This is a genomic window from Bradyrhizobium sp. WBAH42 (assembly GCF_024585265.1).
In the GTDB taxonomy this organism is placed as follows: Bacteria; Pseudomonadota; Alphaproteobacteria; order Rhizobiales; family Xanthobacteraceae; genus Bradyrhizobium.
In genome coordinates this window covers 6669455-6725150 of sequence record NZ_CP036533.1, presented here as the reverse complement: position 1 = coordinate 6725150, position 55696 = coordinate 6669455, and the positions used below count along the sequence as shown (strand labels likewise).

57 protein-coding genes and 1 pseudogene (2 of these 58 cut by a window edge) are annotated in these 55696 nt (G+C 64.4%); 27 read left to right on the top strand and 31 right to left on the bottom strand.

The annotated features are described in order from the left end of the window. Together DCG74_RS31820 and DCG74_RS31815 are read left to right on the top strand one after the other, a co-directional pair. Window positions 1–611, top strand: the 3' portion of a protein-coding gene (locus tag DCG74_RS31820) for a fumarylacetoacetate hydrolase family protein (RefSeq protein ID WP_172785541.1). 235 nt of this gene lie to the left of the window's left edge; the window shows 611 of its 846 coding nt (coding positions 236–846); the start codon falls outside the window, past its left edge; the stop codon is at window positions 609–611. An 85-nt stretch (window positions 612–696) separates the two neighbouring features. Further along, complete coding sequence (locus DCG74_RS31815) at window positions 697–1674, top strand: tripartite tricarboxylate transporter substrate binding protein (protein ID WP_172785540.1); 978 nt, start codon at window positions 697–699, stop codon at window positions 1672–1674. 168 nt (window positions 1675–1842) lie between these two features. Here DCG74_RS31815 and DCG74_RS31810 read toward each other — a convergent pair whose 3' ends face one another. Then, entirely contained in the window at window positions 1843–2415 is a 573-nt protein-coding gene (locus DCG74_RS31810; RefSeq protein ID WP_172785539.1) for a DUF4440 domain-containing protein, read from the bottom strand. A gap of 82 nt (window positions 2416–2497) precedes the next feature. Here DCG74_RS31810 and DCG74_RS31805 point away from each other — a divergent pair, with 82 nt between their 5' ends. The 4 genes from DCG74_RS31805 to DCG74_RS31790 all read left to right on the top strand — a co-directional run bounded on the left by DCG74_RS31805 (window position 2498) and on the right by DCG74_RS31790 (window position 7103). Then, on the top strand, window positions 2498–3451 hold the full coding sequence (locus DCG74_RS31805) for a LysR family transcriptional regulator (protein WP_172785538.1): 954 nt from the start codon (window positions 2498–2500) through the stop codon (window positions 3449–3451). A 75-nt stretch (window positions 3452–3526) separates the two neighbouring features. Beyond that, window positions 3527–4990: a GH1 family beta-glucosidase gene (locus DCG74_RS31800; protein WP_172785537.1), complete on the top strand. Its 1464-nt coding sequence runs from the start codon at window positions 3527–3529 to the stop codon at window positions 4988–4990. A 233-nt stretch (window positions 4991–5223) separates the two neighbouring features. Next, entirely contained in the window at window positions 5224–6456 is a 1233-nt protein-coding gene (locus DCG74_RS31795) for an acetyl-CoA C-acetyltransferase (protein ID WP_172785536.1), read from the top strand. Window positions 6457–6800: 344 nt separating this feature from the next. Continuing rightward, entirely contained in the window at window positions 6801–7103 is a 303-nt protein-coding gene (locus DCG74_RS31790) for an HU family DNA-binding protein (RefSeq protein WP_018320691.1), read from the top strand. Window positions 7104–7173: 70 nt separating this feature from the next. Here the strand turns inward: DCG74_RS31790 and DCG74_RS31785 are convergent, their stop codons facing one another. The 5 genes from DCG74_RS31785 to DCG74_RS31765 all read right to left on the bottom strand — a co-directional run bounded on the left by DCG74_RS31785 (window position 7174) and on the right by DCG74_RS31765 (window position 11111). Next, on the bottom strand, window positions 7174–7329 hold the full coding sequence (locus tag DCG74_RS31785) for a hypothetical protein (protein ID WP_172785535.1): 156 nt from the start codon (window positions 7327–7329) through the stop codon (window positions 7174–7176). A 5-nt stretch (window positions 7330–7334) separates the two neighbouring features. Further along, window positions 7335–9713 carry an endopeptidase La gene (lon, locus tag DCG74_RS31780; RefSeq protein WP_172785534.1) on the bottom strand — a complete coding sequence of 793 codons (2379 nt, stop codon included), beginning with the start codon at window positions 9711–9713 and terminating at the stop codon, window positions 7335–7337. 8 nt (window positions 9714–9721) lie between these two features. Next, on the bottom strand, window positions 9722–10105 hold the full coding sequence (locus tag DCG74_RS31775; protein WP_024342525.1) for an Hsp20/alpha crystallin family protein: 384 nt from the start codon (window positions 10103–10105) through the stop codon (window positions 9722–9724). Between the two features lie 155 nt (window positions 10106–10260). Continuing rightward, entirely contained in the window at window positions 10261–10827 is a 567-nt protein-coding gene (locus DCG74_RS31770; protein WP_172785533.1) for a ferritin-like domain-containing protein, read from the bottom strand. A 98-nt stretch (window positions 10828–10925) separates the two neighbouring features. Then, window positions 10926–11111 carry a hypothetical protein gene (locus DCG74_RS31765; RefSeq protein WP_246570760.1) on the bottom strand — a complete coding sequence of 62 codons (186 nt, stop codon included), beginning with the start codon at window positions 11109–11111 and terminating at the stop codon, window positions 10926–10928. A 129-nt stretch (window positions 11112–11240) separates the two neighbouring features. On the opposite strand from DCG74_RS31765, the pseudogene DCG74_RS31760 reads away from it, so the two are divergent. The 3 genes and pseudogenes from DCG74_RS31760 to DCG74_RS31750 all read left to right on the top strand — a co-directional run. Further along, a pseudogene (locus tag DCG74_RS31760) lies at window positions 11241–11330 on the top strand (MarC family protein); the annotation flags it as partial. Between the two features lie 107 nt (window positions 11331–11437). Beyond that, window positions 11438–12091: an L-fuculose-phosphate aldolase gene (locus tag DCG74_RS31755; RefSeq protein WP_172785531.1), complete on the top strand. Its 654-nt coding sequence runs from the start codon at window positions 11438–11440 to the stop codon at window positions 12089–12091. Between the two features lie 15 nt (window positions 12092–12106). Next, window positions 12107–13894, top strand: a complete 1788-nt coding sequence (locus tag DCG74_RS31750) for a chloride channel protein (protein WP_172785530.1) — start codon at window positions 12107–12109, stop codon at window positions 13892–13894. Window positions 13895–13900: 6 nt separating this feature from the next. On the opposite strand, the gene DCG74_RS31745 is transcribed toward DCG74_RS31750, so the two are convergent. Further along, window positions 13901–14152: a DUF2798 domain-containing protein gene (locus DCG74_RS31745; RefSeq protein WP_172785529.1), complete on the bottom strand. Its 252-nt coding sequence runs from the start codon at window positions 14150–14152 to the stop codon at window positions 13901–13903. 289 nt (window positions 14153–14441) lie between these two features. Here DCG74_RS31745 and DCG74_RS31740 point away from each other — a divergent pair, with 289 nt between their 5' ends. The 5 genes from DCG74_RS31740 (at window position 14442) to uraD (ending at window position 18588) form a co-directional block, all read left to right on the top strand. Continuing rightward, complete coding sequence (locus DCG74_RS31740; protein ID WP_172785528.1) at window positions 14442–14843, top strand: hypothetical protein; 402 nt, start codon at window positions 14442–14444, stop codon at window positions 14841–14843. Window positions 14844–15981: 1138 nt separating this feature from the next. Then, on the top strand, window positions 15982–16257 hold the full coding sequence (locus tag DCG74_RS31735; RefSeq protein WP_172785527.1) for a hypothetical protein: 276 nt from the start codon (window positions 15982–15984) through the stop codon (window positions 16255–16257). An 89-nt stretch (window positions 16258–16346) separates the two neighbouring features. After that, window positions 16347–16760, top strand: a complete 414-nt coding sequence (locus DCG74_RS31730; protein ID WP_036045261.1) for a DUF3830 family protein — start codon at window positions 16347–16349, stop codon at window positions 16758–16760. Then, a complete protein-coding gene (gene puuE, locus DCG74_RS31725; protein ID WP_172785526.1) occupies window positions 16761–17696 on the top strand; it encodes an allantoinase PuuE in 936 nt (311 codons plus the stop codon). A gap of 4 nt (window positions 17697–17700) precedes the next feature. Further along, window positions 17701–18588 carry a 2-oxo-4-hydroxy-4-carboxy-5-ureidoimidazoline decarboxylase gene (uraD, locus tag DCG74_RS31720; protein ID WP_172785677.1) on the top strand — a complete coding sequence of 296 codons (888 nt, stop codon included), beginning with the start codon at window positions 17701–17703 and terminating at the stop codon, window positions 18586–18588. Window positions 18589–18770: 182 nt separating this feature from the next. Here the strand turns inward: uraD and DCG74_RS31715 are convergent, their stop codons facing one another. Next, window positions 18771–21512, bottom strand: a complete 2742-nt coding sequence (locus DCG74_RS31715) for a molybdopterin cofactor-binding domain-containing protein (RefSeq protein WP_172785525.1) — start codon at window positions 21510–21512, stop codon at window positions 18771–18773. Beyond that, a complete protein-coding gene (locus tag DCG74_RS31710) occupies window positions 21509–22336 on the bottom strand; it encodes an FAD binding domain-containing protein (RefSeq protein WP_172785524.1) in 828 nt (275 codons plus the stop codon). The genes DCG74_RS31715 and DCG74_RS31710 overlap by 4 nt, the downstream gene beginning before the upstream one ends. 147 nt (window positions 22337–22483) lie before the next feature. On the opposite strand from DCG74_RS31710, the gene DCG74_RS31705 reads away from it, so the two are divergent. Further along, a complete protein-coding gene (locus DCG74_RS31705) occupies window positions 22484–23833 on the top strand; it encodes an 8-oxoguanine deaminase (protein WP_172785523.1) in 1350 nt (449 codons plus the stop codon). A 109-nt stretch (window positions 23834–23942) separates the two neighbouring features. Here DCG74_RS31705 and DCG74_RS31700 read toward each other — a convergent pair whose 3' ends face one another. The 4 genes from DCG74_RS31700 to DCG74_RS31685 form a co-directional block, all read right to left on the bottom strand. Continuing rightward, entirely contained in the window at window positions 23943–25019 is a 1077-nt protein-coding gene (locus DCG74_RS31700; protein WP_172785522.1) for a BMP family ABC transporter substrate-binding protein, read from the bottom strand. A 76-nt stretch (window positions 25020–25095) separates the two neighbouring features. After that, a complete protein-coding gene (locus DCG74_RS31695; protein WP_172785521.1) occupies window positions 25096–26013 on the bottom strand; it encodes an ABC transporter permease in 918 nt (305 codons plus the stop codon). After that, window positions 26000–27091, bottom strand: coding sequence for an ABC transporter permease (locus tag DCG74_RS31690; protein ID WP_172785520.1), 1092 nt, complete (start codon window positions 27089–27091; stop codon window positions 26000–26002). The genes DCG74_RS31695 and DCG74_RS31690 overlap by 14 nt, the downstream gene beginning before the upstream one ends. Next, entirely contained in the window at window positions 27075–28646 is a 1572-nt protein-coding gene (locus tag DCG74_RS31685; RefSeq protein WP_172785519.1) for an ABC transporter ATP-binding protein, read from the bottom strand. Before DCG74_RS31685 ends, DCG74_RS31690 begins: the two co-directional genes overlap by 17 nt. Window positions 28647–29215: 569 nt before the next feature. On the opposite strand from DCG74_RS31685, the gene DCG74_RS31680 reads away from it, so the two are divergent. Further along, the gene (locus DCG74_RS31680) at window positions 29216–30319 is read left to right on the top strand and encodes a hypothetical protein (RefSeq protein WP_172785518.1); all 1104 of its coding nucleotides are present in this window, start codon (window positions 29216–29218) and stop codon (window positions 30317–30319) included. Window positions 30320–30405: 86 nt separating this feature from the next. Here the strand turns inward: DCG74_RS31680 and DCG74_RS31675 are convergent, their stop codons facing one another. The 6 genes from DCG74_RS31675 to DCG74_RS31650 are packed head-to-tail and all read right to left on the bottom strand — an operon-like array spanning window position 30406 to window position 36283. Beyond that, window positions 30406–30891: a nucleoside deaminase gene (locus DCG74_RS31675; RefSeq protein ID WP_172785517.1), complete on the bottom strand. Its 486-nt coding sequence runs from the start codon at window positions 30889–30891 to the stop codon at window positions 30406–30408. A gap of 11 nt (window positions 30892–30902) precedes the next feature. After that, window positions 30903–32435: an ABC transporter ATP-binding protein gene (locus DCG74_RS31670; protein ID WP_172785516.1), complete on the bottom strand. Its 1533-nt coding sequence runs from the start codon at window positions 32433–32435 to the stop codon at window positions 30903–30905. Then, window positions 32432–33115, bottom strand: coding sequence for a cysteine hydrolase family protein (locus DCG74_RS31665; protein WP_172785515.1), 684 nt, complete (start codon window positions 33113–33115; stop codon window positions 32432–32434). Before DCG74_RS31665 ends, DCG74_RS31670 begins: the two co-directional genes overlap by 4 nt. Window positions 33116–33133: 18 nt before the next feature. Next, entirely contained in the window at window positions 33134–34060 is a 927-nt protein-coding gene (locus DCG74_RS31660) for an ABC transporter permease (protein ID WP_025037674.1), read from the bottom strand. 1 nt (window position 34061) lies between these two features. Further along, a complete protein-coding gene (locus DCG74_RS31655; RefSeq protein ID WP_172785514.1) occupies window positions 34062–35174 on the bottom strand; it encodes an ABC transporter permease in 1113 nt (370 codons plus the stop codon). Next, window positions 35171–36283, bottom strand: a complete 1113-nt coding sequence (locus DCG74_RS31650; protein ID WP_172785513.1) for a BMP family ABC transporter substrate-binding protein — start codon at window positions 36281–36283, stop codon at window positions 35171–35173. The genes DCG74_RS31655 and DCG74_RS31650 overlap by 4 nt, the downstream gene beginning before the upstream one ends. Window positions 36284–36680: 397 nt before the next feature. Here DCG74_RS31650 and DCG74_RS31645 point away from each other — a divergent pair, with 397 nt between their 5' ends. Both DCG74_RS31645 and DCG74_RS31640 read left to right on the top strand, forming a co-directional pair. Then, window positions 36681–37937, top strand: coding sequence for an allantoate amidohydrolase (locus tag DCG74_RS31645; RefSeq protein WP_172785676.1), 1257 nt, complete (start codon window positions 36681–36683; stop codon window positions 37935–37937). A 107-nt stretch (window positions 37938–38044) separates the two neighbouring features. Further along, window positions 38045–39418, top strand: a complete 1374-nt coding sequence (locus tag DCG74_RS31640; protein ID WP_172785512.1) for a hypothetical protein — start codon at window positions 38045–38047, stop codon at window positions 39416–39418. Window positions 39419–39430: 12 nt separating this feature from the next. Here the strand turns inward: DCG74_RS31640 and DCG74_RS31635 are convergent, their stop codons facing one another. Further along, a complete protein-coding gene (locus DCG74_RS31635) occupies window positions 39431–40750 on the bottom strand; it encodes a dicarboxylate/amino acid:cation symporter (protein ID WP_172785511.1) in 1320 nt (439 codons plus the stop codon). Window positions 40751–40834: 84 nt separating this feature from the next. Beyond that, window positions 40835–41848 (bottom strand): formamidase, encoded by a 1014-nt coding sequence (locus DCG74_RS31630; RefSeq protein WP_172785510.1) that lies wholly within the window; start codon window positions 41846–41848, stop codon window positions 40835–40837. Window positions 41849–42068: 220 nt separating this feature from the next. Between DCG74_RS31630 and DCG74_RS31625 the strand changes: the two genes are divergently transcribed. The 3 genes from DCG74_RS31625 to DCG74_RS31615 are packed head-to-tail and all read left to right on the top strand — an operon-like array spanning window position 42069 to window position 46005. Further along, on the top strand, window positions 42069–42731 hold the full coding sequence (locus tag DCG74_RS31625) for a TetR/AcrR family transcriptional regulator (protein WP_172785509.1): 663 nt from the start codon (window positions 42069–42071) through the stop codon (window positions 42729–42731). Window positions 42732–42743: 12 nt separating this feature from the next. Then, window positions 42744–44609, top strand: a complete 1866-nt coding sequence (locus tag DCG74_RS31620; protein ID WP_172785508.1) for an adenine deaminase — start codon at window positions 42744–42746, stop codon at window positions 44607–44609. A 13-nt stretch (window positions 44610–44622) separates the two neighbouring features. Then, on the top strand, window positions 44623–46005 hold the full coding sequence (locus tag DCG74_RS31615; RefSeq protein WP_172785507.1) for an NCS2 family permease: 1383 nt from the start codon (window positions 44623–44625) through the stop codon (window positions 46003–46005). An 8-nt stretch (window positions 46006–46013) separates the two neighbouring features. Here the strand turns inward: DCG74_RS31615 and DCG74_RS31610 are convergent, their stop codons facing one another. Next, the gene (locus DCG74_RS31610; protein ID WP_172785506.1) at window positions 46014–46235 is read right to left on the bottom strand and encodes a hypothetical protein; all 222 of its coding nucleotides are present in this window, start codon (window positions 46233–46235) and stop codon (window positions 46014–46016) included. A gap of 350 nt (window positions 46236–46585) precedes the next feature. On the opposite strand from DCG74_RS31610, the gene DCG74_RS31605 reads away from it, so the two are divergent. Further along, window positions 46586–46762: a hypothetical protein gene (locus tag DCG74_RS31605; protein WP_172785505.1), complete on the top strand. Its 177-nt coding sequence runs from the start codon at window positions 46586–46588 to the stop codon at window positions 46760–46762. Between the two features lie 19 nt (window positions 46763–46781). Here the strand turns inward: DCG74_RS31605 and DCG74_RS31600 are convergent, their stop codons facing one another. From DCG74_RS31600 to DCG74_RS31590, 3 genes are all read right to left on the bottom strand, one after another. Then, on the bottom strand, window positions 46782–48158 hold the full coding sequence (locus tag DCG74_RS31600; RefSeq protein WP_172785504.1) for a VWA domain-containing protein: 1377 nt from the start codon (window positions 48156–48158) through the stop codon (window positions 46782–46784). Window positions 48159–48163: 5 nt separating this feature from the next. Then, window positions 48164–49111, bottom strand: a complete 948-nt coding sequence (locus DCG74_RS31595) for a MoxR family ATPase (RefSeq protein ID WP_036007771.1) — start codon at window positions 49109–49111, stop codon at window positions 48164–48166. A gap of 147 nt (window positions 49112–49258) precedes the next feature. Then, window positions 49259–49459: a hypothetical protein gene (locus tag DCG74_RS31590; protein WP_172785503.1), complete on the bottom strand. Its 201-nt coding sequence runs from the start codon at window positions 49457–49459 to the stop codon at window positions 49259–49261. Window positions 49460–49683: 224 nt separating this feature from the next. Here DCG74_RS31590 and DCG74_RS31585 point away from each other — a divergent pair, with 224 nt between their 5' ends. Next, window positions 49684–50658 carry a quinone oxidoreductase gene (locus DCG74_RS31585; protein WP_172785502.1) on the top strand — a complete coding sequence of 325 codons (975 nt, stop codon included), beginning with the start codon at window positions 49684–49686 and terminating at the stop codon, window positions 50656–50658. A gap of 37 nt (window positions 50659–50695) precedes the next feature. Here the strand turns inward: DCG74_RS31585 and DCG74_RS31580 are convergent, their stop codons facing one another. Together DCG74_RS31580 and DCG74_RS31575 are read right to left on the bottom strand one after the other, a co-directional pair. Beyond that, entirely contained in the window at window positions 50696–50971 is a 276-nt protein-coding gene (locus DCG74_RS31580; RefSeq protein ID WP_172785501.1) for a hypothetical protein, read from the bottom strand. 105 nt (window positions 50972–51076) lie between these two features. Continuing rightward, window positions 51077–51685 carry a S24 family peptidase gene (locus tag DCG74_RS31575; RefSeq protein WP_027545883.1) on the bottom strand — a complete coding sequence of 203 codons (609 nt, stop codon included), beginning with the start codon at window positions 51683–51685 and terminating at the stop codon, window positions 51077–51079. A gap of 154 nt (window positions 51686–51839) precedes the next feature. On the opposite strand from DCG74_RS31575, the gene DCG74_RS31570 reads away from it, so the two are divergent. Further along, window positions 51840–52376 (top strand): GcrA family cell cycle regulator, encoded by a 537-nt coding sequence (locus DCG74_RS31570; protein WP_172785500.1) that lies wholly within the window; start codon window positions 51840–51842, stop codon window positions 52374–52376. Between the two features lie 47 nt (window positions 52377–52423). Beyond that, a complete protein-coding gene (locus DCG74_RS31565) occupies window positions 52424–52999 on the top strand; it encodes a hypothetical protein (RefSeq protein ID WP_172785499.1) in 576 nt (191 codons plus the stop codon). A gap of 44 nt (window positions 53000–53043) precedes the next feature. Here DCG74_RS31565 and DCG74_RS31560 read toward each other — a convergent pair whose 3' ends face one another. Then, window positions 53044–53400, bottom strand: coding sequence for a hypothetical protein (locus DCG74_RS31560; protein WP_172785498.1), 357 nt, complete (start codon window positions 53398–53400; stop codon window positions 53044–53046). A gap of 576 nt (window positions 53401–53976) precedes the next feature. Between DCG74_RS31560 and DCG74_RS31555 the strand changes: the two genes are divergently transcribed. Together DCG74_RS31555 and DCG74_RS31550 are read left to right on the top strand one after the other, a co-directional pair. Further along, window positions 53977–54162: a hypothetical protein gene (locus tag DCG74_RS31555; protein ID WP_025037658.1), complete on the top strand. Its 186-nt coding sequence runs from the start codon at window positions 53977–53979 to the stop codon at window positions 54160–54162. 145 nt (window positions 54163–54307) lie between these two features. Continuing rightward, a complete protein-coding gene (locus DCG74_RS31550; RefSeq protein WP_036007681.1) occupies window positions 54308–54649 on the top strand; it encodes a phasin in 342 nt (113 codons plus the stop codon). Between the two features lie 259 nt (window positions 54650–54908). On the opposite strand, the gene DCG74_RS31545 is transcribed toward DCG74_RS31550, so the two are convergent. The 3 genes from DCG74_RS31545 to DCG74_RS31535 all read right to left on the bottom strand — a co-directional run. Further along, on the bottom strand, window positions 54909–55226 hold the full coding sequence (locus DCG74_RS31545) for a cytochrome c (RefSeq protein WP_172785497.1): 318 nt from the start codon (window positions 55224–55226) through the stop codon (window positions 54909–54911). Window positions 55227–55263: 37 nt separating this feature from the next. Next, on the bottom strand, window positions 55264–55470 hold the full coding sequence (locus tag DCG74_RS31540; RefSeq protein ID WP_172785496.1) for a hypothetical protein: 207 nt from the start codon (window positions 55468–55470) through the stop codon (window positions 55264–55266). A gap of 74 nt (window positions 55471–55544) precedes the next feature. Further along, window positions 55545–55696: the 3' portion of an alpha/beta fold hydrolase gene (locus DCG74_RS31535; RefSeq protein ID WP_172785495.1), read on the bottom strand. It continues 679 nt past the right edge of the window; only the last 152 of its 831 coding nucleotides appear in the window; its start codon lies beyond the right edge, outside the window; the stop codon is at window positions 55545–55547.

Genomic DNA, 55696 nt, shown 5'->3' with positions numbered 1-55696 from the left:
TGAACTACGAGACCCACCGCAAGGAGACCGGCCGCGCTGAGGTCGATCACCCCACCATTTTCTCGCGCTATGCCAACAGCCAGACCGGACATTTGCAGCCCATCGTGCGGCCGCGCGTCTCGACTGATCTCGATTTCGAAGGCGAACTCGCGGTCATCATCGGCAAGGCGGGACGTTACATCTCCCGCGCGGATGCTATGGATCATGTCGCGGGATACTCCTGCTACAATGACGGCAGCATCCGCGATTTCCAGCGTCACACCCATCAATTCACGCCGGGCAAGAATTTTCCGGATACCGGCGCGTTCGGGCCCTGGATGATGACGCCGGACGAGCTCGGCCCGCTCGGAGAGCTCAAGCTCCAGACCCGCCTCAACGGGCAAGTCATGCAGGAAGCGCTAATCAAGCAGATGATCTTCGATATCCCGCGTCAGATCGAATACTGCTCCACGTTTACGCGCCTCGAGCCCGGGGACGTCATCGTCAGCGGAACGCCGGGGGGTGTCGGTGCGCGGCGCGAGCCGCCGCTCTGGATGAAGCCTGGCGATGTCGTCGAGATCGAGGTCGAACGCCTCGGCGTGCTCAGGAATGTCGTCACAGACGAAACCTGATCGAGCGATTGCTGCCGCCGACGGCTGCGGCGTGCGAACGACCAAAAATGGCCCGCAAAGCGGGATCTCCAGGGAGGAACACCCCATGTCCGGATTATCCCGTCGTCTGCTGCTCGCCGGCGTTGCGCTTTGCTGCTCTCTTCCGGCCTTCGCGCAGTCGTGGCCGCAGCGGCCCGTGACCGTCGTCGTGCCTCAGCCGGCGGGCAACAGCCCCGACGTGATGTGTCGCCTCATCACCGAAAAGCTCTCGCGGACCTTCGGGCAGCAGTTCGTCGTCGAGAATCGTCCGGGTGCCGCAAACCTCGTCGGCACACAGGCGGTCGCCCGTGCGGCTCCGGATGGCTACACGTTCCTGTTCGCCACATCGGCGGCGCTCGTCACCAACCCCTACACGTTCAAGAAGCTCCCCTATGATCCCGTGAAAGACTTCATCCCGGTCGCGATGGTGGCCAAAAGCAATCACGTCCTTCTCGTCAATCCCGAGGTGAAGGCCAATACGCTGCCGGAATTGATCAAGCTGGAAAAATCGGCACCGGGTTCGCTAAGCCTCGCCGTCGACGGTGCGCGCAACCTCTCGGGCCTGATCGCTCAAGCCATCAACAAGAGCGCCGGGACCGGTTTTGTCCTCATCCCCTACAACACGACCACGAATGCGGTGCAGGACGCCATTTCAGGACGTATCCAGGTGACGATCCAGTCGGCATCGATCGCCGAGGCCTTCATCAAGGCGGGTACGCTGCGACCTGTTGCCGTTGCAGGTTCCAAACGGATCGACTCCCTGCCGGACGTTCCCGCGATTGCGGAGATGCTGCAAAGCGTCGATCTCCAGGGCTGGTTCATGTTCATGGCCCCGGCCGGTACTCCCGCTGACATCGTCGCGAAACTGAGCGCCGAGATTGCGCGCGTCCTGGAATCGTCCGATGTGCGCGAGCGCGCGCCGACCCTCGGCTTCGATGTCCGTGTCGGCGATGCCGTGACGGCGGCAGGCGCCAAGCGCTTCCTCGACGACCAGCTCGTCTCGTCCGGCAAGATCATCCAGGGGCTCGGCATCGAGCCTGAATAGCGCCTGGGAGCAGGGGCGCTCTTCGGCATATTTGCCTCGTCTGCCCCACTGCTTCTCAAATTCCCCTGACCCGTCATTGTACGGGCTGCAACAACCATCGCGGGGGCAGCATCACATGTCGGACAAGATCTCGCGTCAGCTCGAATCCAGCTCATCTGCGGCGCTTCGTCATTCTTCCTCTGGCCAGCCCCGGGCGAGTATCGCCGCCTGTTTCAAGGTGATGCTTCGGACCAGCGGATCCGCATGACGGTGCACGAGTTGCCAATCCGTGCCGTCCCTGCGGTAGACTTCGGTCACGCGCAGCGACCAGTCTTGGGCCGGCAGCCCGCCCACCTCGGCGCGCTGGCGCTCGACCATGACGAGAACGACGAGCGCGTCCGATGCATAGGTCTGCAAAACCTCGAGTTCCGTTTTGCCTTCCCTGAAGTATCGCGATAGCGCAGCAAGGCGCTCGGGGCTGGCGTCAAATCCGCGGCTTGCCGGGCCGCCGAAGGGCTGCATCAGCGTGAAATCCGGCGCAATGCCAACAAGCCTGGACCAGCGATCCATGTCGCCCCGCATGAAGGCGGCATTTTTCTGCCGAGCGCGCTCAACGAGAGCCGTTAGCGCCTCGTTCTGAGCCGCCGCATCGGCCGACAGCTGAACGGACAGTGGAATTGCAGCCGTAGCGGCCATCATCGAGCGCCGCGAGATCTGCTGAGAATCTGGGCTTTTGTTCGCTCCGGGCGGTCTCCTGGTCATTTCACAGCTCCTGGTCGAATGACGTGCGAGCTCATCCATGGAGCCTTGATCCCGATGAATCCAGCGATATGATTTCAGCAACATGCTGAACCAAATTGATTTATCCAGGATCGACCTCAATCTCCTCGTGCTCTTCCGCGTGGTTTTGGAAGAGCGCCATGTGGCGCGCGCAGCCGCTCGGCTGAGCCTGACACCGTCGGCCGTCAGCCATGCGCTCGGCCGGCTCCGGCTTCTGCTGAACGATCCGCTGTTTCTGCGGACCCCGAAGGGCGTCGTTCCAACGGCACGGGCCTTGGAGCTAGGGGAGCCGGTGGCTGAGATCATCGCGCGCGTCGAACAGCTGTTCGGCTCGGCTACGCCGTTCGACCCCGAAAAGAGCAGCCGCAGGTTCACCATTGGCGCACCCGATGCGGTGCTGGTCTCGGCTACCGGTCCGCTGTTGCGATCGATCGCAGCTGCCGCGCCGCACATAGACATCGGGTTGATCCACCTGATGCCGGCGCCGCGCGACGGCGCGATCGGAGAGCCTTGGCAGCAATGCCTCGACATGCTGGAAAGACGCGAGCTGGACGTCGCAATGTTGCCGCTGCCTTCGGTATCACCGCGGTTCGAGGCGCGCAGCCTCTATGAGGAGGAGTTTGTGCTGGCCATGCGCAAGGGACATCGCTTGTCAAAAGCGCCAACCCATGCGGCCTTCGCGCAATCGCAACATCTGCTGGTCTCTCTCAGCGGTGAACCGCGCGGTTTCGTCGACGACATGTTGGCCAAGCGCGGCCTCCGACGCCGCATCGCCTTGACGGTCCCGAATTTCATGATGGCGCTTGCCCAGCTTTCCGGGTCTGACCTGATCGCAGCCTTGCCGCGCCGATTGGTGGAGCACCACGCGCGCCGTTTCGGCTTGGTGTTCGTCGAGCTGCCTTTCGCGCGCAAACCGGACACGATCCGGGCCATCGCAACCAAGGCGGCGATGAGAGACGCCGGCATTGAGTGGCTGATGCAGGTCTTGGTCGGTTCAATCGGAGCAAGTCGACGCTAGAATCCACCCGCTTCTCAAATCGCCCGGAACTGTTCATTGTGCCGGCCCGAAACGAAGAGAAGTGGAGCAGCATCGATGACGGATGGGGTCTCGCGCCGCCGGTTTGCCACGCTGGCGGGATTGTCCGCAGCCGGGATTGCGAGTCCCCTTGAGGCGGTCGAGGCCAAGCCGGCACGGCCGCCGCGCAATGCAGGCGGCTTTCCTGCGGGCTTTCTCTGGGGCACGGCGACCTCGTCCTATCAGGTCGAGGGCGCGGTCGAGGAGGATGGGCGAGGGGCCTCGATCTGGGACAAGTTCGTCCGCATCCCCGGCAAGATCGAGGACGGCACCACCGGCGACCGCGCCAACGAGCACTATCACCGCTACAAGGAGGACATCGCCCTCATCAAGGAGCTCGGCTGCAAGGCCTATCGCTTCTCGGTGGCCTGGCCGCGGCTGTTTCCCGACGGCGACGGCAAGCCCAATCCGAAAGGGCTCGACTTCTACCATCGTCTGGTCGACGAGCTCCTGAAGAACGACATCGAGCCGTGGCTGACCCTCTATCATTGGGATCTGCCGCAATCGCTCGAGGACCGTTTCGGCGGCTGGCGTTCGACCGAGACCTGCAAGATCTTCGGCGACTACGCGGCCTATGTCGCCGCGCACCTCACCGACCGGGTCAGGAACGTGTTCACGCTGAACGAGAGCGGGCGCTTCGTCTATTTCGGCTACGGCATCGGCATCGACGCGCCGGGCCTGAAGCTGCCGCAAGCCGACGTCAACCAGATCAGGCACAACAGCGCGCTGGCGCACGGGCTCGCGGTGCAGGCGGTGCGCGCCCATGGCCGCCGCGGCACCAGGGTGGGGCCGGCGGAGAACATCGATGCCTGCGCGCCTGCGTTCGACACGCCGGAAAACGTGCGCGCCGCGGAGATCGCGCTACGCGAGATGAATGCCGGTTATCTCAACGTCATCATGACGGGCCGCTATACCGATGCATTCCTGAAATACGCCGGGTCCAACGCGCCGAAATACACCGACGCGGAGCTCAAGATCATCTCTTCGCCGGTCGACTTCCTCGGCCTGAACATCTACGCGCCGCAGAACTATGTGGTGGCGTCCGACCAGGGCGCGGGCTTCAAGCCGCTGCCGATCCCGAAATCGTTTCCGCACATGAATTCGGACTGGCTGCGCGTCGGGCCAGAGACGATCTACTGGGTGCCGAAGCTGGCGGCGAAGATCTGGAAGACGGACGCGATCTACATCAGCGAGAACGGAACCTCCGGCGACGATGTGGTGTCGCCCGACGGCAAGATCTACGACACCGACCGCATCATGTATTTGCGCAACTATCTCGCCCAGCTCCAGCGCGCCACCGACGAAGGCGTGCCGGTGCGCGGCTATTTCCTCTGGAGCCTGATGGACAATTTCGAGTGGGTGTATGGCCTCAACAAGCGTTTCGGGCTGTACCACGTCAATTTCGACACCCAGGTCCGCACGGCAAAACTCAGCGCCAGCTTCTACCGCAACGTGATCGCGAAGAACGCGGCGGGGGCGTAGCTCTTCTCCCTCTCCCCGTTCTTACGGGGAGAGGGCAGGGGTGAGGGGCTCTCTCCGCGAGTCCATCTGTCGCCGTCCTTGCTGAAGCTCCCCCTCACCCGGATTTTCCGCTGCGCGTAAAATCCGGCCTCTCCCCGCACGCGGGGAGAGGCGAAGAAGGCGCCGTGCATTGACTCCACTCTCCCCCTTATTCAAAACCGTCTTCAACACCCATAAACAAAGGGACGACGCCAATGGCTGACGCGCTGATCATCGATGCCTGCCGGACCCCGCGGGGCATCGGCAAGGCCGGCAAGGGAGCCCTGTCGGGCATTCATCCGCAGCAGCTCGGCGCAACCGTGCTGCGCGCGCTCGCCGATCGCACCGGCATCAACACCGCTGATGTCGACGACATCGTCTGGGGCTGCAGCGCGCAGGTGGCAACGCAGAGCGGCGATCTCGGCCGCATGTCGGCGCTCGATGCCGGCTACGACGTACGTGCCAGCGCGGTGACGCTCGACCGCTTCTGCGGGAGCGGCATCACCAGCGTCAACATGGCGGCATCCTCGATCATGGCGGGTGCGGAAGACCTCGTCATCGCCGGCGGCTGCGAGATGATGTCGATGGAGGGACGCCGCGGCGGCGGCCCGATGATGATGGACGGCGGCAATCTGCGCCTGCGGGCACGGCATCCGCAGTCGCATCAGGGCGTCTGCGCCGATGCGATCGCGACGCTGGAAGGCATCACCCGAAGGGACGTCGACGCGCTCGGGCTGGAGAGCCAGAAGCGCGCCGCGCATGCGATCGCGAACGGCCACTTCAAGAAGAGCCTCGTGCCGGTCCACCGCGAGGACGGCAGCCTGGCGCTGGACCACGAAGAATACCCGCGGCCGCAGACCACGATGGAAGGCCTCAGCAGCCTGAAGCCGGCATTTCCGGCGATCGCGGACTACGCGCTCGACGACAAGGGCACGACCTATCGCGGCCTGATCCTGCAAAAGTACCCTGATCTCGACATCGACTTCGTGCATCACGCTGGCAACTCCTCGGGCGTCGTCGACGGCGCTGCTGCGATCCTGCTGGCCTCGCCCGCTTACGCCAGGGCCCATGGGCTCAAAGCCCGGGCCCGCGTGGTCGCGATGGCCAACATGGGGGACTCGCCGACCCTGATGCTGAACGCACCGGGACCGGCAACGCGCAAGGTGCTGGCCAAGGCGGGCCTCACCATCGACGACATCGACCTGTTCGAGATCAACGAGGCCTTCGCGGTGGTGGCGGAAAAATATATCCGCGACCTCAAGCTCGACCGGGCCAAGGTCAACGTCAACGGCGGCTCGATCGCGCTCGGCCATCCGATCGGCGCCACCGGCTCGATCCTGATCGGCACCGTGCTGGACGAGCTCGAACGGCGCGACCTCAAGCGCGGTCTCGTCACCATGTGCGCCGCCGGCGGCATGGCGCCAGCCATCATCATCGAGCGCGTCTAGCCAGTCGCCCCTCACTTTCTCCCCGTTTTTACGGGGAGGAAGACCGGCGACCTGCGATCCGACCCTTATTTTTCAGGGTGAAACATGCGTCTGCTTTCACAAAGAGGCCGGTCGTCGCTTGTCGAAAGCGGCGAATCAGTTCTAGCAAGATGTCGTGCGGGCCTTTGAAACAAGGCAAAAACCGCTGCCCGAGGCTTCCTCCGCTCCGGAAGGTGCTAAAAAGCAGGGTTTTTTGTCACAGCAGGCCAGAAAAGCCCGTAATTTCGCGACAAAACTGTGCAGAAGGCTATAGGCCTTCAACGGTTGGTCTAATATGCAACCGGCAACGAATCAGAGGAGACACGATGCCAACCCAGATGTCCAAATCGCAGTTGATCGAAAAGATTGCGACCGCCACCGAGCTTTCCAAGCGTGACGTCAAGAACGTCATGGAGACGTTGACCGACGTCGGCCACAAGGAGCTCAAGAAGAACGGCCTGTTCCTGGTGCCGGGCTTCGCCAAGTTCGTGGTCATCAAGAAGCCCGCGACCAAGGCGCGCAAGGGCACCAACCCGTTCACGGGTGAAGAGATGATGTTCAAGGCCAAGCCGGCCCGGAAGATCGTCCGCGCCCGCCCGGTCAAGGCCGCCAAGGACGCCGTGGGCTAACAACGCAAAGGCCCCCTCGAACGAGGGGGCCTTTTGTCTGGGGCTGCCGCGAGGGCCTGAGACGGAGGGCTCAACCCTTGCGGCGCTTCACCCGGACCGTAACAGGCTGAAGCCGCGGCTCGGATCCTGCGAGCGTATCGCGAATCCGGTCGATCGCCCGATCGAGCAATTGGCGCAGCCGCTGCGTCTTCCGCGATCGCTTCGCTCTTTCCAGCAGTTTCTTCATCGCCTTCACTCCGCCGCTTCTTTGGCTTCAGCCGGCTCGAGCGCCGCGGCGATGGCTTCGTCGACGCGCTCCAGCCAGATGAATTCGAGGTTGTCCCGCGCGCTCTTCGGGATGTCGTCGTAATCCCGCTTGTTGCGCGCCGGCAGCATCACCCGCTTCAGGCCGGCAGCCGCCGCCGCCACCACCTTCTCCTTGATGCCGCCGACCGGCAGCACCAGGCCGCGCAGCGAGATCTCGCCCGTCATCGCGGTGTCGCTCCTCACCGTCCGGTTGGTGAGCAGGGACGTCAGCGCCGTGAACATCGCAACGCCCGCGCTCGGCCCGTCCTTCGGGGTTGCCCCCGCCGGGACGTGAACGTGGATGTCGCTCTTCTCGAACGCCTGCGGATCGATGCCGAGCTGGGAGGCCCGGCTCTTCACCAGCGTCAGCGCAGCCTGCACGCTCTCGCGCATGACGTCGCCGAGCTGGCCGGTCAGGATCAGCCCGCCCTTGCCGGGCACGCGCGTGGCCTCGATGAACAGGATGTCACCGCCGACCGGCGTCCAGGCGAGGCCAGTGGCAACGCCCGGAACGCTGGTGCGCAGTGCGATCTCGCCCTCGAAGCGCGGCTGGCCGAGCACGGTGGCGATGTCGTTTGCCGTCACCACGACCTTCGTGGCCGTGCCTTCGGCGACCTGCACCGCGGCATGGCGGAACACCTTGCCGATTTCGCGCTCGAGGTTACGCACGCCCGCCTCACGGGTGTAGCCCTTGACGATCAGCTTCAAGGCCTCCGGCTCGATCTCGGCCTGCTCGGCCGAGAGGCCATTGGCCTCGAGCTGCCTCCGCACCAGATAGCGCCGCGCGATCTCCAGCTTCTCGTCCTCGGTATAGCCGGCGAGGCTGATCAGCTCCATGCGGTCCAGCAGCGGACCCGGGATCTGGTCCAGCATGTTGGCGGTCGCGATGAACACCACGCGCGACAGGTCGAAGGGCACGCCCAGATAGTTGTCCCGGAACGTCCCGTTCTGCTCGGGGTCGAGCACCTCCAGCATGGCGGCGGAAGGATCGCCCTGGACGCCGCGGCCCATCTTGTCGATCTCGTCAAGCATCATGACACAATTGCGCGCACCCGCCTTCTTGATGCCCTGGATGATGTTGCCGGGCAGCGCACCGATATAGGTGCGGCGGTGACCGCGGATCTCGGCCTCGTCATGCACGCCGCCCAGGCTGACGCGCACGAACGGGCGATCCATCGCGCGCGCGATGGACTGGCCGAGCGAGGTCTTGCCGACGCCGGGCGGGCCGACGAAGCACAGGATCGGGGCCTTGCCCTGCGGAGCGAGCTTGCGCACCGCCAGATATTCGATGATCCGGCTCTTGATCTTTTCCAGGCCGAAATGGTCGGCATCCAGGATGGCTCGCGCCTGCTTGATGTCGATCGGCTTCTCCGCGGGCAGCGCCCAGGGCAGCTCGATCAGCCAGTCGAGGTACGTGCGGACCATGCCGGCTTCGCCGGCAGCCTCCGGCATGCGCTCGTAGCGGCGCAGCTCCTTCCTGGCATGCGCCTCCGCCTCCGGCGGCATGTTGGCCTTGGCGATCGCAGCCGTCAGCTCGGTGACCTCGGCGGCCTTGCCGTCGCCTTCGCCGAGCTGGCGCTGGATGGTCGCCATCTGCTCGCGCAGGATCGCCTCGCGCTGCCGCTCGTCGAAGGAGGCCTTGGTCTGCTGGCCGATCTCGTTGGAAATGCGCAGCACCTCGAGCCGCTCGGCCAGGTGCTTCGACACCTTGTCGATGCGGAGCGCGAGGTCGATGGTCTCCAGCACCTCCTGCTTGTCCTGCGGCTTGATGTCCATGAACGAGGTGGCCAGGTCCGCCAGCGCGCCGGGCGCGCTGGTGCCCTGGAACATCGCGGCGAGCTCGGGCGGCGCCTGCGGCAGCAGCTCGATCGCCTCGATGGCCTGGCGCTGCAGGTTCAGCGCGCGGGCCTCGATCTCGGGCGAGGTCGTGGTCGGCTCGGGGATCTGCTGGAAGCGCGCGGCGGGGAACGGCGTCCCCGGCAGGAAGTCGAGGATGCGCGCGCGCTGCACGCCCTGGCAGACGATGTGGTGGGTGCCGTCGGGCGCGGTGATGTAGCGCACGATGTTGGCAATGGTTGCGACCCTATAGAGGTCGTCCGGCCCGGGGTCGTTGGTCTCGGGGCTGCGCTGCAGGACGATGCCGATCGGCCGTTGCTCGCGCAGTGCCTGCTGCGCGGCGGCAATCGACTTCGCCCGGCCGATCGTGATCGGCGCGATGGCGCCGGGAAACAGCACCATCTCGCGCACGGGGACGATGATCAGCGCGTCGTCGGGGATCTTCACGTCGTTATTGGTCTGTTCGTTGTTCATCTGTTCGGTGGCCATGATCGACCTCAGGATTTCGCGAGGCGCAGTGCGACGCAGCCGTCCATCACGAAGCGGCTGATGGCGTAGCGGCCGAGGGGAAGCGCGATGCGGCGCTCGAAGCGGCCCTGCGGCAGCTCGAGCCGATGGATGCGGGCGTTGCGAAGCTCCGGCGGGAGCGTGCGCTGACCCGAGATGACGAGAACGCCGTCATGGATGACGGTCTCGACATTGTCCGGATTGACGCCGGGAAGTGCGACAAGGATCAGGAGCTCACGCTCGGTTTCGAGCACGTCGATCGGCGGTTCCCAGCAGGCTTCCTGGCGGCCGAACTGCTGGCGCAGCCGATCGGCGCGGGTCAGCGAGTCCAGGGCTTCGGACAGCATCCAGTCGAGGGGATTTTTGGGTTGCATGATGCGGGCTCGGGGCTGGGAAAGCCTGCATATGGGGCTGGTTCCAAGGAAATCCAGTGCGGTGGCGCGCACGTGCCATGCGCCGCAGTGCGATCAAGGCAAGCGAACGCCGCGGCATGCGGCCGCGACGTTCCGTTCATTGGCAGGGCGCGCGGTCAGGCCGCTGCGCGGTACTCTTCTTCCGCTTCGAGGTTGATCACGGAGGTGGCGAGCTCGGTCAGCGTCCGATCGGTCGCTTCTTCCTCGTCCAGCGTCTCCTGGAGCAGCCTTGCTGCGTCCTGCATGCCGAGCTCCTCGGCCCAGGTGCGCAGCGTGCCGTAGCGGGAGATCTCGTAGTGCTCGACCGACTGCGCTGCCGCGAGCAGTCCGGCATCGAGCGCTGGCGCGCCCTTGAACTCCTTCATGATCTCGGCGCCCTCGTCGGCAATGCCGTTGATGGCTTCGCAGGGCTTGCCGCGTGCCGGCTTGCCCAGCATCTTGAAGATCTGGTCGAGCCGTTTGACCTGGCCCTGGGTCTCGCGCAAATGCTTGTTGAAGGCGGCCGCAAGCTCCTTGGAATTCGCGGCCTTGGCCATCTTGGGCAGGGTCTTGATGATCTTGTTCTCGGCGAAATAGATGTCCTTCAGCGTCTCCAGAAACAGGTCGCTGAGCATCTTCGGCGCCGGACGCGGCCGGCGCGCCGCGGTCTTCTTTGTCGTGCGTTTCTTCGCTCGTTTAGCCATACGTCCTCCTCATGAGGCGACACGGGAAGGCCTCGCCTTCCTCAATCCTCGGCCGATCAAAGCCGTCGGAGAACGAAAGTTCCAAACTGCAACCGCGCTCAGGTCGGGCGTTTGAAAGGGTCTTCCTGACGCTGGCGCTCTTCCGTTGCGCGATCAAGGCGTGCGCGCTCGCTGCGGCGCAAGTTGCCGGCCTTCATCACCCCGTAGACGAGGACCGCGCCGAGCACGAACGCGCCGATGAACCAGAGCCAAAGCATCTGGGCCGAGGCGTGGCCCAAGAGCATGCTAACTCCACTGTCGCTCATGATGGGTCTCCACAATTGTCCATTGCTGTCACGCTGAGCTAAGTCGGCGGCCGAAGCCTCGTTCCATGCGGCCGCGGCCCGCGGCGTCAGACCAGGTCGGCCAGCGGTTGCGGAAATGCCGTGCTCTCGCGCGTCCTTGGCATGAGGCTCGCCGCCTATTCCGTGCAGTTCGTCATCAACGGGGTCGCGGCGGTCCGGACAGTTTGCCCTAGGGCTTGGCGGCAGGATCCGGGACGCTTTCGCTTGCACTGTCACGTTGCTTTGACGTACTTCCGGTCCAACAAGCCCTTCGACAGGAAAGCGACATGTCGCTGACAGCGGACGAGCTCGCCAAGAGACAGGCCATTATCGAGGCCTGCCGGCGCATGAACGCGCTCGGCATCAACCAGGGCACATCGGGCAATATCAGCGTCCGGCATGCGGACGGGCTCCTGGTCACGCCCACCAGCGTGCCCTATGAGGCCATGAGTCCGGAGCAGATCGTCTTCATGGCCATGGACGGCTCGCACGCGCCCGGCCAGAAGCCGTCGAGCGAATGGCGCTTTCATCGCGACATCCTGAAGTCGCGGCCCGACGTCAACGCCGTCGTGCACGCCCACCCGACCTATTGCACCATCCTGGCGATCATGGGCATGGAGATCCCGCCCGTGCATTACATGATCGCGGCGGCGGGCGGCGACAGCATCCGCTGCGCGCCCTACGCGACGTTCGGAACGGCGGAGCTGTCCGAGCATGCGGTGCGGGCGCTGGAGGGCCGCCTGGCCTGCCTGCTCGACCATCACGGCATGATCGCCATCGGCAAGACCTTGGACAAGGCGATGTGGCTGGCGGTCGAGGTCGAGACGCTGGCGCGGCAATATCACGGCTGTCTGCAGATCGGACAACCGCCGCTGCTTCCGAGCGAGGAGATCGAACGGGTCCGCCAGCGCATGGCCGGTTACGGCCTGTCGGAAGGGTAGGAGGCGGGCCAGACGATGTTGGTGCGGATCAGGCATCTCGTCGATCGCAAGAAGACGAACCGCACGATGGTTCGGCTGCGTGCGCTGTTGCGCAGCAACGAGTTCTATTTGATCCCGCTCGCGCTCGTGATCGGCACGCTCGCGGGTGCCGTCGTGACGCTGATGGCCCACATCGCCCAGATCGCGCATGTCGTGATCTACGGCATTCCCGTTGATGTCCACCTGTCGGCCCACGCGAGCGTCAGTCCGTGGGCGGCATTGATCGCGCCCGCACTCGGCGGGCTCGCGCTCGGCATCATGGAATGGTCGCGACGGCGGATGAAGATCTCTAACGCCGTCGACCCGATCGAGGCCAACGCGCTGCGCGGCGGCAATCTGTCGATGCGCGACAGCGTGGTTGTGTCGAGCCAGACCCTGATCTCGAACGGCTGCGGCGCCTCGGTCGGCCTAGAGGCCGGCTATACCCAGATCGGCTCCGGCATCGCCTCGCTGCTCGGCAAGTTCTTCAATCTCCGTCGCAACGATCTGCGCCTGATGGTCGGTTGCGGGGCGGCGGCAGCGATCGCGGCGGCGTTCGGCGCGCCGATCACCGGCGCCTTCTACGCCTGCGAGCTGATCGTCGGCGTCTATTCGGTCGGCAGCGCAGCGCCGATCCTGGCGGCCTCGCTGGCGGGCGCCCTGACCGCGCAATGGCTCGGCGGCGCGCCCTATTCGCTGGAGATACCCAAGGTCAGCGCCGTCGGCGTCGAGCAGTATCTCGCCTTGATCGGGCTCGCCCTCATCACCAGCGGCGTCGGCATCGCCGTGATGCGCTCCTCGCCGGTGTTCGAGCGGCTGTTCGCCTGGATGCCGGTCTGGCTGCGTCCCGTGATCGGCGGCCTCATCGTCGGCGGGTTCGCCATCATCACGCCGCAGGTTCTCGCGGCCGGCCATGGCGCCATGGTGCTCGATCTCTTCCACGACATGACGATCGGCCTGATCGCGCTGATCATCGCCTTGAAGGTGACGGCCTGCCTGATCTCGCTCGCCTCGGGGTTTCGCGGCGGCCTGTTCTTCGCCTCGCTGTTCGTCGGCAGCCTGATCGGAAAGTTCTTCGCCGAGCTGTTGGAGCTGATCAGTCCGCATTTCGTGATCGACCCCCTGGTGGCGATGCTGACCGGCATGGCGACGCTCGGCGTCGCCATCGTCGGCGGCCCGCTCACGATGTCGTTCCTGGTGCTCGAGATGACCCGCAATGTCGACGTCACCGCCGTGGTGCTGGCGGGCTGCATCGTCACCTCGATCTGCGTCCGCTTCATGTTCGGCCATTCCTTCTCGACCTGGCGCCTGCATCTGCGCGGCGAGACCATCCGCAGCGCCAACGACGTCGGCTGGCTGCGCAACCTCACGGTCGAGCGCCTGATGCGCTCGGACGTCGGCAAAGTGCCCTCGACCACGACGATCGCCGCCGCGCGCCGCGAGTTCGCGCTCGGCTCGCGGCCGGGAATCGTCATCGTCAACAATGCGGACGAATATATCGGCCTCGTCCTGCTGCCCGATTTGTTCTCCAGCGACCTCGATACCATCGCCGACGACATCCAGGTGATCGAGCTCGCCCGCCTGATCGACATCGTGCTGATCCCGGAAATGAACGTGAAGTCGGCGATGGCGGTGTTCGACGAAGCCGAGGCGGAGATGCTGGCGGTGGTCGATTCCACCGACAGCCGCAAGGTGGTCGGTTTCCTCACCGAGAACTTCGCCCGCCGCCGCTATGTCGAGGAGATCGACAAGGCGACGAGGGGCGTGCTGGGGGCGCTGTCGTAGGCGCGGCTACCGGCCGGGTGGGGTTGCCACGAGCCAGGCAACGATCCGGCGGACCAGCGGCAGCACCAGGAGCAGCGTCGGGAAGGCGACGAGCCAGGACAGTCCCCAGGCGCCCGGCCAGGTCGCCAGGAACGCCGGCGTTGCCCCCAGGCTCCGCAGCGTCGAAATGACCGACACCACGGCCGTCATGAGGATGGACAGCACGAATGGCATCACGATCGGCGCATAGCGCGCCGGCAGTTTGCGAACCACGATCATCTGGTTTCTCTTGGAGAAGGACGCGTCAGTCACGTTGAACCCGAAAATGGCATCGATCCCGACGGCGTCGGTTGATGCGTTGGTTCACGTGAAACGCTTACGGCGACCGAAAAACGGCGCGGCTGTTCATTATCCGCTCAGGTTGGATGGTTCAAGCTGGATCTGATCGTTCGGTTTACAATCGTTCAAAGCGTGGCAGATCGCCGCGATCATGAAACCATTTCAGTGGTTTGCGGATTATAGATCGTTTGCTTATGTTTCTTTGGGCGAGAAGAGAGGGAATACGAAAATGAGTATTGGACCCGTGATTTCCGCTGCCGGCCGCAACACGATCGTGGTCGCGCTTGCGAGCCTCGCCCTGATTGCGGCTTCCGCATCCCCGTCCGCAGCGGCTTCGGCCGGGACACCGGCCGCCAAGGCGGCCGTGGCCGGTCAGGCTGCCTCCGACGTCACCGATTTCAGCGCACACCGGCGGCGTTACTATCGACGCGGGCCGAATGCCGCGGGTCTCGCCTTCATGGGCATGGCCGCAGGTCTGATCGGAGGCGCGATCGCCGAGAGCCGCCGCCAGGAATACTATGAAAACCGCTATTATTATGGTTATGGCCCGCGTCCCTACTACGGCGGTCCCGGCTATTACGGCGGCGGTCCTTACTACTACGATCCGGGCTATCGTTACGCACCATACTGAGCGGTCGGCGGCAGCACAGGTCTTTCGGCCGGACACGGCGCGTCTAAGCTAAATCCGTTACCCCTACGGGACCCGGGTGTGTCGCCGGGCTGTCAACCCACCCGCGCGAAAACATTCCGCTTTACCGAAATTCGGAAATATCGTATGTCTCGCCCATCCCGGCTCATCCAAGAGGGGCGATCTTGTGGTCGTCATTGTCGCGAGCCGGGCTTGCGGTGGGCGCGGCAGCGTCGGCACGAGAGGTGCGGGCAGGGCGGGTAGTCCCTGTGAGTCCGTAACCGCGTGCGGACGACGGCGCTGCTAGGCTTCGTCTCGTCTGTAAGTTTCCAGCTTTGTCGACAGGGCTCGGGAATACTGCGGCGAAATGGCGGGCCGTGCGTACGGCAAAACCGTGTGGTCCTGGCCGTCGTTGCTACGGTCAAGCTTCTGCGGAGGTGCGAGCGAGCCCAACCGGGCGGACTGCATCATGCAATTCGCGGGGCGAGGGAGGCCAGAAGGAATTCGGCTCCCGGGAGAGCGCGGCATAAGCCGTCCGACCATCGCGCAGGGAAGGCCGAGTGTTTGGCTACACCTGTATGCTGCTGTGCGGTTCTTTTGCGCTACCTTTCGCGCAGCGGACCGCGGGTGCCAGTCGGCACCCGGTCTTCCCTGCGCCCTCTTGGCTAGAGAGGGTCGAGCAATCAAGCAAGGCTCGGGCGAATAAGCCGCGAGGACGCGAAGGCGTGTCTGCAAGCAAGATGCGAGCCGAAAGAGCATGCAGTTGCCTCATACTCCGTCATTGCGAGCGCAGCGAAGCAATCGAGAATCCCTCCGTGGAAAGACTCTGGATTGCTTCGTGCGCTCGCAATGACGAGGAGGAGAGTGTGCCACCACACTTCGCTCTCGTGCCCCGGACGCCATCAGCGCGTTTACGCGCGTCTTTGACGCGCTATGGCAGCGTCCCTTCGACGATGCGCTGCAGAGCCGGGGCCCACGTCGCGGCATCGTGCCGTATCGCTCTGGGTCCCGGCTCTGCGCTGCCACGCTCAAAGCGTTGCAGCTTGTCCGGGACACGTTCGTGAGCACGATCGCCGCCTCGCGTATGGACTTGGCCTGCGCAATCCGGTTCAATGGGCCATTGAGCTTCCAGGCGACAACGATGTCGAAATATCTGCTGGTCCTTCTCCTGATCGCCGCGCCGGCGGCGGCGCAGATCAAGCCCACGCCGAAGAGCGCGGCGGCGCGTCCCGACCCCTGCGCACCGATCGGGCGGACCGCGGACGGCAAGCTGGTCTATTCCATGAAATGCGAGAACCTGCCGGCGCCGCCCGCACCGCCGCCGCAGGCGGAACTGAAGGAGGCGCCGGCCGCGGCCGAGCCGGAGCCGGAGGTCAGGCGGAGCGGCATATTCGGCTGGTCCTACGACCGCAGGTGATGTGGCTTCGCCTCTTGCGCGAAGCCCGATGGAGTGCTTTTTGCTGAAAGTTCCCGCGGGGCGCATCGCCCCCGATCCAGAGAGATGAGATGAGCAAACTCGTTATCCGCGCCGGCGATTTCACCTTCGATGCCCGTTTCGAGGAGCAAGCGGCGCCCAAGACCGTCGCCGCTTTCCGCAAGGCGCTGCCGTTCGAAAGCCACATCATCCATGTGCGCTGGAGCGGCGAGGGCGTGTGGATGCCGCTCGGCGACCTCGACTTCGGCGTCGGCTACGAGAACCACACCAGCTATCCGGCGCCCGGCCAGATCATCCTCTATCCCGGCGGTATCAGCGAGACCGAGATCCTGCTGGCCTATGGCGGCGTGCATTTCGCGAGCAAGATGGGCCAGCTCGCCGGCAACCATTTCATCACGCTGACCTCGGGCCTGGAGAATCTGGCGACGCTGGGCAAGAGCGTGCTGTGGAAGGGCGCGCTGCCGATCCGCTTTGAGGAAGTCTGAGTGACTGAGCCCCGCTACCCGCGCGATCTCCGCGGTTACGGCCGCAACCCGCCGCATCCGCAATGGCCTGGTGACGCGCGGGTCGCGGTGCAGTTCGTCGTCAATTTCGAAGAGGGCGGCGAGAACAACATCCTGCACGGCGACCGCGCCTCGGAAGCCTTCCTTTCCGACGTACTAGGCGCGCAGCCCTGGCCCGGCCAGCGCCACGCCAACATCGAATCCATGTTCGAATATGGCTCGCGCGCCGGCTTCTGGCGGCTGTGGCGGATGTTCAACGAGCGGAAGTGGCCGACCACGGTGTTCGGTGTCGCCACCGCGCTGAAGCGCAATCCCGAGATTGTCATTGCGATGAAGGAGGCGGGCTGGGATATCGCCAGCCACAGCCTGAAATGGATCGAGCACAAGGACATGACCGAGGCGCAGGAACGCGCCGAGATCGCCGAGTCCATCCGCGTCCATACCGAGGCGACGGGCTCGCGTCCGCTCGGCTGGTACACCGGGCGCTCCTCGATCAACACCAACCGTCTGTTGATGGAGGAGGGCGGCTTCCTCTATCTCTGCGACTCCTACGCCGACGATTTGCCCTATTGGGTCAAGGGCACGGGCGGCAAGCAGCTCATCATTCCCTATACGCTGGATGCCAACGACATGCGGTTCATCAACCCGCAGGGCTTTGCCGAGGGCGAGCAGTTCTTCACCTATCTGAAGGACGCCTTCGACGTGCTCTACGCGGAAGGTGAGACCGCGCCGAAGATGATGTCGGTCGGCCTGCATTGCCGCCTCGCCGGCCGGCCCGGCCGCGCAGCGGGCCTGATCCGCTTTCTCGACTATATCGGCAAGCACGAGCGCGTCTGGGTGCCGACGCGGCTGCAGATCGCGCAGCACTGGCACGACAAGCACGCCCACCTTGCCGCCGACGCATTCGAGATCGGGTGAGATGATGTCGCAGATTTCGCTCGGCGATCTCAACACTGCAAGCACGGCCGACTTCGTCGCGGTGCTCGCCAACGTCGTCGAATATTCGCCGTGGATCGCCGAGCAGCTCGCGGCAAAGCGGCCGTTCGCCGGCATCAATGAGCTGCACGGCGCGCTGATGGCGGCAATCCAGAGTGCCGAGCCCGACGTGCAGCTGGCATTGATCCGGGCGCATCCCGATCTCGCCAATAAGACCCAGCGCGCCGCCGGCCTCACCGCGGAATCGACCGACGAGCAGAACAGCGCCGGCCTCGACCGGCTGTCGGATGCCGAATATTCCGCGTTCGAGCGGGCCAACAATGCCTATCGCGACAAGTTCGGCTTCCCCTATATCGTCTGCGTGCGCCGTCACACCAAGGATTCCGTGCTGCGCGACTTCGAGGCCCGGCTGCTCAACATCGCCAAGACCGAGACAAGACGTGCGATCGAGGAGATCGGCCGCATCTCCGCGCTGCGGCTCGACCAGCTCGTCGTCGCCGATGACAGGCTGAAGGTGCACGGCCGGCTCTCGACCCATGTGCTGGACAACCAGATCGGCAAGCCCGCGCCGGGCATTCCGATTGAGCTCGTGGAGCTCGCGAGCCTTGGCGAGAACCGCATCATCGCGCGCGCGGTGACCAATGCCGACGGCCGCACCGACGGGCCGCTGATCGGCGGCCGTCCGCTGCCGATCGGCCGCTACGAGCTGCGCTTCAGCGTTGCCAAATATTATGCCGCGCGCAACGTGCCGCTGTCCGACCCGCCGTTCCTCGACGAGATCCCGCTGCGCTTTGCGATCAGCGAGCCGGAAAGCCATTACCACGTGCCGCTGCTGGTCACGCCCTGGAGCTACTCGACCTATCGCGGCAGCTAAATGCGAGCGCTCTCTTCACCTCGCCCCGCTTGCGGGGAGAGGTCGGATTGCATCGAAGATGCAATCCGGGTGAGGGGGACTCTCCGCGAGTCCAACTGTCACCGTCCTCGCCGAGACTCCCCCTCACCCCAACCCTCTCCCCGCAAGCGGGGCGAGGGAGCATGGCGCCACCATGGTCGCTGCTATCGAGTCCGGTCGAAGCCCCCAAACTTGTCGAGCAGCCCCGGAAACAGCCGGTCCGGCTTGAAGGGTGGTGCAGTAAAGCGAATGCCGGTGGCATCCGCAATCGCGTTGCCGAGCGCGGCGGCGACCGGATTGTACGGGCTCTCGCTCATCGATTTCGCGCCGAGCGGTCCGATCGTGTCGGACGTGTCGGCGAAGAACACTTCCGTGCGGGGCACGTCGGCGAATGAGGGCAGGTGGTAGTCGCGGAATTTCGGATTGATGACGCGGCCGCTCGCGTCGATCACCATCTCCTCGTAGAGCGCAGCACCGAGCGCCTGCGCCACGCCGCCTTCGACCTGACCGCGGCACTGCATGGGATTGGCGACCACGCCCGCGTCGGCGGCGTGCACGCTCCTGAGAATCCGGAGCTCGCCGGTGCCCTTGTTCACCGCGACGCGAAAGCCCTGCACGTTGAACCCGACCGATCGCGGCGTGCCGCCGGACGTGCCGCTGCCTGCGAACGGCCGTCCGCGCTCGCGGGCGAGCTTCGCCAGCTCCGCAAAAGGCATGCGGCGGACGCCGCTGACGACAGCGTCCGCATCGAGCGCGCAAGTCTCCACATCGCACAGCCAGGCGCCGGCGGCTGCCGCCTTCAACTCGCTCGCAAGCTGCACGGCTGCCGCATGCGTCGCCTTGCCCGCAACGAAGGTGCCGGCGCTGCCATACGCGCCGGTGTCGTGGCCGCCATGGGCGGTGTCGGACTGGCGCAGATGGATCCTCTCGACCGTGGTCGCCAGCGTGGTCGCCGCGATCTGGCGATGCACGGTGCTGGTGCCGTTGCCGAACTCGGCCGTGCCGACGGTGAGGTCGAGGCCGCCGTCGTCGTTGAGCGCGATCGCAGCATCGGCGAAGTGGCCGGCCGGCGGCACGGTGTCGATCATGGTCAGCGCGATGCCATCGCCGATCAGCCAATCCGGCGACAGCTCCGGCTGCGGGCCATCGGCCTGCATCGCGCGCTCGACGAGGTCGAGGCACTGGTCGAGCCCATAGGAGCCGTAGAGCACGTCGTGATATTCGGACGGCGGCGGCGACAGCATGGGATCGCCGGGCCTCACGATATTGCGCCGCCGCATCTCGTAAGGGTTGATGCCAAGTTGCCTCGCCAGTTCGTCGATCGCCGCTTCCACCGCGATCAACGCCTGCGGCAGGCCATAGCCCCGAAACGCCCCTGCCGGCACGGTGTTGGTGTAGACGGCGACGCCGTCGACCCGCTTGTTCGGGCAATTGTAGACGGCGATGGACTCGGCCAGCGCGTGGAACATCACCGGACCGGCATGATTGCCGTAGGCGCCGGTGTTGGAGAGCACGTCGAGCTGGAGCGCGGTGAGCTTGCCGTCGCTATCGGCGCCGGCTTTGACGTGGATCCGCATCGGATGCCGCGTCGAGGTCGCGATGAACTGCTCCTCGCGTGTCAGCTCCAGCTTGACCGGCCGCCCCGTCCTCAGCGCGGCGAGCGCCAGGATGTCCTCGACGAACATCTCCTGCTTGCCGCCGAACCCGCCGCCGACGCGTTCGCAGAACACGCGGACCTTGTCCATGGGGAGCTGGAAGATGTCCGACAGCGCACGCCGGGTCAGGAACGGCACCTGCGTCGAGGTGCGGACATTGAGCACGCCGGAATCATCGAGCCAGGCGAGGCCGCCATGGGTCTCGAGCGCAGCGTGCTGCACACGGTGACTGTGGAAAGTGGCCTCATAGGTAGCGGCAGATGTCGCAAGCGCCGATGCGACGTCGCCGAACTCGCCATGAGTCTCCGCGACCAGGTTGCGCTCGGCATCGGCAACGCGGTTCGCGCTGGTGCGGCCGGGATGAATGACCGGCGCGCCCGGTGCCATCGCCTGCTCGGGATCGATCAGCGCCGGCAGGATGTCGTAACTGACTTTCAGCCTGCGGCACGCCGCCTCGGCGGCGGCTTCGGTCTCCGCGACGACGGCGGCAACCTTCTGGCCGATGAAACGGACGACGTCGTCGAGGACGCGGGTATCCTCCGGGTCCATCCAGTCCTTCTCGTGCCGCGCCGTCGACATCAGGACGGACGGCGCATCCTCATGCGTCAGCACGGCGTGCACGCCGGGGATGCCCAGAGCGTCCGACTTGTCGATCGCGACGATCCTGGCGTGGGCGTGCGACGATCGCAGCAGCTTGATGTGGAGCAGGCCGTCGATTGCGGTGTCGAACGTGTAGCGTGCCGTGCCGCGGACCACGTCGGGGCCTGCGGGGGCCGGCAGGCTGCGGCCGAAGGCGGCGCCGGCCTCGACGCTCGCCTCGACATTGGTCTTGCCGATGATCGCGTCCTCGATCGAGCGATAGCCGGTGCAGCGGCAGATGTTGCCCTTCAGCGCAGCGCCGAGGTCGGTGCGCTGCGCCTGGTTCAGCGAGGCGCAGGTCAGGATCATGCCGGCGGTGCAGAAGCCGCATTGGAAGCCCTGCGCATCGAGGAAGGCCTGCTGCATCGGATGCGTGCCATGATCGCCGCCAAGGCCTTCGATCGTAGTCACGGTGCGGCCCTCGGCCCGGAACGCCGGGATCAGGCAGCTGTGCACGGGCTCGCCGTCGAGCAGCACGGTGCAGGCGCCGCAGTCGCCGGCATCGCAGCCCTTCTTCACGCCGAAATGACCAAGCTCCCGCAGGAACGTGCGCAGGCACTGGCCGGCGCGCGGCTCCTGAGAAAATGCCTTGCCGTTGACCTCAAGGCTCATGCGGGTGTCGCTCCCAGCAGCTCGCCGCGAATTTCCTCGGCAAGACGCAGCGTCACGTGCTTGCGCCAAAGTGGCGTGCCATGGATGTCCGTGTGGTACAGATCGTCTGTAATCTCTTGCATGAGCGCTGCGCGCAGCGCGCTCGAGTCCGGGGCTTTGCGGAAGCGAAACTGGATCGGGCGCACCGTCGACGCGGTGATTGTGAGTGTCAGCGTGTCGTCGGCTTCGAGGCTGCCGATCAAGAGCGCCGCCGAGCGGCCGACCGGCGCGAGCGAGATCTGGCGGAAAGCGGTGCGGCGCCTCAAGGCGGCGATCGGGACGTCGATCTGCCGGAGAAGGTCGCCTGGCGTCAGGCGATTGCATTGGTTGCCGGTGACGAATTCGGCGACGGGAAGCCTCTGTTCACCGCCGCCGGCTTTCCAGATGGTGCAGACGCCGTCGAGTGCCGATGCGAGCGAGATCATCGGTCCCGCCGGCAGCGACATGCAGAGATTGCCGCCGACGGTCGCGGTCTTCCAGATCTTGAACGAGGCAAGGAAGGCCCGGCAGCATTGGTTGATCAGCGGCGCCGCGAGCCAATCGGACGGGCAGGCGAGGCCATCGAGCTCTGCGATGGTGCAGGTGGCGGCGATCGAGAGGTGGCTCTCGGTGATCGTCAGCGCTGGCCATTTCAGATCGGTGAGATCGATCAGTCGTGTCAGATGCGTTTGCGGCTCCGAGAACAGCCAGGTGCCGCCCGCGAGCCAAGCATCACCTGCCGTCCAAACGGGCAGCTGCGCGCGCGTTTGCGGATGGGCGACGGCTGTGATGGTATTCAAGTCCATGGCTGCGCCAACGCGTCCCAAGGGTGAGTGGTCCGAGAGAAGTGTTGCAAGACGGGAGCCAAGTGGCAACAGCAAGTCGCAGCAAGGACGCAAGTCGTCCTCCGCCTTGCGGGTCCGCTGTCAGCTTGTGTGAGGAGAACCAGGATCATGATTGAGGCAAGTTCGACCTGGATCAGGGATCCGCTGGCCATCCTCGCCGACGGGGCCGAGCGCGGCATTGTCGTCAAGGACGGCCGGATCGTGGAGCTCGTGCCGGCGGGCGGTGTGCCGGCAAGTGCGGATGTCGCAGTGTTCGACGCGGCCGAGCACGTCGTGCTGCCGGGCTTGATCAACACGCATCATCATTTCTACCAGACGCTGACGCGGGCGCTGCCGGCCGCGATGGACCGCGAGCTGTTCCCCTGGCTCCAGGCGCTCTATCCGGTGTGGGCGAGGCTGACGCCCGAAGCGCTCGAGCTCGGCGTCACCGTGGCGATGTCCGAGCTTTTGCTCTCCGGCTGCACCACCACGACGGACCACCACTACGTCTTCCCGGCGGGGCTCGAGGAATCCGTCGATATCGAGGTGGCGGTGGCGAAGCGCCTCGGCGTGCGCGTGCTGCTGACGCGCGGCTCGATGAACCTGTCGCAGCGCGACGGCGGCCTGCCGCCGGACAGCGTCGTGCAGGACGAGGACACCATTCTCGCCGACAGCGCCCGCGTGGTCGCCAAGCATCACCAGCGCGGCGCGGATGCGATGGTGCAGATTGCGCTCGCGCCATGCTCGCCGTTCTCGGTGACGACGTCGCTGATGCGCGCCACGGCCGATCTCGCCGACAAGCTCGACGTGCGCCTGCACACCCATCTCGCCGAGACCGAAGACGAGAACAGATTCTGCCAGCAGATGTATGGCTGCCGTCCGCTCGACTATCTCGAGCAATGCGGCTGGCTCAATGCGCGCACCTGGCTCGCCCATGGGATCTTCTTCAATCCGGACGAGATGAGACGGCTCGGCAAGGCCGGCACGACCGTCAGCCATTGTGCGTGCAGCAACCAGCTGCTCGCGTCCGGCTGTTGCCCGGTGTGCGACATGGAAGAAGCCGGCGTCGGGATCGGCATTGGTGTCGACGGCTCGGCCTCGAACGACGGATCGAACCTGATGCAGGAGGTCCGGGCCGCGTTCCTGCTGCAACGGGCGCGCTATGGCGTCACGAAGGTCAGCCACAAGGATGCGCTGCGCTGGGCCACCAAGGGCTCGGCGGCGTGTGTCGGCCGGCCGGAACTTGGCGAGATCGCCGTCGGCAAGGCCGCCGATCTTGCGCTGTTCAGGCTCGACGAGCTGCGCTTCTCCGGCCACGGCGATCCACTGGCCGCGCTCGTGCTGTGCGGGGCGCATCGCGCCGACCGGGTGATGGTGGCTGGAAAATGGGCGGTGATCGACGGTGCGATCCCGGGCCTCGATGTCGCCGATCTCATCCGTCGCCACAGTTCCGCGGCGCAGGCTATGCAGGCGGGATAGTCGGGGCGAAATAAAAAGAGGGGGCAGCCACAAGTGCCGGGTGCTTCTGGCCACCCCCTCCGAACCTCCTCCGGGAGGAGCAGGTGATTTAGCCAATGCAAGAAGCGTGCTACTTGCCCGGCAGCTTGTCGTCGATGCCCTTCACGTAGAAATTCATGCCGAGGATCTGGCCGTCATCCAGGTGATCGCCGCCCTTGCACTCGACCGGCTTGCCGTCCTGCCCAACGATCGGGCATTTGAACGGATGCAGCTTGCCAGCGGTGATCGCGGCCTGGGCATCCTCAGCCATTTTTTTCACATCGTCAGGCATGTTGGTGTAGGGCGCCATCGCGAACATGTGGCTGTCGAGGCCGCCCCAGGTGTCCTCGGACTTCCAGGTGCCGGCGAGCTCGGCCTTGACGCGCTCGATGTAATAGGGGCCCCAGGTGTCGAGGATCGAGGTCAGCTGGGTCTTGGGCCCGAACTTGATCATCTCGGAATCCTGCCCGAAGGCCAGCTTGCCGCGCTCGCTGGCGATCTGCATGGCCGCGGGCGAATCCGTGTGCTGCATGATCACGTCGGCGCCCTGGTCGATCAGCGCCTTGGCGGCGTCGGCCTCCTTGCCCGGGTCGAACCAGGTGTTGGCCCAGATGATCTTGACCTTGATGTTCGGATTGATGGTCTGCGCCGCCAGGATCGTCGCGTTGATGCCGGAGACGACCTCCGGAATCGGGAACGAGCCGATATAGCCGAGCACGCCCGACTTCGACATCTTGGCCGCGATTAAGCCTTGAATGTAGCGGCCCTGATACCATTTCGCCGAATAGGTCGACATGTTCGGGTTGCGCTTGTAGCCGGTGGCGTGCTCGAAATGCACGTTCGGATATTTCTTGGCGACCTTAAGCGTCGGATCCATGTAGCCGAACGAGGTGGTGAAGATCAGCTTGTTGCCGGCGCGGACGAGCTGCTCGATCGCTCGCTCGGAGTCCGGGCCTTCGGGCACGTTCTCGAGATAGGTGGTCTCGATCTTGTCGCCCAGTTCCTTCACCAGCGCCTGGCGACCGAGGTCGTGCTGATAGGTCCAGCCGAGGTCTCCGATCGGACCGAGATAAATGAAGCCGACTTTCAGCTTGTCGGCGGCGGAGGCCGCACTGACACTCCCGGCGAGCAAGAGCCCGGCAGCCAGTGCAAGAAGTGATTTCCTCATCATCAATCTCCAAACATCGGGGGAAGCCACAATCCGCCGCATGCGCGCCCCTTCGCGCACACTGCGGAAACGAAATCTAGCGGTCGGGCACGAACACCGTGCCGAGCGCGGCCGGTGCGGTCGAGCCGCCCGTGCGCGCGCGGGAGAGCAGGACCAGCACGATGACGGTCGCAAGGTAAGGCAGCGCCGACATGAATTGCGAGGGAATGCCGACGCCCCAACCTTGCGCGTGCAGCTGCAGGATCGTCACCGCGCCGAACAGATAGGCGCCGATGACGAGCCGGCCCGGCCGCCAGGACGAAAACACCACCAGCGCCAATGCGATCCAGCCGCGCCCAGCGGTCATACCTGGAATGAAGAACGGCGTATAGGCGAGCGGCAGATAGGCGCCCGCAAGACCCGCGCAGGCGCCGCCGAACATCACCGCGAAGGTGCGGATGCGCAGTACGGGATAGCCGAGCGCATGCGCGGAAACGTGGTTGTCGCCGCAGGCGCGCAAGATCAATCCCGCCCGGGTGCGGTACAGGAACCACCACACGCCGACGATCAGCGCGATCGAGAAATAGACGAAGCCGTCCTCGCCGAACAGCACGCGGCCGATCAGCGGGATATCGGTCAGGACGGGAATATGGAGGTGCACGGCGGGCGTGATGCGCTCGCCGACGAAGCCGGCGCCGATCAGGCCCGAGAGCCCGACGCCGAGGATGGTCAGCGCGAGGCCGGTTGCGACCTGGTTGACGGCGAGTCCGAGCGCCATCAGCGCGAACACGAGCGCCATCAGCGTGCCCGCGACGATGCCGAACAGCGCGCCGATAAAGGTTGATCCGGTCAGCCACGCGCCGGCAAAGCCACAGGCCGCGCCGACGATCATCATGCCCTCGACGCCGAGATTGAGCACGCCGGAACGCTCGACCACGAGCTCGCCCGTCGCCGCAATCAACAGCGGCGTCGACGCGGCGAGCACCGCCAGGATGATGGCCTCAACCAGCACCACGGGCCACCTGTCGGTTCGGGAACACCAGCTTGAAGCGGTAGAGAATGAGGGAGTCGCAGGCGAGCACGTAGAACAGCAGAATGCCCTGAAAGACCTTGGTGACGTCCAGCGGAATCTTCATCGCGATCTGCGCCTGCTCGCCGCCGATAAAGGTCAACGCGAGGAAGAGGCCTGCAATTAATATTCCAAGCGGGTTCAACCGGCCGAGGAAGGCGACGATGATCGCGGTAAAGCCGTAGCCGGGCGAGATGCCGGGCTGGAGATGCCCGACCGGCCCCGCCACCTCGATGATGCCGGCAAGCCCGGCCAGCGCCCCGGAGACGGCGAAGGTCAGGATGATCAGCTGGTTGGCGTTGAAGCCGCCGAACCGCGCTGCACGCGGCGCGGCGCCGACCACGCGGATCTCGAAACCTTTGATGGTGCGCCCGAGCAGGATCGCGGCTGCGGCGACGACGAGCAGGGCGATGATCGAGCCGACATGGAGCCGGCCGCCCTCGATCAGCAACGGCACCGTCGCCACCGGATCGAACTCGGCCGTGGTCGGGAAATTGAAGCCGTGCGGATCGCGCCAGGGACCGCGCACGAGATAGTCGAGGAAAAGGTCGGCGACATAGACCAGCATCAGGCTGGTCAGGATCTCGCTGGCGCCGAACTTCACCCTGCAGATCGCAGGGATCAGCGCATAGAGCGCGCCGGCGGCGGCGGCGAGGACGAGCATGGCCGGCAGCACCCAGGCGCCGGCGTCGGTGCCTTGCGTCTTCACCGCGATCCAGCTTCCCGCGACGGCGCCGATCAGGAATTGCCCTTCGGCGCCGATGTTCCAGGCGTTGGCGAGATAGCACAGCGACAGGCCGACCGCGATCATCACCAGCGGCGTTGCCTTCACCGCGATCTCCTGGAGCGAATAGCCGTCGGTCAAGGGCGCAATGAAATAAGCGTGCAGGGCAAGCAGCGGATTCTTGCCGAGGATCGCGAACAGGATGACCATGGTGACGATCGTAAGGCCAATCGCGATCAGGGGGGACACCAGCGCGATCGTATTGGAGCGCTCGGCACGCTTCTCAAGCACCAGCTGCATGCGCGACCTCCTTCGGCTCCAGGCTGCTGCCGCCCATCAGAAGGCCCAGCTTCTCGCGGCTTGCTTCGCTTGCCGAGAGCGGAGCCGACAGCTTGCCGTGGAACATCACGGCGATGCGGTCGGCGATCTCGGCGAGCTCGTCGAGATCCTGGCTGGTCAAGAGCACCGCGGCGCCTGCGGTGGCGAGATCAAGCAGCGCCTGACGGATGACGGCGGCAGCGCCGGCATCGACGCCCCAGGTCGGCTGGCTCACCACCAGCACCGCTGGGTTGCGCAGGATCTCGCGTCCCACGATGAACTTCTGCAGATTGCCGCCGGACAGGCTCGCGGCCTCGGGATCGCGCTTGGCCTTGCGGACGTCGAAGGTTTCGGTCGCGCGGTCGACCGTTCTCAGCGTGGCCGCCGTATCGATGAAGCCGCGATGGACCATGCCGCTGGCGGCATGGCCGGTGAGCAGCGCATTCTCCGACAGTCTCATCCGCGGCGCCGTGCCGTGGCCGAGCCGCTCCTCGGGAACGAAAGCTGCGCCCAGCTTTCGCCGTTGGGTGATCGAAAGATGACCGGCGGCGATGCCTTCGATCACCACCGTTCCGGGGTCCTTCGAGAGGCTCTCGCCGGACAGCGCGGCGAACAATTCGTCCTGGCCGTTGCCGGCGACGCCGGCGATGCCGAGGATCTCGCCGCCCTTTAGCTCGAATGAGATGTGCTCGAGCCGCACGCCATGCGCCTCGGCGGGGGCGAGCGAGAGATCGTTGACGACGAGCCGCGGCACGGTGGTCTTGCGGCCGGATGCGGCCTTCACTTCCTTGACCTCGCCGCCGACCATCATCCGCGCAAGTGAGGCGGCGGTTTCGAGCCGAGGATTGCAGGTCTCGACCTTCTTGCCGCCGCGCAGGATCGTGGCGGTGTCGCAGAGCCGTTTCACCTCCTCCAGCTTGTGGCTGATATAGAGGATGGCGCGGCCTTCGGCCTTGAGGCGCTCCAACACGATGAAGAGCTGGTCGGCTTCCTGCGGCGTCAGCACCGCGGTGGGCTCGTCCAGGATCAGGAATTTCGGATCCTGCATCAAGGCGCGGACGATCTCGATGCGCTGACGCTCGCCGACGGAGAGTTGCCACACCTCGCGCCTGGGATCGAGCGGCAGACCGTAAGTCTTGGACACCTGTTCCAGCCGGGCCGACATGTCCTTGAAGGATTCCTTTCCATCGAGGCCGAGCGCGACGTTCTCGGCCACCGTGAGATTGTCGAACAGCGAGAAGTGCTGGAACACCATGCCGATGCCGCGGCTGCGCGCTTCGGACGGACCGGACAGCACGATTCGCTCGCCCTGCCAGTGAATCTCGCCGGCGCTGGGCTGGATCAGTCCGTAGATCGCCTTGACCAGCGTCGACTTGCCGGCGCCGTTCTCGCCCAGCAGGGCGTGGATTTCCCTCGGCCAGATGTCGATATCGATGCAATCGTTGGCAAGGAAATCCCCGTAACGCTTGGTGAGGCCGATGGTCCTCAGGAGCGGGGATTTGCCGGAATGCTGGCCGTTGGGCGTCGGATCTAACATTCGCTGATGCGCTTGCATGGGTGAAGTGCCTCAATACTGGGCCAGTTTGGACCGCGGTGTAAGATGTGAAAAAGCATCATCCCTTGCTCAACGCTTCGGCAGGCCCTCGGCCCAGCGCTTGTCATCGATTCCGAGCGATCAACTCCCGCAAACGGCACCTGGACGGCAGGGCGATCGCGTCCGCGAGTCGGTCCTCTGTTGCAAATTTGTGACGGTTCAAGGTAAATCGGAACCCGCTGTGCAGACCTGACGCCATGTTGAGCAATGGACGCGTCGGTCGCCCATCGCGTGGAGTGCAGCGACGGCAACAGCAGCGTCGATGCGGCACTGCGTTCGGGCTCAATCAGAAAATCCGAATAAAAACAATCGGGAATGTTCGGCAGCGATGCCTCTCTCGTTGCGTGTTCGCTCCACGTCGGGGCGCTGCGATTCTTCCGTCACTCGTCGCGTGCTGCTGCAACATGCGGCACGCCATGTGAAAAGTTGAGGCTTCTCGGTCCGGGAGATCGGCGCAAATGTCGCACCCTGGGGCGCGCATTTTTGCTTGCCCAAACGAGGGGGTATTCAGGATGTCGTTTCGTTATACGGCAGTGGCAGCAGCGGCGCTGTCACTTGCTACGCTGGCCATCGGTGGCCTGGCTCAGGCGGCGGACCTGCCGGTCAAGGCGGCCAAGAAGTCTCCAGACCTTCCGTTCTTCCTGGTGATCGATAACCGCGTCACGTTCTCATACATATTCAACGCTGCGCAACCGGGCGCGTGGTCATTCCGGCCAGATGGGTCGATCGACAGCAAGACCACCAAGCAGGTCTATTCGTTCACCCATTTCGACCTCTGGGCGTACGGCACCAACTTCTTCACCATCTCCCTGTTCAAGTCGGATCACAATGATCCGGCGGGGCCGTGCACCAATGCGGGGACAATCTTCGGTGCGCCGGCGACGTGCGCGGGTGCGACCGAAATCTACGGCCTGTTCCGCTCGACCTTCGGCTGGAACGAGCTCTTCAACACCAAGGCCTTCAGCGCGGGCCCGCTGCACAACATCTCGTTCGAAGTCGGCATGGATGCCAACACCGAGAACCGGTATTTCGGCGCTGCCAAGCGCGACGTCGTCGGCGGTCTGCAGTTCGCATTCGACCTGCCCTACAAGGGGTACGTCAATGTCGCGCCGTTGGTCTATTGGGAGTTCGCCAACCACAATTCCTTCAGCCAGTGCGGGCTGTTCGGTCCGGGCGTTCCCGGCGTCACCTGTCTTGCCGACGGCAACACGTCGTTCAAGCCAACCTGGGCCGTCGAGGTCAATTACTACATGGACCTCGGCTTCCTGCCGCCGAACATGCAGTATTTCTCGATCAGCGGCCGCGCCGGCTGGTACGGCAAGAAGGGCACGGACACCGAGCCGCTTCCCTACAGCCCGGCGAACGGCGTCTACAACACTGCGGTCGAGTTGAATTCGGAGCCCATCCGTCTGACCTTCGATGCGTCGAAGGCGGCCTGGGGCGACAAGTACTCGCACTTCGTGGACGTCTGGGTGGCTTACCGCTACTGGCAGAACAAGTTTGGTCTCGATCACAACCTCGCGGTCGGCTGTACCACGCTCGTCGGTGGCGCGAGGGTGAGCACCGGAGCGTGCACCGAGTCCTCGCTCTACTCCGGTATCACCGTGAAGTTCTGATCGCCTGATGCTCTGCAGGTGAAAGACGATGGCGCCGCGTCAAACCTCCGCGGCGTCATCTTCTTTGGTCCTTTGGGGATGTGCTGCTACGTCGTCCAAACGCCGTCGTGCAGCGCTTCAGCTTCGTCTTCGAGCAGGGGCCCGACGACCTCCGTCCGCCGCTGGCCGCTGGCAAAGACCTCGCGGCATGGCAGGTCGAGGGTCGGATTCTCCGGATGGTTGCCGGTGATGCCGCGCAGGCGATGCTCGCTGAGGCCATAGACGACGCGGCCGATGCCGGCCCAGTAGATCGCGCCCGCACACATCGCGCAGGGTTCGGCTGAGGAATAGAGCGTGGCTTTCGCCAGCACCTCGCGATCGAGCGTGCGGCAGGCCTGGGTGGCTGCGAGGCGCTCGGCGTGCGCGGTGGCGTCGCGATCCGGCATGTAGCCGTTCTCGGTCTCGATCAGCACCTTGCCGTCGGCATCGACGACGATGCAGCCGAACGGGTGGTTGCCATGGGTGAGGGAACGACGGGCGACCGCGAAGGACAGGCGCAGGAAGTGCTCGTCGCGCCCTGATGCGTCGTCCATCGATCCTCCGTTCAGTGTCCTGCCATGTGCCGGCCGACCACGGTGAGATCGGCTTCGCTGGTCCGTGCTTCATACACGAATTCGCCGTGGAACATCACCACCAGCCTATCCGACAGTTCGAGCAGCTCGTCGAGGTCCTCGCTGACGAGCAGGACGGCGGCGCCGCGGTTGCGCGCCGCCATGATCTCGGCGTGGATCTGCGCCACCGCCGCGAAATCGAGGCCGAAGCAGGGGTTGGCGGCGATCAGCACCTCGACGTCGCCGCCTAGCTCGCGGGCCAGCACAGCGCGCTGCACGTTGCCGCCGGACAGTGCCGAGATCGGCGTGTCAGGCGTGCGGGTCTTGATCTTGTATTGCCCGATCTTCTTCCTGGCGTCGCTCCGGAAGGCTCCGCGATTGAGCCACCAGCCGCCGCTGGCAAAGGGTGCGCGGTCGAATTCGCGGAAGGCGATGTTGTCGGCGACGCTCATGCCGCCGACGCAGGCATTCTTCAGCGGCTCCTCGGGCAGGAGAGACATCCTGTGGCGCCGCATCTCCTCGCGGCTTGCGTGATAGGGATCGCCGGCGACGCGAATATCGCCGCTCTCGGCCTCGCGCTGGCCGGCCAGAACTTCGACGAGCTGGCGCTGGCCGTTGCCGGAAACGCCGGCGATGCCGACGATCTCCCCGGCGCGAACCGTGAGCGAGACATCGTGCACGGCAACGGCGCCCGCATCGTCCAGGGCGCGGAGCTTTTGCAGCTCCAGCCTGGCCTGACCGGCTTCGCCGGTGCGCGGCGGCTGCACCGTCAGCTCCTCGGCGCCGATCATGGTGCGTGCCATCTCATCCGGCGTCAGCTCGGAAACCTTGCCGGCTCCAGCGAGCTTGCCGCGGCGCAGGATGGTGACTTCGTCGGCGAAGGCCATGACCTCGCGGAACTTGTGCGTGATCATCAGGATGGTCAGCTCGCCCTTCACGACCATGTCGCGGAGCATGCCGAGCACCTCGTCCGCTTCCGCCGGCGTCAGCACCGAGGTCGGCTCGTCCAGGATCAGGAAGCGGCGCTTCAGATAAAGCTGCTTGAGGATCTCGCACTTCTGCCGTTCGCCGGCAGAGATGTCCGAAACTTTCGCGGCAAGCGGCACCTTGAAAGGCATCCGAGCAAGGAACGCCTCCAGCTCTTTCATCTCGTTCGGCCAGCTCACCACGGCCGGCACGTCGTCGCGCGCCAGCACGAGGTTTTCGGCAACCGTCATCGCGGGCACCAGCGTAAAATGCTGATAGACCATGCCGAGGCCAAGGGCATGGGCATCCTTCGGGTTGGCGATCGCCTGCTCGCGGCCGCCGACGAGAATGTCGCCTTCTGTCGCGTGGTAGTAGCCCATGATGCATTTGACGAGGGTGGATTTGCCGGCGCCATTCTCGCCGAGCAGAGCATGGAACGAGCCGGGCCGCACCTTCAGCTCGACATTGTCCAGCGCCAGGAAGTCGCCGAAGCGCATGGTCATGGCGATCGCATCGACGCCGAAGGCGCCCGAGGGCGGAGGCGTTTCGCCGATGATCACGAAATCGCTCCGATGAAGGCATCAGAGGTCGAGACCGCGCCGAACACGCCGCCCTGCATCTTGATCATCTTCAGCGCGTGGTCGTGGTTGCTCTTGTCGGTCGCGCCGCAGCAATCGTGCAGCAGGACGCATTCGAAGCCGCGGTCGTTGGCCTCGCGCATGGTGGTGTGGACGCAGACGTCGGTCGTGATCCCGGTCAGCACGATGTTCTCGATGCCGCGGACGCGCAGGATCAGCTCCAGATCGGTGGCGCAGAACGAGCCCTTGCCGGGCTTTTCGATGATCGGCTCGCCCGGCAGTGGCGCCAGCTCCTCGATGATGTCCCAGCCCGGCTCGCCGCGCACCAGGATGCGGCCGCACGGGCCGGGATCGCCGATGCCGGCGCCGATCTGGCGCGAGCGCCAGCGTTTGTTGGCGGGCAGGTCGGAGAGATCGGGGCGGTGGCCCTCGCGGGTATGGATGATGTGGAAGCCTTGGCTGCGCATCGCCGCGAGCAGCCGCTTGATCGGCTCGATCGGCGCCCGCGTCAGCGAGAGGTCATAGCCCATCTTGTCGACATAACCGCCGACGCCGCAGAAATCGGTCTGCATGTCGATGATGATCAGTGCCGTATTCTCCGGGCGGAGATCACCATTGTAGGGCCAGGCATAGGGCTCGGACTTGATGTAGCGCTCGGGCATGGACGACCTCGTGCGTGTTTACCGTGTGATCGAGAGTTCGGCGGGCGCGCCGGTCAGCGTCCGCTTCGGTGAGCAGGTGATGATCATGATCGCCAGCGTCAGGATGTAGGGCGCAGCATTGAAGAGGTGATAGCCGGAGGTGACGCCGACCGATTGCAGCGCCGGACCCAGCGCCGCCGCGCCGCCGAAGGCGAGCGAAGCCCACAGGCAGAGCAGGGGATCCCAGCGCGCGAAGATCACGAGCGCGACGGCGGTGATGCCCTGGCCCGAGGAAAGGCCCTCGTTCCAGCTTCCGGGATAGAACAGCGACAGAAACGAGCCGCCAATGCCGGCGAGGAAGCCGCCGACCATGGTGGCGCGCAGGCGGATCAGCAGCACGGAATGACCCATCGCGCGTGCGGCATCCGAGCTCTCGCCGGCGGTGCGGATGAGGAGGCCCCAGCGGGTGGTGCGGAAGGCCCAATAAAGGATTGGCGCCAGCACCACGCCGATCAGAAACAGCACGTTGATGCGTAGCGCGGCGCGGACTTGCGGGATGTCGCTCCACCAGCCGAAGTCGATGGCCGGCAGCCGCGGCGCGGTCGGCTCGATCAAGGGCTTGCCGAGATAGAAGGCAAGGCCGGTGCCGAACAGCATCAAGGCAATGCCGACGGCAACATCGTTGACGCGCGGCAGCGAGCAGATGCCGGCATGCAGCGCACCTAGTAGCGCGCCGGTGATACCGGCGGCCAGCACGCCGAGCCACGGAGAGCCGGTGAGATAGGAGATGCCATAGGCGCTCATCGCACCCATCACCAGCGTGCCTTCGAGGCCGAGATTGATGCGGCCCGAGCGCTCGGTGATGCATTCGCCCAGGCTCACGAACAGGAATGGAGTGGAGACGCGAATGGCGCCGCCAAGCACGGCGAGCGGGACGGTCCAGAGGCCGATCGATCCGTCTGCCATCTCAGGATTTTCCCTTCAGAAATCCGATGCGGCCGTAGAGCGCATCGCTGGCGAGCACGAAAACGAAGATGATGCCCTGCAGCACCAGCACGGACGCATCGGGTAGCCCCAAGCGGCGTTGCAGCAGGCCGCCACTGGCGCTGATGCCGCCGAGCAGGATTGCGACGGGGATGATGGCGAGCGGATTTTGCCGCGCCAGGAAGGCAACGAGGATGCCGGTGAAGCCGTAGCCGGCGGCGAGGTTCGCGTTGGTGCGTCCCTGCACGGCGGCGACCTCGACCATGCCGGCAAGGCCAGCCGCGCCGCCGGCAAGGAAGCAGACGGTCAGGATCAGCTTGTCGACGCCGAGGCCGACGATCTTCGCAGCACGGATGTTGCCGCCAGCCACGCGCGCGGCGAAGCCGAACACGGTGTGATAGATCAGGATGTAAGAGGCGATCGCGGCGATCACGCCGAACACGAGGCCCCAATGCACGTCGGTGCCGGGAATGGAGCCGATCATGTTGGCGGCGCCGATCTCGCGGGTGGACGGCTTGTTGAGGCTGGCGGGATCGCGCATCGGCCCTTCGACCAGATGGTTGAGGATCGCCAGCGCGATGTAGACGAGCAGCAGGCTCGAGATGGTCTCGTTGACGCCGCGATACTGCCGCAAGCCGCCTGAGAGCATGATCCACAGTCCGCCGCCGATCACGCCGGCGCAGACCATGGCGATCTGGACGACGAACGGCGGCATGCCCTGAAGCGCGAGTGCGGCGCTGGTTGCCGACAACGCGCCGATCAGCAGCGCGCCTTCGCCACCGATGATGACCATGCCGAGCTGCGCCGGCAGCGCGGTACAGAGCGCGGTGAGGATGAGGGGCGCTGCGCGCGTCAGCGTGTTCTGCCAGGAGAACCAGGTGCCGAACGCGCCGTAATACATGTAGAAATAGAGATCTAACGGGTTCTTGCCGAACATCGCGACGAAGATGCCGAACACCGCGAGCGCGCCGACGAGCGCCGCGCCCGGGATCAGGACATATTCGATCGTGCCGCCGTGGCGTTGGAGGAAACCGGGATCGGCGGCCGGGGCGACTGTCCCGACCGCGTCCGTGGAATCCGCCGCTTCCGTGGTCACGAAGTGGCTCCGAGCACGCCCTCGACGAGGTAGTCCATCTTCTCCAGCTCAGGATCCTTCTGGCCGCGGTCGGTACCGGCGGGGATCACTGTCTTGCCCTTGTTGTCGACCAGCCCACCCTTGAAGATGGCGTAGCCTTCTGCCGACAGGAATTTTGCCTTGGCCTCGTCGGCCGCCTTGCGCGCTTCGGCCGAGACCGCTTCGCCATAGGGCGAGGTCTTGACGATCTCTTCCTTCAGGCCGCCGCGGTAGAAATTCGGGATGCCTTCGCCGGAGGCGATCATCTTGACGAACTTCGGATAGAGCGCTTCCCAGTTCCACTCCGCGCCGGTGAGATAGGCCTTGGGTGCCAGCGCCGACTGGTTGGTGTGATAGCCGCAGACGAAGGCGCCGCGCCGCGCGGCATTCTCGACCATGGTCTTGGGGCCATCGACGTGGCAGGTGAGCACGTCGACGCCCTGATCGATCAGGCTGTTGGTGGCTTCGGCTTCCTTGACCGGCATCGACCAGTCGCCGGTGAAGATCACCTGGGTGGTGGCCTTTGGATTGACGGACTTGGCGCCAAGCGTGAAGGCGTTGATGTTGCGCAGCACTTGAGGGATCGGCTTGGCCGCGACGAAGCCGAGCTTGCCGCTCTTCGACGTCAGGCCGGCGACGATGCCCGAGATGTACTGGGCCTCGTCGATATAGCCGAAATAGCTGCCGGCATTCTTGGGGTCCTTGTCGCTCCAGAGGCCGCCGCAATGCTCGAAGCGGAGCTTCGGGTACTTGTTGGCCATCTTGATCATGTGCGGATTGTAGTACCCGAACGAGGTCGGGAAGAGCAGGGTGGCGCCGTCGAGATTGATCATGGACTCGATCGTCTTCTCGACCGCATCGGTCTCCGGCACCTTTTCCTCCTCGACCACCTTGAGGCCGGGAATCTTCTTCAGCGCCGCCGCACCCTGCGCGTGGGCCTGATTGTAGCCGTAGTCGTCGCGCGAGCCGACATAGATGAAGCCGATGGTGGTCTCGGCCGCGAAGGCCGGGCGGAGGCCCGCCGCCGCGCCGAGGGTGAGGGCCGCGCCGCCCTGCAACAAATGACGTCGTGAAATCCTGCCATAATCCATTGCTCGCTCCCCTTGGCGGATGTCCCGCCTTGATCTCGCGGCTGCGCCGGCTTGGCGGAGCCGGGACCAGATGTCGCAAGCTTCGTGCCAGAGGCTATGAAGAGAGCAATTCGTTATAAGTACTTGAAAACAAATGCTAGATAAGGAGAGCGTCGAACTTGGCGAGGAAAGGTGCAGATTAATTTATGGGCAATATCTAAATATTGTATGCAGTGGAGTTAAGCAGTCCGAACCAGCTCGCGCATGTGTATGACCGCCGTTGGACGGTCGGCCGGCAAGGCGCATTCATGCTAACCACGCGCTGACTGGGACGGCGCCGGTGATGTTCGCTGGCACCGAACTTGTATCGATTGTCGCCAGGACCGCAATGTCCTCAGAAGATGGAAAGCTCGCCGAGATGGGCGCTGGTACCGTTCACGATGCATCGCTCGGCAATGAGATCGCTCGCCGGATCAACGAGCTCGGCGCGATCTCGGAAGACCCCGAAAAACTCACCCGCATCTTTCTCAGCAAGGAGCTGCGCAAGGCCGCTGACCTCATCATGGGTTGGATGCGCGAGGCCGGTATGAGCGCGCATCTGGACGCGATCGGCAATGTCTGCGGACGGTACGAAGGCGAGCGGCCGGGCGCGCCCTGCCTGATGCTCGGCTCACATTACGACACCGTGCGCGATGCCGGCAAATGGGATGGACCGCTGGGTGTGATCACGGCGATCTCTTGCGTCGCCGATCTCAACCGCCGCGGCAAGCGCCTGCCGTTTGCGATCGAGGTGATCGGTTTTGCCGACGAGGAGGGAGTGCGGTTTGCCTCGACCTTGCTCGGCAGCCGTGCGGTGGCCGGCACTTTCGATGAGAGCGTGCTGAATACGCGCGACAGCAATGGCGTGTCGATGCGCGAGGCCCTCGTTCATTTCGGCCTCGATGCCGACCATATCGGCGCGGCCGCGCGGACGCGGCGCGAGCTGCTTGCCTATCTCGAATTGCACATCGAGCAGGGGCCGGTGCTGGAAGCGCAGAACCTGCCCGTCGGCGTCGTGACCGCGATTGCCGGCGCCACACGCCTTGCGGCGCGGCTCACCGGCATGGCCGGGCATGCTGGCACCGTGCCGATGGCGCTGCGCCGCGACGCGCTCGCCGGCGCGGCCGAATGCGTCGGTGCGATCGAGCAGTTTTGCCGCACCGACGAGGGCGGCCTCGTCGGCACCGTCGGCTACATCCAGGCGAGGCCCGGCGCGACCAACGTCATTCCGGGCGAAGTATCCTTCACCATCGACATGCGCGCGCCGACCGATATGCACCGCAAGCGCGCGGTGGCCGATGTCGTCCGCCAGATCGAGGCGATCGCCAAGCGGAGGCAATTGGGACTCCAACTTGACGTGACCCACGAGAACCGCACCGCGCCCTGCGCGCCCTGGCTCAAGCAGCAGATCGCGCAGGCGATCGAAGCCGAAGGCTTCTCCGTGTTCGAGCTGCCGAGCGGGGCAGGGCACGACGGCATGGCGATGATTGACATCGCGGACGTCGGCATGATCTTCGTCCGCTGCCGCGGTGGTATCAGCCATCATCCGGACGAGCATGTCGAGCTTGCCGATGCCGACGCCGGCGCGCGTGTGCTGCTCAGGGTGATCGAGAATTTCAGGCCGCGTACGGCTTAGGCAAGCGTCACGAACCCGCAAGTCACCGGGTAGAGATACGAATCAGTCATGTTTAGAATGGTGGCCATCATCGCGAGGCTCACGAGACAATCAGCCGATTGACGGACATGAACAGCGACATCTCTTTTCCATCACATCGTGAGAACCGGTTCTACCAAGGGATGGCTGCGACCTTCGTCGCCAACGCCCTTCAGGCGGTCAATTTTCTCGGTGATCGATTTCTGAGACAATCGCCCCATTCGTTGTCGGCCATCGAGGACCTCTATCGGCACTCGATGGACAGTGCCTTTTCCGTGACCGAGGCCTTCCTGGTCACGGGCGCGCCGCACGCATCGGCCTATTACCCCCGCGACTTCGCCTGGTTCTATCCTGACGTGCTCGATCCCGAGACGATCATGGACTCGCAGGACGCGGTGCGACGGGTCCGTCTGCTCGAAAAGAGCGTTCGCCTGCTGCTGGAGGCAGTTCGCGCCGACGTCGTGACGACGACCATCGTTCCGGCCGGGCGCGGCCGGTATCTCGGCGTGAACTATTTCTCCCGGCCCTCGGATACGCTGCTCGGCATTCTCGCCGGTCTGCAGCAGATGCTCTCTGCCGAGCAGAGGGCGTCATCCTACCTGGCGATGTCGCAATGCGCGCATGCCGGCCGCTTGCTGCTGGCCGAATATGGCGGAGACCTGAAGCGCGCGATCCTGAAGCTTGCGAGCGAGCTGGAGGCATTCGACGCTGACGGCACCAGATATTTGCTGTGCGACTCCACCGGCCCGCGCTCCGCGGCGACGGATACCCGCGCCGAGCGCCGGCGTTTCGTCACCAATGCCTGCGTCTACACGACCTTCGTGTGGGGCGTGCAGCTCGGAATTGTCGGCGAGAACGAGTTGAAGCGGCTGCTCGGGCGCGACCTCGCGCAGTACAAGAGGGACCTGCTCCGCCTGTTCGGGAAGGACGGCTATATCAGGCATTCCCTGGACGGCCCGGCGAGCTCACCGGCATCGTCGGTCGCATTGGATTTCGTCAGCGTGCATCGCGGCTTCTGGGCTATGAGCGAGGCGAGCGAGCGCGCGCTGTTCGCGACCACGGCGGATCTGATCATCGCCGAACCGCGGTTTCGCATTCCCAGCACGTTCCACTTCCTGGTGTCGGCGGATAATCCGCGCAACAAGATCATCCACAAGATCGCGGCGCCCGCCTATCAGGGGCGCTCCTCCTGGCCGACATTCAACGTCGAGTTTGCGGATCGTATGCTCGACTTTGATGAGGCCTCAGGGAGCGAGAACTACCGGGCCTGCGCGCAAGGAATCCTGAAGGACATTCGCACCGCGACCGAGGTCCACGGCGGCTATCAGGAGCTGATCTCGGAGCAGGGTCTGAAGTATCGCACCTGGGCCTATAAGGGCGCCGTGGCCCACTCGTGGTTTCCGCGCTTCCTGTCGGTTTGGAGGCGGGCGTACGGCACGCCACTCCTCCAGTGGAATGACTGATCCCGCGAACCGCTATCCCGCGGTCACGTCGACCACCTCGCCGCCCTCCAGCACCTTGGCTGCCTTGCTGCGGTCGAGATCGCCTTCCCAGGCCGCGACCACGACGGTTGCGACGCAATTGCCGACGAGGTTGCCGAGCGCGCGGGCCATGCCGATGAACCAGTCGACCGACAGCACCAGCACGAGGCCGATCGCAGGGATGCTCGGCACCGCGTTCAAGGTCGCCGCCAGGATCACGATCGCCGAGCCCGGCACGCCATGTGCGCCCTTCGACGTGATCAGGGACACGCCGAGCACCAGCAGCAGGTCGCCGAACGACAACGGCGTGTTGGTGGCCTGCGCAATGAAGACGACGGCGAGCGTGAGGTAGATCGAGAAGGCGTCGAGGTTGAAGGAATAGCCGGTCGGAATGACGAGACCGACGACGGAATCCTTCACGCCCATGCGCTCCAGCTTCTTCATGATCTGGGGCAGCACCGCGTCCGAGGATGCCGTCGCCAGCACGATGGTCAGCTCCTCGCGCAGGTAGGCGAGGAACTTGAGGATGTTGATGCCGGCGAGCGCCATCACGCCGCCGAGCACACCGAGCACGAAGATGCCGACCGAGACGTAGAACAGCATCACCAGCGACACGAGCTGCTTCAGCGAGCCGACGCCATATTTGCCGACCGTGTAGGCGACCGCGCCGAGCACGCCGAGCGGCGCAACCCGCACAATGAGCCCCATGACGCGGAACAGCACGGTGGAGGCTGCGTCGATCATGGAGGTGACGAGCGCGCCCTTCTCGCCGCCGACGAGCGCGAGACCGATGCCGAACAGCACCGCGAAGAACAGCACCTGAAGCACGTCGTTACGCGACAGCGCATCGAAGGAGGTGGTCGGAATCACGTTCATCAGGAAGGCACCGATGCCGCCGCCGGAGAGCTTGTGGGCGTTGTCGGCATAAGTGTTGAGCGCCTTGGCATCCAGCGTCGAGGGATCGATGTTCATGCCGTGGCCGGGACCGAAGATGTAGGCGAGCAAGAGGCCGACCACGAGGGCCACCGTCGTCATGATCTCGAAATAGATCAACGCCTTGACGCCGACGCGGCCGACCTTCTTGAGATCGCCGGCGCCGGCAATGCCATGCACGACGACGCAGAACACGATCGGCGCCACGATCATCGAGATCAGCTTCAGGAAGGCATCGCTGAGGATCTTGAGGCTGATGGCGAAGTTCGGAACGGCCATCCCCAGGATGACGCCAAGCACCAGCGCAGCCAAGACCTGGACGAACAGCGAGGTGTAGAGCGGCTTCGGCTCGGCGGCGGGTGCCGCGGCGATGGTCGACATGGTCACTCCCCTTTGACACGTCCTGGACGTCAGAGAGGAGCAACAACCGTGCCAGAATGTCGCGGTCACGCCCGAGAAACCGGGTTATTCCGCCGCCTTCGCCGTCTTGCCGAACATCCGCGTCGGGGCCGGGAAGCCGCACGAGGTGCCGTCGGTGACCTTGACCTGGTCTTCCCACGGCAGTCGGAAGGTGCCGGCGACCATGTCCTGCATGAAGGTGTAGGGGCAGTCCATCGCGCCGCCCTTCACCGCGACATAGCCGCGGTGCCAGAGCTGGTAGATGTTGTTTTCGACGCCCCAGTTGATGCGCGCCTCGCGTACGAGGTCCGGCCGCACCTCTGCGGTGATGATCTCGTCGGCGCGGCCGGTCGTGCCGTGCGCCAGCACGGTGCCGTCGAAATTGACAATCATGCCTTCGCCCATGGAATCGAACGAGCCGTCCGAGCCGCACATGCAGACATTCGCGGTGACCATCAGGTTCTGAAACGAATTGGCCTGGTTGGTGAAGCGCCAGGCTTCGCGGATCGGCGCGGTGTAGCCGGCGGTGCGGATCATGATCTCCGCGCCTTTGTAGGCGCATTCCCGTGCCATCTCCGGGAACATGCCGTCATGGCAGATGATCAGCGCGATCCTGGCGCCCTTCGGGCCCTCGATCACGGGAATGCCGATGTCACCGGGCTCCCATGGCTCGACCGGAATCCAGGGATGAAGCTTTCGGTAGTAGAGCTTGATCTCGCCGTGGTCGTCGATGATCAGGCCCGAGTTGTAGGGATTGCCATGCGGGTTGAACTCCATGATGGAGAAGCAGCCCCAGATCTTGTTGTCGACACAGGCTTGCTTGAAGGCCGCGACCTCCGGTCCGTCAAGCCGACACATGATCTCCGGATTGGTGTCCATCGAGAGGCCGTGCAGCGAGTATTCGGGGAAGACCACCAGATCCATGGTGGAGAGATTGCGGCGGGCCTTGCCGACCATCCAGGCGATGCGCTCGGTTTGCCTGGCGAGATCGGCGCGGGTGACGACGTTCGGTAGCTGCAACTGAACCAGCCCAATCACGACGCCCTCAGGCGATTTGTTCAGTCCGCCAAGCCCGTTCATGATCAGCTCCCTTGCTATCCGCGCGGCGCCGTTGCGCGCAGTTCTCGGCGGAGCAAATCCGATTTTGGCGATGCGCAAAAGTCCATTTTTCAGGCGGCAGTGACCGTCGTGCTGACGCGGGGTACCAGTTCCCCCGAGCCGGCGGGCGCCTATTCTTGCAGCGCCACGTGCCTCAAGTCTCGGCTTGACCCGCAAAATCGGCCGGTGTCAGACTTATGACATGAGTACAGCAGAGCGACATACCGTCAGCATTCGTGACGAATATGCCGAGATGACGCGGCAGCGCATCGTTGCCGCTTTTGTTGCGACGCTCGAGGACGAGGAGGCCGACGACATCTCCATGGCCGCGGTGGCCAAGCGCGCGAAGGTGGCCGAGCGAACCATCTATCGGCACTTCAAGACCCGTGCGGAGCTGTTCGCCGCGGCCGGCGAGTGGATCGAGAACAACGTCTTCAGCTACATTCCCTTCACCTCGCCCGACGAGCTTCCCGAGATCTTCCGCAAGCTGTGCAAGCGGTTCGACCGTCATCCGCATCTGGCGCGCGCCATTGCGATAACGCGGGTGGGGCGCCGGGTGCGTGCAGGCTTCAGACGGCACCTAATTGACCAGCATCGCAAGGCGATGGCGCCGCTCGTGCGCCATCTCCCCGCCAAGGACGTCCGCCAGGCCGAAGCTCTCGCGTCCTACCTCAACAACGTGCTGGCCTGGAACGCGATGCGCGAGGATTTCGGCATGACGAGCTCCGAGATCGCCGACGCGATCGAATGGGCGCTCACGACCCTTTTGAAGGATGTGCGTCAGCGCGATGCCGCTGCTGCGCGCGCCGGCAAGGGGCGCAAACCACCTCGGAAGCGGACCGCGGCTGCGAAAGCACCGGCATAGAGTGAGGCAGCCATGAACGCGATACCCGACGATCTCCTGATCAATGCGCCTGACGAGGTGCGCGTTCGCCAGGACCTGGTGCTGACGGCGCTCGGTCGTCGCCCGGCCGATCGTTCGTTGCGGGTCGGCAAATTGCTCGACGTGCACAGCCGCACGTGGAGCGAGGACCAGGAGATCGTCTTCAAGGGCCGGCGGATCGCGTGGGTGGGCCCGGCCGGCAGTTATCCCGGCGAGGTCCGCGAGCGTATGCATCGGCCGGATCTTGCAGCTGTGCCCGGCTTCGGTGAGGTGCACAAGCATATCGAAAGCTCGCATCTGACGCCCGAATGGGAAGCGGCGCTGGTGCTGCCGCACGGCAATACCTGGACCTGCGAGGCGAGCCACGAATTCTCCAACGTCAACGGTGCGCGCAATCTCGAATTCTGGTTCGAGGCACGCCGTCGCGGCTCGCCGCTGAAGATCTTTCCGCAACCCGGCTCGGCTGTGCCGCCGACCGCCTATGAGTGGGGCGGCGGCTGGTATGGCCGCGACGAACAGGCGCGCTTCATGAGCGAAAGCCTGATGGTCACCGGCCTCGACGAGGTCATGGACTGGCCGGCGGTGTGGAATCCCGACAACCCATCCTACAAGCGGCTCTGGGGCATGATCGAGGCGACTTTCGCTGCGCGCGGCGTCGTCGAGGGCCACGCGTCGGGCCTGCGGGATCTGCCGTCCATCAACGCCTTTGCCGCGGCCGGGCTCGCGTCCGACCACGAGGTGCAGACGCCCGAGGAAACCTGGGACAAGCTCACGCGCGGTCTCTTTGTCGAGCTGCGCGTCTACGCCATGGACGAGATCGTCAAATGGTTGCTCGCGAAGGGTTTGCAGGACTGGTCGCAGGTTGCGTTCACCACCGATGACCGCAGTGCCAGCCACACGCTCGAACTCGGCGCGAGCGATCATAATGCGCGGGTCGCGATCGAGGCCGGCCTTGCGCCGGAAATCGCGATCCAGTGCCTCACCATCAATCCGGCACGGCACATGCGTCTCACGCCGTTCGTCGGCAGTCTAGCGCCGGGGCGCTTCGGCGATGTCGTGCTGCTGTCCGATGTTGCCAAGCTTACGATCGCCGAAGTGTGGGCCGACGGCGCGCAGGTGTCCGAGGGCATGCGCTATCTCGGCCAAGTGCCCAAGATCGAATGGCCACAATGGGCGACCAAGACCGTCAATATCAGGCGCACGATCAACCCTGAGGATTTCGAGCTGCGGGCCGAGTCAGGGCGCGCCACGATGAAAGCGGCGGTGATCCGCCCCTTCCATTGGCATCCTGAGTTCTACACGCTCGACCTGCCGGTGCGCGACGGGGCGGTGCAGCGCGACGAGAGCGAGGCCATCACAAAATTTGCCATCGTCGACCGGTTCTCCGGCGACGGGCGCATCGCAAAGATGTTCTGGCGCGGCTGTGGCCCGCGTACGCCGGAGACGGCGCTCGCCTGCTCGGTGGCGCACGACAAGCACAATCTCTGGGTGGTCGGCTCGTCCGACGCGGCGATGGCAAAGGCGGTGAACGCGCTGGTCGAACTTCAAGGCGGATGGGCGCTGGTGCGCGAAGGCGAGCTCGTCGCCACCGTGCGGTTCGAGGTCGGCGGGCTGATGAGCTGCCGCTCCGCGCAAGCGCTCGATGCCGAGATGCAGGCGCTCTACGCAGAAGGGCGCAAGGTCGACTGGATGTACGAGCCGACATTCCGGCCGCGCTGGTATCCGGGATTCCCGGAACGGCTGATGTTTGCAACGCTGACCTGCGCGCCTTGGAGCTGGGTGCTGGTAGCGCCGTGCGAGCAGGCACCGCTCGGTTTCATCAACGTGCAGACCGGCGAAGCACACCCGGTGGTCTGGTAGGGGGAGGACAGGGATGAACGAGATGACGAAGCCGCAAGCCGCCTCCGCGCAGCCGGCAGCCGCGAAGCTGCTCGATCGCGTCTTTCGCCTCTCCGAGCGCGGCACGAGCGTCGGGCGCGAGATGATGGCCGGAGCCACCACGTTTGCGGCAATGGCCTATATCATCGCCGTCAACCCCGCGATCATGTCCAACGCCGGAATGGATCGTGCCGATCTCGTCAGCGCCACGGCGCTGGCGGCGATCTTCGGCTCGGTGCTGATGGGGTTGTGGGCCAATCTGCCGCTCGCCGTAGCGCCGGCGATGGGTTCGAACGTCATCTTCACCTATGTCATCGTCAAACAGATGGGCATGCCCTGGCAGGGCGCGCTTGCCATGGTCGCCTTCACCGGCGTGCTATTCCTGATCCTCAGCCTGTCGAAACTGCGGGAGAAGGTCGCGAAGGATGTGCCCGAAGCGCTGAAGATCGGCATCCAGGCGGCGGTCGGGACCCTCATCGTCTTCATTGCGCTGCGAGGCGCGGGATTCGTCGTCCAGAATCCGTCGACCTACATCGCCATGGGATCGTTGCGCAGCCCGCCGGTGCTGCTGACGTTGTTCGGACTCCTGCTCACGCCGGTACTGGTGGCGCGCCGAGTGCCGGCGGCGCTGATCCTGTCGATCGTGTTGCTGACCGCGATCGGCTTCTTCGTTCCTGGCGCCAACGGCAAGATGGTGACGTCGATGCCATCGGCCATCCTGTCGTGGCCGCGCTGGCCGACCAGCACCTTCATGGCCCTCGATATCGAGTATCTCTTCAGCCATTTCGTTGTGGCGCTGCCGCTGCTGTTCTATTTCCTGTGCGCCGAATTCTTTTCGACGCTGGGCACGCTGATCGGCGTGACGGGCGCTGCCAATTTGCGCAAGCCCGATGGCTCGATCCCGAACGCCACGGCGGCCTTCGCGACCGACGCGACGGCTTCGATCGTGGGGCCGCTGCTCGGGACGTCCGTCGTCACGGCTTATATCGAATCCATCACCGGTGTGCAGGCCGGCGGTCGCACCGGCCTGACTTCGCTGACCGTTGCGGGATTCTTCTTTCTCGCGCTGTTCTTCTGGCCAATCTTCGTCATCATTCCGCCGCAAGCGACCGCGCCGGCGCTGGTGCTCGTCGGCGTGCTGATGATGCAGGGGCTTGCCCGCATCGACATGACGGATCTCGTCAATGCGGTTCCGATCGTGCTGACGTTGCTGGTGACCGTGTTGACCAACAATCTCATCAACGGAATGGCCCTGGGTACGTTGAGCTACATCGCGCTGGAAGTGTCCATCGGTCGGCGGTCGCAGATCCCAGCGATGGTGTGGGGACTTGGCGCCGTGTTCGTCGCTTACGCCATCGTGATCGCACAGATCTTTTGACGTGTGCGTCAGGCCGCGAGGTCCAGCAACCTGCAAGATCCGCGCACCAAAGCCTTTCGCCCGGCCGGTGTCATTGCAGGGACACCGTCATCGACAAAGACAAGGCCGAGTTCGACCAGGCTCTTGACGACATAAGCCTTCGCAAGGCGACCATTCGACACCGGATTGCGAAGCGCCTTCAGTGCTTCCCACTGGTCGGTTGAAAGATCGAATTCGAAATCGTTGCTCATGTTGCCTCAGGCGATCGTCCGGTTCGCGTGCCTCTGTTAGCGGCGCCGCATGAAGACCGTGCGACGACAATAAGTCGGGAATTCGGTCAGCTGTTTAGAACGTCTCTTCACAAATTGCGGCACTTCGTTGCATCACAAAAGTTAAGATCGTTTGCGCACGAATATCGCACGAGCTCCGATCACTAATTGATGATCCGCACTTGATGCTGCGATGCGAGCTCCCGCAGTGCACGGGAAGTATCGTTGTCCCATTCTGCGTCGCGATATGCACAGAAATCATGAGACGCGAGGTTCAGGAGTCTGTTAGGTTGATTTGCGGGCAGTGACTTCACGCGGCAGGAGTGGAGTGCATGAACAGGCTGGTTGAGATACGCAGTCAGGAATTCTTGTGCCGCGAGCGCGCAGCGCTCGATTCGAAGCGCCGGCTGTTCTGGCTGGCGCAGGCAGAAGAATGGGAGCAGCGCGCGCTCGCCGAAATCGCGTATCACTTTCGGGAGTGCAATCAGGCCGAGCTGAACGCCGCCTGACGCTCGCGGCTGCTATTACTTACTGATAAGTCGCCACAATGTCGGACACGGCGCGCTCGAGCTGTTGCGCGGTCGCGCATTGGCGCACGACGCTGCAAAAGGTTGCGTAGCGCGGCATCTCGGAATCGCCAAAGCCCCAGGCGAGCCGACCCTCGGGATTGAGCCAGACCAGCCGCTTCGAGCGCTCGGAGATCCGGCGCAGAATGTCGGCGCGTGGGTCGAGATTGTTGCTGCGGGCATCGCCGAGCACGATCACCGTGGTCTGCGGCGTCAGCGTGCTCATGAACTCCTTCTCGAAATCGACCAGCGAGGAGCCGTAATCTGACGAGCCGAAACCGACTTTGGACATGATCTCGGACATCGCTTCCTCCGGCGACTTCGTCTCCAGGATCTCGCTGACCTCGATCAGGTGCGAAGAGAAGGCGAACGAGCGGACATCGTCGACGACCTCGTGCAGCGAATGGATCAGCAGCAGGAAGAAGTCGGAGACTTGCGCAACGGAGCCCGAGACGTCGCACAGCGCGACGATCTTCGGCCGGTCGCGATGCTTGCGCTTCCACGCCGTGAGGAACGGCACGCCGCCCCAGGCTGCGTTGCGACGGAGCGTGCGACGGACGTCGAGATGGCCACGGCGCTGGCGCTTGCGCGGCTTGGAGTAGCGCTCGCGCAGCCGGCGCGCGATCTGGCGGATGAGAGCGCGCATCTCGGCGACCTGGCGCCGCTCGATGCGGGCGAGCGGTGCGTTGCGCAGGATCTCGTTGCGGAGGTTTTCGGCCTCCTCCCGGGCATAGAGTGCAAGCCCCTGGGAGACCGTATCGCGCACGGCTTCACGTAAAGCATCGAGCGCGGCGCGCAGACGCTCGGCCAGGGCCGGGTTGGTCGCGGTCAGCTGCTCGAGATCGTCGCGCAGGCGCTGGAGGCCCATGGCGTCGAGGATGCGGCTGGAGAATATGCCGCGCTGGGTGGAGTAGCGAATGTCGGACAGGGAGGCCGCGCCAGCTGCGCTGGCGATCGCGGCCGCGATGGCATTGCGATCCTGCGACAGCAGCATCTGAGCGAGCGAGCCCGGTTCCTGCTGCGACGAACCGCCGCCGGCATCGCTGGCCGCGCCGGAAGAGGGCGCTTGATCCGTATCCTGCGAGGCATCCTGATCGGCGCTCTCGGGCTGATCCTGTCGCGGCTCCGGCTGGCTGAAGAACAGGTCAAAGCAGTCGCCGAGCGCGAGCTTCTCGTCCTGCGACTTGGCGAGCGTCAGCAGCAGTGCGTCGCGCAGGATGGTCCGGTCGGAAAAGCCGACCTGCGAGACGGCGCGCATCGCATCGATGCTTTCGGCAGGCGAGACGTGGACGCCGGCGCCGCGCGCCGCCCGAAAGAAGCGATGGAGATTTTCGCGCATCGGCGTCAACCGAAGACGTTGGACCGGGCCGCCTTGGCAATGAAGGTCGTCACCTGCGGCGTCGCGGCCTCGATGTCGGCTTCGTATTTCAGGAGCACGTTGAGCGTGTCCTTGACGATCTCGGTATCGAGTTCGGAAGCCTGGAGCAGCACCAGCACGCGCGCCCAGTCGATGGTCTCGCTGACCGACGGCAGCTTCTTCAGATCCAGCGAGCGGATCTCGTGGATGAAGCCGACCATCTGGCGGCGCAGCGTTTGCGAGATGCCGGGCACGCGGCTTTCGACGATGCGCTCCTCGAGCCGTTGCTCGGGGAAGCCGATATGCAGATGCAGGCAGCGTCGCTTCAGCGCATCGCCCAGGTCGCGTTCGCTGTTGGAGGTGAGGATCACCGTCGGCGGCGTGATCGCCGAGACGGTTCCGAGCTCGGGGATCGTGACCTGGAAGTCGGAGAGAATCTCCAGCAGCAGCGATTCGAATTCAGCGTCCGACTTATCGATCTCGTCGATCAGGAGCACGCAGCCGCCCGGCTGCTCAAGCGCCTGGAGCAGCGGCCGCGGCTCGACGAACTCCTTGGAGAAGAACACGTCGCCGAAATCGTGAAGCTGGTCGAGCGCGGCATGCAGCGTCTGCGCGCCGCCGAGGACTTCGCCGAGCTTGTCCTTGAGGATCTGCGTGTAAAGAAGCTGCTTGGCGTATTTCCACTCGTAGAGCGCCTTGGCCTCGTCGAGGCCCTCATAGCATTGCAGGCGGATCATCTTCATGCCGCGCCAGGCGGCGATCGCCTTGGCAAGCTCGGTTTTGCCGACGCCCGCGGGGCCTTCGACCAGGATCGGCTTCTCGATCTGCTGCGACAAATAGACGGCGGTCGCGATCTGCCGGCTCGCGATATAGCCCTGCGCGGCGAGGCCGCTCTCCACTGCCTCGATTGAGGTCGAGGCCTTCTGATCAGCCACGAATGGCGCTCCCAAAGGTCTTGCTTGGGGCTTGTTCTGCCTGCGTTCCCGGCAAAGAACAAGCCTCGTTTGGGAGACATCAGACCCGCGCGAACGGCGATTTTTCCGTTTAGCGCAAATAGTTTGAGCGGTTCGCCGGCGACGCGATCAGTGTCGCAGCAACTCCGGCTTGCGGATCGTCTGTCTGACCTCGGCGCCGCAATCGGCGCATTCATAGACGAAGTCGATCTTGGCAAGGCTCCAATGCGGCTCGACCTCGCGCACATACATCGGCAGGAACCCCATACAGGTAGGGCAATTCACTGGCGCGATTTCGACGTCCTGATGATGCTGAACGTAAACTGGCATCTCGGCTCTCCTTCGCAGGCGACCATCAAACCCCGCACAAAGGCTACCGCCGGTTGCCCCGGAGCCCTCATCAACTCTTTCGAACGGAGGCGGAACGGCGGGCGTTTGTCGTTCGCTGTGACATTCTTGTTACGGCTTCTATACTGTATCGGGCGGACCAAATGCCTATTTCACAGGCCGATCCGGTATTCGGACCTTCACCTCAACGATAAGGGAGCAAGCCCATGACGCATGCCATTCGCTTTCACAAGACCGGTAGTCCGGAAGTCCTGGTCTGGGAGGAGGTCAGCGTCGGCAAACCTGGGCCCGGCGAGGCGCGTATCCGCCACACCGCCGTCGGCCTCAATTTCGTCGACATCTATAACCGTTCCGGCCTTTATCCGGCGCAACTGCCGAGCGGACTCGGCAGCGAGGCGGCCGGCGTCGTCGAGGATGTTGGGCCCGGCGTTACCGATCTGAAGCCGGGCGATCGCGTTGCCTATGGCGCTTCGCCGCTCGGGGCCTATTCGGAGGCACGGCTGATCCCCGCCGACCGGCTGTTGAAATTGCCCGACGGCGTCGACGACAGGACCGCGGCGGCGATGATGCTCAAGGGACTCACGACGCAGTACCTGATCCGCCAGACCTATCGGGTGAAGGCTGGCGATACCATCCTACTCCACGCCGCGGCTGGCGGTGTCGGCCTGATCTTGAGCCAGTGGGCCAAGCATCTCGGTGCGACCGTGATCGGCACCGTCAGCAACGACGAGAAGGCGAAGCTCGCCAAGGCGCATGGCTGCGACCACGTGATCATCTATACAAGGGAAGATTTCGTGAAGCGGGTCGACGAGATCACCGGCGGCAAGAAAGTGCCGGTGGTTTACGATTCCGTCGGCAAGGATACGTTCCTGAAATCGCTGGATTGTCTCGCGCCGCTCGGCGTCGCCGCGCTGTTCGGTCAGTCCTCCGGCGCAGTGGAGCCGCTCAATCTCGGCCTGCTCGCCCAGAAGGGCTCTCTCTACGTTACGCGTCCGACGCTGTTCACCTATGCCGCCAAGCGCGAAAATCTGGTGGCGATGGCGGGCGAGCTGTTCGACGTCGTCAAGTCCGGCGCGGTCAAGATCGAGGTGCACCAGACCTATCCGCTGAAGGACGCCGCCAAGGCGCATGCCGATCTTGCAGCACGCAAGACCACGGGATCGACCGTTCTCCTGGTGTAGCGCCGGACTGAGCGGTGGCGCGGGCTTCAAGCCTGCGTCACGTCGGCTCGTGCTTGCGCAGGTCACGGACGTGATCGAGGCGGATTGCCTGGATGTCGAAATCCTCGGGCTCGACCTGTGGGAGGGCCGCCTCGGCCAGGATGGCCTCGGTGACATCCTCGACCGAGTTCTCCACAATCTCGTGGATGAATGAGACGTTCCGATACTCGCCCGAGGCGAGGCGGGAGATGACCTCTCGCCTGGTGATTTCCGGATCGACGACCGCCTCGCGGCCTCGCCGCCCATAATCGATCATCACGACGAAATATTGCATGAAACGATCCTGCCGCGTCCCGATGGCCGGGATGCGGCAGATTATTTCTGAAAATCGGAACTATGTCAATGGCGATTTCTATAAATCAGAAATCGCCGGGTCCTCTCATTTGCCCTTCTTGCGCGGGCGCGCCGATTTCGCACGCAGCCGCTCAAGCTGCCCCTTGGGCATGGACAGGCAGATTTCCCCGACCCAGTCGAGCTTGACGCCGACGATCGGCTTGGCATTGAAGCTCGTGAGGTTGACCACGGATGGGGATTTGCCCCGCTCGATGGTCTTCAGGTAGCGCTCGCCGGTCTTGAGCCGGACCACCGCCTCTTCGCCGTAGAAGCTCGACAACGGATGGCGCTGGTCCTTGTAGACGACGATCACGTCGCCGCTTTCGTATTTGGGCAGCATCGAATCGCCCACGATCTCGAATGCGATCGTCTCTTCCATGATTGGGAACGGCAATGCGATGTCGCCGAGCCCTTCCGGCGGAACCTGTTCGTAGTCCGGCTCGATCACCGCGCCGGCTCCGACCCGGCCCATGATCGGCGCGAGATTGAGCTCGAGATATTCCATGATCGGAATGATCTCCGAGGCCTTCACCAGGCGCTCGCCGCCGAGAATCTCCGAGACCGCGCCGGGTCGCACGCCCATCGCCGCAGCCAGGCCGCCCTTGCTCTTGCCCGTCTTCTCCAGGCCCCGCTCGATCATTGCTACGTCCAACATGGTGATTCCCTCGATTGCGCACCGTTGCCTCTTGTAATCCGAAATTCGGAATTGATGCAATTATGAATATCAGAAATGCGAGCTTGACTCTGTATTCGGAATAACGGAATGTGTGTCTCGCCTCGCGGGTGGAGGCGCATCACAGGACAGCAGCATGGAACCGGGCCATTGGCCGTCGGAGCACTCCGACGCGCTTCGCGACTATTTTCTCAAAGGGATGTCTTATGCGGAGATCGGAAGACAGATAAACGCAAGATTTGGAACGGCTTATACGCGCAGCGCGGTGGTCGGCCGCGCCAAGCGGCTCGGGCTCATCGTGCCGCAATGGATGACGAGCCCGGCGCTCGCGCCGCCCTTGCCGGGTGAACCCGGCCTGCTTTCGCCGCGCGGGGTGGCGTGGCCGAGCCTCAATCTGCCGCCGAAGTCCGCCATGAAGCCTGCGGCGCGGGTGAAGTTGCGGTGTGTCGGCGTCCAACCGCGCCTGATCCAACTGGTCGATCTCCAGCCGGCCGACTGCCGATATCCCTATGGCGGCGACAAGGACGGTGAGGAGATCACCTTCTGTGGCCATGCGCGCCAGCCGGGCTCCAGCTATTGCGCGCCGCATGCCCGCCTGGCGCGCCGTTCCGGGGCTGCGTCGGCTGCCCGTGCCGCAGGCCCCGTCGTGCTGAAGCTGGTCTCGGCGCTCTGACGGTGCCGCCCTCCGTTCAACCCCTCAGTCTTGCAAGGAGTATCCGAGTGGCTCGTGCCCGACGCAACAAGTCCTATAAATTGGCGCAGATCTATGACCGGCGGTCGCGGGAGGTGCCGTTCAACGCCGAGATCGCGGAGGTGGAGGTCGACAATCCGCTCGCGCTCGATTCCGGCGAGAAGATCCTGGCGATCCGGTCGGTCCGCGGCGATCCGCTCGGCCGACTGCACGCGCACCACCAGATCGACGAGGCGCAATACCGCGGCGGGCGCGCCTTCCAGAACGATTGGGAGCGGGCCGAGCGGGGCCCGCAGGCGGTGGATACGACGCGCGAATATGTCGATGGCACCGGCACGCGCGAGCCCGTCACCGAGAGCCAGCGTCGGGCGGTGCTGCGGCTCAACCGGATCGAGCGAGAGCTCGGCACCGACGGCGCCGCGCTGGTGCACGACGTGCTGGTGCTGGGTCTGACCATGGATCAGGTTGGGCAGCGTCGTGCCGTCCGGACGCAACGCTGGAACGATTACTTCGCGCGGCGTTTTCGCGAATGTTTGGACCGGCTGGCGCTGATCTACGGCTTTGCGACGGAGACGGGAACGGCGCGCGGGGGCCGGCGTGGATGATTGCAAGGCGCCGGCGGTTCGGCCGCCGGCGTCCCGCCTGTTGCCTACGGATGAGGGACGATCTGGTAGGGCGTGGTGTAGGGCTCGACGCGCAGCGAGGCATTGGCCAGCAGCCCGATCTTGGCTGTCGGTGCCTGCTGTAATTCGCCGTTGGGCCCACGATGCACGTTGTATTGCCAGACGGTGAGATCGCCCTTCTGTGCCAGCGCGTGTGCAACGGCGCTCGCATCGTTGCCGCCGAGCGCCTGAAGCTCCTCCGCCGACAATCCGACGACGATTTCGTCCTTGATGGTGATGATCTTGAACAGGTTCATCTTGGTCTCCTGCGCCCATGCGCCTTGTGTCGAGAGGGTGAGCAGAGCGACTGCGGCGCCCTTGATGAGATCGCAGCGAGAAAGCATGCCGTCGTCCTTTTGGTGCTGACGCGCGCCCAAATCGAAGAGTTTTCAGCCATGGCGCCCGTATCTGCGTGGCCGTGCCGCAACGGCTTGGTCGCTCGCGCCTGGACGGCGGTTCACGGTGGGTCGGCCGCAAGATCGACTTTCATGCGCTTAACGCAACCGCCGGGGCCGGATTCAACAAATGCGTGTATACTGCCGAAGAATCGCCAATTCGTGCGCGCCAACGTGCATTCACATCGGAAACACGACGAAACGCTGTGCCTGATTGACGGTCACGAGTTGCTGTGTGCGTGACTGATGCCGCTTCTTGACGCAGGTGGGTGACGGCGATCGATATTCCTGTTATCCGGAATCGCCGTGGCGCGATGCAGACCAAGCATCGCTATACCCACGGTTGGGCTTGCCGGAAGGGTTGTTACTTGGCATAGTTGCAACCGCATGGTTGAGGCCGTCTTTTGGTGCGGTTCAGCGTGCAACCCGACCGGTCCCCTCGGCCGAACATTCGTCGCGAGGGGTCTGTCGTGGCGTCCGGTTCTCGAGCGGATCACGAAGGCCGATGCTTGTCATAGGTGCGAGATGAAAAACCTCAATTTCGCGGCTGAGCTGCATCTCAAGCTCGGTGTGCCTGCAAGCAGCACTGTCGAAAGTCTGCGCCTGCTCCGCGCCTTTCTGAAGCTCGCGCCGCGGCAGCGCTTCGAAGTGATCAAGCTGGTCGAAGATCTCGCCACCGAAGAAGCTCTACCCGAGCACCCTTTATCCTAAAGTCCGGCTGCGCGCCGGTCCCAGGCCGTTTCCCGCCCCTTTCCTGCCAGAGCAGGGCTCCCGGTCGTCGTTCCTCTGAAGGCTGGCGGCTGGATGGCGGTCAGGCAAATGTGGTATTCAGACGGAAAAAGGGAGGAGTGCGACTATGATCGAACCGAAAATCGAAGTTCCGGCCGAACTGCGTGACTTGGCCGAGAAGACGATCGACCAGGCGGAAAAGGCCTTCGGCATGTTCTTTGAAGCGGCGACCAAATCGATGTCGTCCGTTCCGGGCGCGGGGACGGAGGTGTCGAAGCAGGCGCTGGCTTTCACGGAGCAGAACATGAAGTCGGCCTTCGAGCATGCGCGCAAGCTGGTGCATGCCACCGACCTCCAGGAGGCGATGCGGATCCAATCCGATTTCCTGCGCAGTCAGTTCACCAGCGCCGGAGATCACATGCGTCAGATGACCGGCAGTCTCATGCAACCCGGCAAGGGCAAGTCCTGATTTTCGGCGTGTGTACAGCGTGCCCACAAATTGGTCTTGTGTGGCGTGAATATCCGCGCTTCGATACTGGCGCAGGTCCATGACGGGCCACCGAATGATCTCATTCGCCGTCCGTCATCCTTTCTGCTGATCCCTGCCGGTTCACCGGCAGGGATTTGCATTTGTAGCCCTTCGTGTAGCTTGGCATGTGCTGAGGCGTGATTTTGGGAAAAGCGCTGCACGGCTTGTGCGAGCCCGGCGTTCCGGCCCGATCATGCATCTAGCGCAGCGATGCGATGTAGGCCGCGATATCGCCGGCTTCAGTCCGGCTCAGGGGAAAATTCGGCATCTTCGGGTGCGGGTCGAGCAGGAAGAACGCGAGCCTTTCCGCACTGAAGTCCGGCCTGCGCGCAACGGATGCAAAGGAGGGGACGTCGGCGCTCGCCTGGGTCTGTCCGTTCGCCACGACGTGGCAGCTCGCGCACCAGCGCTTGGCGAGGTCGGCACCGTGATCGGCATCAGCGCCGAGAGCGGACGACGTGCCGGCGCCGGAGACCAGGCCAAGCAGCAGGAAAACTCGTCTCACATGCCGGAGCATCGGGCAATCTTTCTGCATTCGCTTGCGGCCGCCGCGCTCATCCGCAGCAGGATCCTGGAAACTGCGAGAGATCAATGCGGGCGGCGATCGACCGCAGCAGCCTGCGGGTCGAACGATAAAGATGCCGCATGAAGGCCGGCATTCTTGCCGCGGGCAGGCCAAGACCATTCGAAACAAGGCCTTTCGGAGCATGGCTCTTCGAAACAAGGCCCTTCGCATCAAGACTTTCGGAATAGTGCGACACGTGTCTCTCCGACGCCATGAGGCTTTCTACCGTGCCGTCTTGGAGCCGCCTTGATCTGCCGCAAAGCGGACCCGCTAATAGTCAGCCGGATTCATGATCATCGGGCTCTTCGTATCCGCCGGCGCGAGCGCGCTGCTGGTGCTGTCACGCAGGAAGCGGTCGAGCGTCTCCTGGATCTTCTCCTTGACCGAGTTGGGACCGCGGTCGCTCATCTCCGTGTGCTGTG

Coding starts and splice junctions, on each gene's coding strand:
- DCG74_RS31815 (WP_172785540.1), top strand. CDS start 697: ATGTCCGGATTATCCCGTCGTCTGCTGCTCGCCGGCGTTGCGCTTTGC.
- DCG74_RS31810 (WP_172785539.1), bottom strand. CDS start 2,415: ATGACCAGGAGACCGCCCGGAGCGAACAAAAGCCCAGATTCTCAGCAG.
- DCG74_RS31805 (WP_172785538.1), top strand. CDS start 2,498: ATGCTGAACCAAATTGATTTATCCAGGATCGACCTCAATCTCCTCGTG.
- DCG74_RS31800 (WP_172785537.1), top strand. CDS start 3,527: ATGACGGATGGGGTCTCGCGCCGCCGGTTTGCCACGCTGGCGGGATTG.
- DCG74_RS31795 (WP_172785536.1), top strand. CDS start 5,224: ATGGCTGACGCGCTGATCATCGATGCCTGCCGGACCCCGCGGGGCATC.
- DCG74_RS31790 (WP_018320691.1), top strand. CDS start 6,801: ATGCCAACCCAGATGTCCAAATCGCAGTTGATCGAAAAGATTGCGACC.
- DCG74_RS31785 (WP_172785535.1), bottom strand. CDS start 7,329: ATGAAGAAACTGCTGGAAAGAGCGAAGCGATCGCGGAAGACGCAGCGG.
- lon (WP_172785534.1), bottom strand. CDS start 9,713: ATGGCCACCGAACAGATGAACAACGAACAGACCAATAACGACGTGAAG.
- DCG74_RS31775 (WP_024342525.1), bottom strand. CDS start 10,105: ATGCAACCCAAAAATCCCCTCGACTGGATGCTGTCCGAAGCCCTGGAC.
- DCG74_RS31770 (WP_172785533.1), bottom strand. CDS start 10,827: ATGGCTAAACGAGCGAAGAAACGCACGACAAAGAAGACCGCGGCGCGC.
- DCG74_RS31765 (WP_246570760.1), bottom strand. CDS start 11,111: ATGCTCTTGGGCCACGCCTCGGCCCAGATGCTTTGGCTCTGGTTCATC.
- DCG74_RS31755 (WP_172785531.1), top strand. CDS start 11,438: ATGTCGCTGACAGCGGACGAGCTCGCCAAGAGACAGGCCATTATCGAG.
- DCG74_RS31750 (WP_172785530.1), top strand. CDS start 12,107: ATGTTGGTGCGGATCAGGCATCTCGTCGATCGCAAGAAGACGAACCGC.
- DCG74_RS31745 (WP_172785529.1), bottom strand. CDS start 14,152: ATGATCGTGGTTCGCAAACTGCCGGCGCGCTATGCGCCGATCGTGATG.
- DCG74_RS31740 (WP_172785528.1), top strand. CDS start 14,442: ATGAGTATTGGACCCGTGATTTCCGCTGCCGGCCGCAACACGATCGTG.
- DCG74_RS31735 (WP_172785527.1), top strand. CDS start 15,982: ATGTCGAAATATCTGCTGGTCCTTCTCCTGATCGCCGCGCCGGCGGCG.
- DCG74_RS31730 (WP_036045261.1), top strand. CDS start 16,347: ATGAGCAAACTCGTTATCCGCGCCGGCGATTTCACCTTCGATGCCCGT.
- uraD (WP_172785677.1), top strand. CDS start 17,701: ATGTCGCAGATTTCGCTCGGCGATCTCAACACTGCAAGCACGGCCGAC.
- DCG74_RS31715 (WP_172785525.1), bottom strand. CDS start 21,512: ATGAGCCTTGAGGTCAACGGCAAGGCATTTTCTCAGGAGCCGCGCGCC.
- DCG74_RS31710 (WP_172785524.1), bottom strand. CDS start 22,336: ATGGACTTGAATACCATCACAGCCGTCGCCCATCCGCAAACGCGCGCG.
- DCG74_RS31705 (WP_172785523.1), top strand. CDS start 22,484: ATGATTGAGGCAAGTTCGACCTGGATCAGGGATCCGCTGGCCATCCTC.
- DCG74_RS31700 (WP_172785522.1), bottom strand. CDS start 25,019: ATGAGGAAATCACTTCTTGCACTGGCTGCCGGGCTCTTGCTCGCCGGG.
- DCG74_RS31690 (WP_172785520.1), bottom strand. CDS start 27,091: ATGCAGCTGGTGCTTGAGAAGCGTGCCGAGCGCTCCAATACGATCGCG.
- DCG74_RS31685 (WP_172785519.1), bottom strand. CDS start 28,646: ATGTTAGATCCGACGCCCAACGGCCAGCATTCCGGCAAATCCCCGCTC.
- DCG74_RS31680 (WP_172785518.1), top strand. CDS start 29,216: ATGTCGTTTCGTTATACGGCAGTGGCAGCAGCGGCGCTGTCACTTGCT.
- DCG74_RS31675 (WP_172785517.1), bottom strand. CDS start 30,891: ATGGACGACGCATCAGGGCGCGACGAGCACTTCCTGCGCCTGTCCTTC.
- DCG74_RS31665 (WP_172785515.1), bottom strand. CDS start 33,115: ATGCCCGAGCGCTACATCAAGTCCGAGCCCTATGCCTGGCCCTACAAT.
- DCG74_RS31660 (WP_025037674.1), bottom strand. CDS start 34,060: ATGGCAGACGGATCGATCGGCCTCTGGACCGTCCCGCTCGCCGTGCTT.
- DCG74_RS31650 (WP_172785513.1), bottom strand. CDS start 36,283: ATGGATTATGGCAGGATTTCACGACGTCATTTGTTGCAGGGCGGCGCG.
- DCG74_RS31645 (WP_172785676.1), top strand. CDS start 36,681: ATGGGCGCTGGTACCGTTCACGATGCATCGCTCGGCAATGAGATCGCT.
- DCG74_RS31640 (WP_172785512.1), top strand. CDS start 38,045: ATGAACAGCGACATCTCTTTTCCATCACATCGTGAGAACCGGTTCTAC.
- DCG74_RS31635 (WP_172785511.1), bottom strand. CDS start 40,750: ATGTCGACCATCGCCGCGGCACCCGCCGCCGAGCCGAAGCCGCTCTAC.
- DCG74_RS31630 (WP_172785510.1), bottom strand. CDS start 41,848: ATGAACGGGCTTGGCGGACTGAACAAATCGCCTGAGGGCGTCGTGATT.
- DCG74_RS31625 (WP_172785509.1), top strand. CDS start 42,069: ATGAGTACAGCAGAGCGACATACCGTCAGCATTCGTGACGAATATGCC.
- DCG74_RS31620 (WP_172785508.1), top strand. CDS start 42,744: ATGAACGCGATACCCGACGATCTCCTGATCAATGCGCCTGACGAGGTG.
- DCG74_RS31615 (WP_172785507.1), top strand. CDS start 44,623: ATGAACGAGATGACGAAGCCGCAAGCCGCCTCCGCGCAGCCGGCAGCC.
- DCG74_RS31610 (WP_172785506.1), bottom strand. CDS start 46,235: ATGAGCAACGATTTCGAATTCGATCTTTCAACCGACCAGTGGGAAGCA.
- DCG74_RS31605 (WP_172785505.1), top strand. CDS start 46,586: ATGAACAGGCTGGTTGAGATACGCAGTCAGGAATTCTTGTGCCGCGAG.
- DCG74_RS31600 (WP_172785504.1), bottom strand. CDS start 48,158: ATGCGCGAAAATCTCCATCGCTTCTTTCGGGCGGCGCGCGGCGCCGGC.
- DCG74_RS31590 (WP_172785503.1), bottom strand. CDS start 49,459: ATGCCAGTTTACGTTCAGCATCATCAGGACGTCGAAATCGCGCCAGTG.
- DCG74_RS31585 (WP_172785502.1), top strand. CDS start 49,684: ATGACGCATGCCATTCGCTTTCACAAGACCGGTAGTCCGGAAGTCCTG.
- DCG74_RS31580 (WP_172785501.1), bottom strand. CDS start 50,971: ATGCAATATTTCGTCGTGATGATCGATTATGGGCGGCGAGGCCGCGAG.
- DCG74_RS31575 (WP_027545883.1), bottom strand. CDS start 51,685: ATGTTGGACGTAGCAATGATCGAGCGGGGCCTGGAGAAGACGGGCAAG.
- DCG74_RS31570 (WP_172785500.1), top strand. CDS start 51,840: ATGGAACCGGGCCATTGGCCGTCGGAGCACTCCGACGCGCTTCGCGAC.
- DCG74_RS31560 (WP_172785498.1), bottom strand. CDS start 53,400: ATGCTTTCTCGCTGCGATCTCATCAAGGGCGCCGCAGTCGCTCTGCTC.
- DCG74_RS31555 (WP_025037658.1), top strand. CDS start 53,977: ATGAAAAACCTCAATTTCGCGGCTGAGCTGCATCTCAAGCTCGGTGTG.
- DCG74_RS31550 (WP_036007681.1), top strand. CDS start 54,308: ATGATCGAACCGAAAATCGAAGTTCCGGCCGAACTGCGTGACTTGGCC.
- DCG74_RS31545 (WP_172785497.1), bottom strand. CDS start 55,226: ATGCTCCGGCATGTGAGACGAGTTTTCCTGCTGCTTGGCCTGGTCTCC.